The sequence below is a fragment of the Variovorax sp. NFACC27 genome (assembly GCF_048301545.1).
Taxonomy (GTDB): domain Bacteria; phylum Pseudomonadota; class Gammaproteobacteria; order Burkholderiales; family Burkholderiaceae_C; genus Variovorax; species Variovorax gossypii.
This window is the reverse complement of sequence record NZ_CP157613.1, coordinates 1013948-1068497: the sequence shown is the minus strand read 5'-3', so window position 1 is coordinate 1068497 and position 54550 is coordinate 1013948. Positions and strand designations below refer to the sequence as shown.

Genomic DNA, 54550 nt, shown 5'->3' with positions numbered 1-54550 from the left:
ATTCGGCCATGCGGAAGCGGAACCACTCCAGCTCCTTGTCGAGGTAGAGAGCGGGCGCGAGCGGCGATCCTGGCGGCGGATAGAACAGTTCGACCACCGCCTGCGTGTACTCGTCGGCGTTGCGCAACTCCTCGGGGTCAAGCGGGCGCGCGCCTTCCATCGCCTGCTGAAAATCGACGGCTTCGGCCCCGTCCTGCAACCACTGGTTGGCGTCCTTGGCGCCGAGCCGAACGCGGCGGCACCGCTCGATGCCCAGGCGGTTGATGACTTCCACTGCGCCCTTGTCGCCGGGTTCGTCGTTGTCGAAACAGATCAGGATGTCGTCGAAGCGAGCGAGCTTTTCCCAGTCGTGTTCAATCCACTGGTGATTCCCGGCGCCTTGATTCACAGACAGCGCCGGCACGCGCATCTGGTGCAGCGTCATGGCGTCGATCTCACCCTCGGTGATCGTGACGGCCCGCGCCTTCGGTTCGATCAGATGCCAGCCGAACAGGCATGGCGCGGCGTCCTTCTCCTGCCGCATGTCCTTCTTTTCGTCCGGGTTGCGGTACTTGATGTTCAGCACCTCGCCGGCCTCGTCGATGAAGGGGAACACCGCGTAGGTCTTGCCATGCTGCAGCTGCTCCGCGATCCGAAAGGCCTTGATCGTGTCGTCGGTCAGGCCGCGGCCGGTCAGCCATTCGTGCGCGCGTCCTTTCGCGGCCTGGCACTTCGGCTTCTCCGGCCGGCGGTAGGTCTTCTCCGGCGGCTTCGGCAGGTCATCGCGGATGCCGAAGTGGCGTTTGATGTCCTTCAGCGCCTCGACCATGGACAACCCACGGCAGGCCATCCACAGGTCGATCAGGTCGCCGCCCTCCCCGCTCGCGAAGTCTTTCCACACGCCGGCCTTGTGCCCGCGGATGGACACGGAAAGGCTGTCGCCTGGCTCGCCGCTGGTGTTGCCCGCCTTCCACTCGCTGCCGCGTTGCTTGCCCTGCGGCAACAGCATGCGAGCGACTTCCAACGCTTGGTTGGCCAGCATGTGCTTCAACTCGGTGACGTTCACGCGCTGGCCTCCTGCACGATGCGCTTGCCATCGCGGAACTCGTGGTAGTTGAGGACGTGGCATCGTGCGTTCGCCGCCTCGCCCGGGTGCTCGAAGCCGGCCACCTCCCACCACTGCCGGCCGTCGTCGGTCACAGGCGCGGCCTTGGTCTTCGCACCCGGAACCTCGTCGTTCCAGTGTTCACCACGAAGCCAGCTCGCCGGGTACTTGATGAAACGCCCGCTCTCGCGGTAGTCACGGTGCGGCTTTTGTGCAGCGATAGCGCCCAGGATCACTGCCTGCAGTGCGTCATCGGGTGACAGCTGAATCCATGCCTTTTCCGCATCCTTCCGGCCGACCTTGTTCCCGTAGGCGGCATAGAACACCTCGAAGCCCTCCATCAACGGGCCGAGATCAACCGCAGGCTTCCGGCGACGCTTCCCCCCTTGGGGGGTAAGGGGGGTATCTTCTTTATTTTGGGTAGTGGGTAGTGGGAGGTGGGTAGTGGGGAGTGGTGTCTGGGTAGCCGTGACAGGCGTTGCAGGTGCCGTGACAGTTCCCGGGCCCTCGAACGTTTCGGGTGTCGTGACGGGTGTTGCAGGTGCCGTTTGCGGTAACGCAGCCACCAACGCCCGCAAATCCTTGATGCTGGTGTTCCAGGCAGCATGCTTCCCGGCCTTCGTTAGCGCAGCGAAGAGCGACGCACGCTCTTGGCGATGCCGCTCCGTTCGGGCGTCTTCATTGGCCTTCTTGGCAACGCGCTCCGGCTCGCCAGCTTGGTAGCGTGCGATCTCGTCGTCGCAGCGTTCCTGATGCCAGCCATCATCGCGCAGCACAAAGAACTCGGACAGCACGACCTCTACAGCTGCCTTTTCTTCGTCGGACTTGGCGACGATCAGCCGCTGCACCTTCTCGATCTCGGCCGGCAGCGGCTTCTCGCTGGCGTAGTACTTGCGCAGCATCCGCGTATACACGCCGTCTTCAAGGATGCTCAGGTGCTGCGTGGCCTCGGCGTAGTCACCGATGTGAAGCTCGAAATAGTTCACTGGGAGCGATCCCCCTTCGCACGGATTTCGCGGGCCGCCGCCATGATCCAGCGGCACACCGCAGCTGCTTGCTGCGGCGTCAACAGCACGATGTCGCATCCGTCATCAGTGGAGTCATCGCTATAGGGCGCCTCCTGTCGCACGACGACATCGCCGTCGCGTGCGAACACTTCAATGTTGTGAGCTTTCATGGCGTTTCCTTGCTTGGGGCCCGGCTCAACGCCAAGAGCCCATTTCGTGATCGGTGGCCCAACGGGCGTTGCTGACATTCCCGCGGTGCACGCGGAGCCAGTAGAGAAAGTGGGCGAACCACAGAACGGCGCGGCGCATCAGTCCCACTCCAGAGTGCGAACTGACTGCACAGCGCTCAGGTGCTGCTTCGCCATGAGCAACAACGCGTCCACGTAGTCGGGCGGGAAGCAGCGCATGTCCTGACCGACAACGCGCAGGCCGGCATGCGCCATTACCAGCGCCAACTTGTCTAGGTGATCGCTGAGCAGCCTGGAGACTGTGGATTCGCTCACCCCCATAGCCGCCGCGATGGCGGTCTGGGAGGCGTCGCGCTGGGTTGCCTTGAGGATGCTCGACACGATCTTTCGCGCACGTTCCTCTGGTGCTTCGACGGTCAATTTGCCCTCCCTTCCAGTGCCATGCACGCACTTGCAGACGCGTGCAGCAGGTGCACGAGGCTGCAACCAGGTGCCGCCTGTCTTGCTGGTACTTCCAGGGCTGCGCTCCGAGACTTCATCTCCATGAACACACGCCATCCCGCCCAAGCCCCGGCGCACGACCCCGACCTGATCCACACGTCCAGCCGCTCCACGATCAGCACGAACGCGAGCCCCACGCCAGGGCAGCCGCCGCGCATCACGTTGCGAACGACGAGATTGGATGTGCGCTGGCAGGACGGCGACGTGGTGCTGCGCTTCGTGGCGCACGAGGTCGCCGTGGCGCCGACTGCCCGCACGCTGCAGCGCAGGAGTTCACGGTAAGGGCGCACTTCAGTCCGCCGCCGGCGTGGCGACCGGCTCAGCGCCCAAGGCGTCCGGGGGAAGTTGCTTGCGGGCGAGCGCCGCAACCACACGGTCTTCTAGCCGCGATGGCAACTCTTCGGGCCACTGCGACACTGCAGCAGACGAAATTCCAATTGCTTCAGCAGCGGTTGCCACGGTGCCGCCGAGCAGTTCGAGTGCGCGAGACTTTTTCATAGTCCCGCGATGATAAGGATGCTAACAGATATTCGCAAGCACCCTTAACTATATAAGCGATTTAATTCGCCTTACATGAACACCCTAGAAGACCGTCTTAGAGAGTTGATGGCTGAGACCGGCTGGTCGATCGGCGAGATCGCCAGGCGCGCTGACGTGTCGTCTTCGGCTGTTTCGCAGTGGCTGAACGGGCAGACCGCAAGCATTCGCATTGAACCAGCAATCAAGCTCCAGCAAGGGAGTGGCTTCAATGCATTGTGGCTGGCCAAAGGGAAAGGGCCCAAGAAAGCCGGTGCCGCGACCGATGTAGAGCCGGAATTCGCCGGCACTATGAACAAAATCCGACGCGTCCCGGTGGTAGGCACCGCCAGGATGGGCGAGAACGGCTACTACGAAGAAATCAGCGCCGTCGTTGGCGCCGGCGATGGCCACATCGAAATCGCCGTCGATGATCCGAACGCCTATGGCCTTCGAGTTCGAGGACAGAGCATGTTTCCCGCCATCCGTGATGGCTGGTACGTGCTCATCAAGCCCAATGGCATTCCGCACGAGGGCGAGTACGTCCTGCTGAAGTTCAACGACGGTCGGAAGATGGTGAAGGAACTGCTGTTCCGGCGGAAAGACTCCATCGAGGTGATGAGCGTCAATGGTGGCGAGCGGATGACCTTCGAGCTTTCAGAGCTCGAAGGTATGCAGCCTGTAGGTGCCGTCGTGTCTCCCAGCCAGTGGCGTCCAGACTGATCAGCCATGTCTCGCGCACGCTCACGAGCCCCTACCCCTGCGCCACTTACTGATTTCGAGAAACTGCTTCAGGGATCGGTACGGCGCGAATTCACCGCCTGGGAGTTTCGACTTTGGCTGACCGACAGCGGGCGAAACGACCATGAAAAATGGAATGCTGGGCTTTCCGCCAAAGCACGAGCTCGCCGCGACGTGAACATGAAGTTCCTCCGCGACAAGCCGGCGACAAAGTGGGACCGCCCAGAGGCCAGTCCTTTGGGCGATCACCTTTACGTGATACGGTTCAAGGACGAGAACGGCGCTCAGCATCGAATCTTCGGATACCATGACCTTAAACATCACGCATACGTGATATGCTTTGAAGGCTTCGAGAAGGACAATGTCTACCACCCATCCGATTACGAAGAACGAGTTCGGAAATGCCGCTCCAGCATTGACGGTCGATTCGATGAACGAACTATCGTCTGTCCTTGGCCGGTCCTATAGGCTGCCGCACCATCTCGCTGACTCAGCGAACACATTCGCCAATTACCCGCTTCCACCCGAATGGCAAGACGAGGAATATCGGCGGGCCGCCATGGAGGCGACCGTAGAGAACCTCATAGCTTGGGGGGTGCGCGTCAATCGCGAAGCCCAGAACCTGACCCAAGCGCAGCTCGCCGCCCGCATGGGAACGCAACAATCTGCAGTCTCCAAGCTTGAGGACACTGAAGGCGGGGATGTCCAACTATCCAAGCTCGTGAAGGCAGCTCACGCACTCGATCTCGCGCTCTTCGTCAAGTTCGTGAGCTATCCGGAGTTTGCCCGACTCACTCGCGATGTCGGCACTCCGGCTTTGACTGCCGAGCCGTTCGCCGAGACCATTTGTCGTGCCACGGGCGTATCCAAAGGATGAATATGGCCACCACGAGAAAACGCGACACGACCAAACGCACGGAGGCATCAACGCCCACCACTGAAACCGGCGACTCTTCACCGCCGAAACGTCGCGCCGCGAAGCAGCTGCAGGAACAGCCCGTGCGGCCTCGGGTTCCGGAAGGCGTCCCGCACATCTACGCGGACCTCGTGATGGATGCTGTCTACGGCATCCACACCACCAAAGTGGTCCTGGCGGAAGAAACAGGCGCCGGGCTGGAAGGCATTCGGCCAGTGGGTGTTGTCGTGATGCCCACCTCAACCCTCTTGGAATTTGCCCGCCGACTGATTCAGGATCTGACACATCCAGGCATCGCCCAAGAGACAGCGAAGCGGTACGCGCTCATCCTGCAGTCGATGAGCCAAGAGAAACCGGACGCCTCACCCAGCTAAACAGCAGACAGCACCAGAGCAGCCCGCCGAGAGCGGGCTTTTTTGAGCATGCTTACAAATTGCACGTAAGTTTGCTTGCAATACTTCATTAGCTGACTTACATTCATTCCGTCCCTAGCAAGACGGAGTGAACGATGACCCATGAACAGGCTGGCGCTGGACGACAGGCCTACCAAACCTCTCTGACCCTGGCCAAGGCGGCCCACCCCGCCAGCACGAAGATGCAGTGGCGCACCGCTGCGCGTCTGTACGACCAGGCCGCCGCGGCACTGCCCGCTGACCCGCACGGCTTCGTGCACGCCGACGTGCACCTGTACGCCGTCCGGGCGCACGTCTGCCGCACCATGGTTCCCTGCGCAGTGCCGCGCCGCGGGCTGACCGATGCCGTCGAGTACCACCGCCGCCAGCGTGATGAGGTGGCATCGTGAAGGCCGCGTTTAGTGTTTCCGCTGTCGCTCTCGCAGGCGCTCTGACCGCCTGCGGCGGCGGGGGTGGCGGCGGTGCTTCCGGCGGCGGCATGCCGATGCTGCCCTTGGCACCCGTCGCAGCGCCCTCTGTGGCTCCTGCACCAGCGCCCGCAGCCCCGGCGCGTGACTGCAGCGTCACCCTCTACGGCGACTCGATCCTCAACGGCTCGACCTTCAGCTCGGTCCGCGTCGCCGAACCGCCGGCCGCGGCAATCCAGCGCCTGCGCCCCGCATACCGCGTGGTGGACCGGTCCGTCGCGGGCGACAACGCCCAGCAGCGGCTGCCGGCGATGCTCAATGAAGGCATCGACACGAACATCGTGTTGCTGGAGCAAGGCCTGAATGACGCCGGGAACTCCCTGCCCTACGAAGCGCCGCTGCGTGCCATGGTGCAGCGCGTAAAGGCACTCGGGAAGAAGCCGATCGTCACCGGCATCTCGCAGGCCCGCGTGGCAGTGGCAAACCGCGACGCTTACGACGCCATCGCGCGCCGCGTGGCTGCCGAAGAAGGCGCCACCTTCGCGGACTGGGGCGCGGTGCCTGTCGTCGCCGCCGACATGGCCGACGACGTGCACCCCGCCCAAGCCCAGAGCACCCGCCTCGTCGAGCAGATGGTGAAGGCGCTCGACCGGGTGGCACCGGAGTGCGCGAATTGAAGCGCCTCGCGCTCAAGGCTTTGATGCTGCCCTTGTTCGCCCTGGGGTTGGTGCTCCGGCGCATCTGGAGGTGGGCGTGAAGTCAGGTCAGCTTCCGTCGCCGTATCGGCACCCGCGCTTCATTCGCATCAGACGGCTTGTCGTCGTCCTGCTTCAACATCCTGCGAAAGTCCCGGTCTTTCGTATGGATCAGATATTCCGCCGCCTCTGGGCCAGGACTCGGGAACGAGTTGTCCAGGATGGCCAATGTCCCAGCCAAAAGCTCCTCTGCCTCAACCAGATCCGCGTGCGCAGAAACCGCTTCTGCTTCGAGGTTACGGAGCAACGAGGGCTCAGCCTTGGTGCGCCGCGCCTCTTCAAGGGCGGCCGTCGCTCCACGCTTCCGATGGCGAGCGTCATCAACAGCAGCCCGCAGACGGCTTTTCGTCAGCTCCTGTTGTGTCTTCTGCAATTCGGCAATGAGACTCGAGGTGAGCGCATCGACATTCATCACGAACGATTCTTCGAGCCTGCCGACGATCTCGGCGTTAAGGCTCTTAGAGGTTCGATCCGCCGCTGCATCCAGTCGCGCATGCAACTCCTTCGGCAGTCGCAAGGTGATACGGGTATAGCGGTCTTCTTCCATGCGAGGAATTTACACCGAAACAGTGTCACACCCCCTTGACACTGAATTCGTGTCAACCACACAATCACATTAATGACACCATTTATATGTCACAACAGAAACCCACCTATACCCGCATACAGGTTCGCATCCCGACCGATGTACATGCTGCGTTGCAGGCCGCGTGCAAGGAGTCGGACCGCAGTCTGAACGGCGAGATCGTGAGCCGCTTGCGCAGCACGATTTCGCGCGCCGCGCCAGACAAAACGTCCAATTCTGGAGTAACTCTTTCGTGACTTTTCAGTGGGTCGCAATTTTTGGGCGACTCGAATAGCCTTAACGGCATGCAAAGAACACCCTAGCGAGTGACCGCTTCGCCTCACAGCGGACTACGAAAGTAGAAAGGTGAGGCTCAAAAGGCGAAGGGGCCAAACCGCGCCAACGGTCAGCCCCTTCTGTGACCCGAGAACCCTAGCAAGGAACCCAAATCATGGGAAATGTTAGCACGCGCCCACAAAAGACCGCAACACCTGTCGCCGGCACGGTGACTGCTGTCACCAAGCCCTCCACATCCGGCAACCAGCCGGCCATCGAGAACAAGGCTCAAGACTGGCGCCCTGCCTTCGTTGAGTCACGCGATGCAGTCTGCCGACTGCTCGAGCGCGCAGAACAGCTCGACGAAGAAGAACGCGATGACGCCTGCGGGATGGCGAAGCGCTTGATGCGCTTGGCGATCAACACGTTCGGCCAGACCAGCAACCAGGAGCCGAAGCAAGAAGTCGAGCGGGCAGCGTTCGATACGGAGACCCTCATTTGCGGTGTCCTCGATCTGTCCGCGGACAAAGTAGGGCCGAACGTCGAAGGGCACCTGCGCCATGCGTTGCACATCATCGATAGCCTGACCTCCACGCTTTGCGGGGGCTTCGACGTCGAGCGCATCTACGAAGCGATCCGCACCGATGCAGCCCCCGCCGCCAGCGAACCGACGCGCTCGATGCTGCACCAGGCTGAGAACGAGGAAACCGACGCCGACAAGCGCATGCGCATTGCCTTCGATGCCAACTACAGCATTCAGGAGTTGGCCAAGGCGCTCAAGACGTACCACATGCGCGACGGCTCCGATGACTGGCCGGTCTACTGCGGAATCCTGAGCCAGATCCAACAACTTGCAGAGGTCGTGTGGTGTGCGATGCGTCTCGGCGGCGCAGACGACAGCATGGTCTACCCGAGCAATGAGACGCTGCAGCACTTCTTGGACGGCCACTTCACGCTGATCGTGAGGGACGAGCGATGAGCGCCGCGACCACCACCAAGGCCAAACCGAAGGCTCCTGCCGCTACGCTGGCGGATCGCACGAACTCCGTCATCGGCTCAATCAAGCGAGCTCAGGCCAAACTCGTGATGGCGCTCGAGGCGGCAGAACCCAGTTCGCCGGCGGAAATGGTGCTGAACCAACTATGCCTTTCGTGGCTACCGTCCGCGCTCGAGCCAGTCTTCCGACCTTCGCTCACGAAGGGTAGCGCAGAGGCCACATACGAGGCGTTGTTCCCTCCTCTGGCGGTCATCGAGGCGGTGATCGCCCTCGCCAAGGGCACGGTGCTCGAACACACGCTGCGCGAAGGTCATGCACTGCTGGATGCGGCGCACACTGAACTGGATTCCTGTGGAGAGCTGACCAAGCTGCTGCCGGAGGATCCCTCGGAAAGCGAAGATTCGCCTGTGCTGGAATCGACCACGAACGAAGTACTTCACAAGGCTCCCGCAGCACCGGCCATTGAGGAGCATGACCCGTACTGCGTAATCCTGCAGGCGCGAGATGTTGCTCAAGCTGCGGCGGACACTGCGGCGACCGACATGCACTGGGGCATCCACAGCTTGATCGAAAAGGCAGTGGAGAAGGTAGAGCAAGCGAACTCCGCCTACGTGAACGGTACGCTCTCGAAGCCCCTGCACGACGATGCAAGCAACGAGCTCGCAGGATTGCTGGGAATCATCCGCGCGGTAAACACGGACAGCCTTGATGATGGACTGCTCTATGCGGTCGAGACCCTCGTGACCGTGGCAAAGTCACAAATCGATGCGGACAACGAGCAAGCGGCCCAGGCCAGAAGGGCCGCAGCATGAGCACCACCACCAGTAACAGGCCGACGCTCCGGCTCGTATCTAGGCCTGCGGTCAAGATCGACGCCGACATGGTGGCGTTCACCGTGATGGAGCACATCGACGTCGCCTTCCCGGCCGTGTGGCAGGCTGTTCCCGTGGGAGCTCGCGCGAACATCCGGAATGCGATCGTGCACGCTGTTGAAGCCGAGGCCGCGCGCACGGGAGTGTCGACATGAAGCACGAGATCTGCAGCGCCTGCGAGACGGTCCAGCACTGCAGCAAGAACGGCTGCATCTCAGTGACCGTTGAAGGGCCTACTCAGACTTCCGGCCGGGCGGATAGCACCGACGCGGCTGCGCAGGCCCGCAACGAAACTATCCGCGAGGCTATGGCTGCGATCGCACACACCGAGTCGCGTGCGCAGGCGCTGGAGATTCTGGGGGGACTGCTGAAGCCATGACAGAAGTCGTCGCAATGGCACCATTCCTGTCGGCCAAAGAGATTGACGAGATCTGCGCACCACTCAAGCAGCGCCATGCGCAGATGCGCCACCTCTGTGTGTTGCTGGGCGTGAAGGAGCTGCCGCGGCGCCCTGACGGCCTTCCCCTTGTCGGCCGGCGCATGGTCGAAGAGCGCCTCAACGGCAAGGGCGAGTACGTCGCGCCAAGCGGCTTCAACTGGAGTAAGTGATGGGCCGAAAGAGGGAGAGGGCATCGGGCTTCGGACTCCTGCCCCGAATGGAGGCGCGCCCCCATACAGGCAGCGACAAGGTGACGTACCGGTATCACCCAGTTGGAGGCAAGCCGATCAACCTCGGCCAGGACAAGCGCGCGGCGATCCAGAAGGTGCTGGACCTCAACGGCGTGAGCAACGATACCGGCACCATCACCGAACTCTGGCGCACGTACCAGACGATGCCCCAGTGGAAGCGCCTGGGCGAGCGCACCAAGGAGGACTATGCGAAGTACAGCGTGAAGCTGCTCGAGGTGATGGGCAAGGTCTCTGCGCGTGTTGTGCGACCCGCGGACATCGCGCGCTATCTGCGCATCGAGCGGGCCGATGCACCGGTGCGGGCCAATCGCGAAATCGCGCTGCTGTCCAACCTGATGACCGTGGCGGTCGAGCGCGGGGACATCGACGTGAATCCGTGCAAGCAGGTGAAGCGCAATCTTGAGCGGCCACGCACCGAAGCGCCGGAGCCGGAGACGTTTGCAGCATTCATCGCCTGGCTCAATGGGCAGGGGCCACAACGCAAGGTGATTGCCCTCATGGCCGAATTCGCAGCAATGGCTGGATCGCGTCGCATCGAGTTCATTCACCTCACCTTGCCGCAAATCGACGACGAGCTCGGGAGGATCCGACTGATGCGGGCCAAGCAGCACGGTGGCGCGAAGCGCGTGGAGAGCATCACGATCACCGCGGGCATGGAGGATTTGGTGCGACGACTGCGCGCTCTGCCGCGGCCGGAAGAGTGCTTGCACGTCTTCACCACGAGGGATGGCAACCCCTACACGGACGACGGCTTCGCATCGACTTGGCAGCGGGCCATGGCCAAAGCGCTGGAGGACAAGATCATTCCGCGCCGCTTCACGTTCCACGACCTTCGGGCGTACTACACGACCCAGCACAAGGCCCAGTACGGTGGGCTGCCAGAACTGCACGCCGACGTGAAAACGACCGCGAAGATCTATGACCGTTCGCGCGTTTCGACGCGACGTGGATTGAGCTGAAATCCCACCGTGGGAATAAAAAGCAAAAGGCGCTACAACCTTGATAGCTGTAGCGCCTTGCGAATACTGGTGGCCTGGGGCGGAATCGAACCACCGACACGCGGATTTTCAATCTGCACAAGTAGGCATTTCCTTTGTGATGACTTAAGTTGATACATGCGACAATTTCTTTTAAAATCAAACACTTACTTGATAATTGAAAGATTTTCATGCGGATTGTCGTTGACCCAGATTGCTCTAGAATGCCTACATGGTGCCTACACGGCACTGTGTAGGCACCTATGACGACAAAACTGACTCTGACCACTGCACGGGTAGAGAACCTGCCCTGCGAGCCCGGTAAACAACAAACCATCCATTGGGACGCCAAGACCCCCGGCTTCGGCTTGCGGGTCACTGCGGCCGGCGCTCGCTCCTACATCTTCGAGTCCCGCCTGTTCAGCAAGACGCTGCGTATCACGATCGGTGATGCACGCGCCTGGGAGTTGGGCAGAGCGCGCACGGAAGCCTGCCGCCTCAAGATGCTCGTGGACGAGGGCAAGGACCCCAGGGAAGTGAAGGCCGAGCAGCGCCAGGCTTTGGAGGCTCGCCGAGAAGAGGCCGCACGCCAAGACGTGCTCTTTGGCCAGGCGTGGGACGCCTACATCCAAGAGCGCAAACTGTTTTGGAGCGAACGCCACTCCCGCGACCACGTGCAGCACGCCTCGGAAGGCGGGGTAGCGAGGAAGCGGGGGCAAGGCCTCACCCAGGCTGGTCCGCTGGCCGCACTGCGCGCGCTCCGGCTACCCGACCTCACGGGACCACGCATCGCACAATGGCTCACGGCCGAGACCGCCACCCGTCCGACGATGACCGCACTGTCGTTTCGGCTGCTGCGAGGCTTCATCCGCTGGGCGCAAGACATGCCGGCCTACAAGGGGCTCATTCCCGCCGATAGTTACCAAACGCGTGGGGTGAAAGACGCTGTCCCGCGCGTGAGGGCAAAAGAGGGCGACTGCCTGCAACGGGAACAGTTGGTCTCCTGGTTCACCAGCGTGCGCGGGATCCACAACCCGGTCATTAGCGCGTACCTCCAAGGCCTACTCATCACTGGCGCACGGCGGGAAGAGTTGGCGGCGCTGCGCTGGGAAGACGTGGATTTTCGCTGGCGCAGCCTGACGCTTAACGACAAAGTGGAAGGTGCGGGAGGGCGGACCGTCCCACTCACCCCCTATCTGTCCAGCCTACTGCTCGAACTCAAGCGGCTGAACGAAGTATCGCCGCCTCGGCGACAACTCAAACGCCTCGAAGCACGAGGCCTCACCTGGAGCCCTTCACCTTGGGTCTTTCCAAGCCCCGCCTCGGCAACTGGCAGGCTCGCAGAGCCGCGCAGTGCCCACAGCAGGGCACTCGAGCAAGCTGGCTTGCCGCACATCACGCTGCACGGCTTGCGCCGATCGTTTGGCACCTTGTCCGAATGGTGTGAGACCCCAGCCGGTGTCATCGCCCAGATCCAGGGGCATAAACCCAGCGCGATCGCCGAGAAGCACTACCGCCGCCGTCCACTAGACCTACTGCGCAAATGGCACGATCAGATTGAGGCATGGGTATTAAAAGAGGGGAAAGTCGAGTTCCCCTTCGCTACCCGAGCGGCCCTATGAGCGGTCCCACTATTGCCTGTTTTGCCTGGAACTTACCGTAACAAGAACAGTAAGCTTAGCCGGTGCTTCGAGGCACCGCGCGACGCAATCGACGATTTCACTATCATCGCCAGCGGGGCTCGACGCAGGGCTATGTCAGCCCGACGCAAGCTGAAGGGCTTGACTCGCTGCGCAGGAAAAGGTGAGACGCATAATGACCTCGGCTATGGGAGCCGAGAGTCGAGGGCAAGGTCACGATCTTGACGGTGCTCGATCCCTTTGCTTTCCGGTGAAAACCTTTACCCTGAATCTGGTCTCGGCGCAAGAGCGGCCGGAACGAGAAGCGACAAGCCCAAAAAATTACTCATAGTGCGAAAGAACATGGACTCGATAGATCTCACCGTAGAAGAGCTGAAAAAACTCGACCGCGTCAACGCCACAATCATTGAGTTCTTGCAACGCCCTACGTGGACCATTGCGGTCGGCGCAATGCTCATTAGCGGAGTACAACCTGCTGCTTACGCCACGAAGATCCCTGACGAAGGTAGCCAGCTACTGAATCCAGCCGTTGCCGCCTCGTTAAATCAACTGCGTAGCGCTTGTTCTGTGATGGAAGAATGGGCTGAAAGCTATGAGGACGATGACGGCTCCAGGTCCGACGTACCGACGGAGCAGGCGCCCATCGACTTCCTACTCTGGTGCGAAGAGGCTTATAGGGGAGCAATTGCTCCTCCTGAACTTCTCCACTACTTCTTTCGCCTCGCAGGGTTCCAAAAAGCAGGCCCTGCACCGCAAGACGTGGTGGCACGCCTCCTTGAGTTGGAACAGCATGCCGCCGTTGAACGCAGCAGGCAACCCCCGCTCGAGATCGAAACCTCGCTTCCAAACGCCCAGCAACCAAGTCCTGGGCATTTTTTCAAGCGCATGGAGGTCCTAGTCGAGAACCGCAAGATCATCTTGCCCATTGCAATGGAAATCGCCGAGGCCCTAGACAAGACCTGGCCTACTGGAATTCGACAGCCAAGGCTCGTGTGGAACCATTTACTAGAAATGGCTAAGAGCGGAAATCACTTCTCGCTCAGATTCACGGACCCTGACATTTTGGAGGTTCCGTGTGGGACGCATATCTGGGCACCCTACACTCGTGACGCTCTAGATCAGTTCCTTCGTCGCAACAGGGTGCACTTGCTGGGCGCAAATGGCGGCAACTCGCAATAGATCAGCGACGTTAGCTCGCCCAGGCCCTTGCGCGGAAAATCGTTGATTTCGTTGGCAATCGCATAAAGCTTTCCTGGATGGTCTGCACGATTGGCGCTGGCACTCACGTACCAGACCGTCGAGGTTCTTCTTGCCACACCGCTGCCAAGGGCGGACCAAATCAGCGAGATATACCGCAATGCCCATGTTGGCTGCCAACTCTTTGTGGCGCGTGATCTCCTGCCCCAAAAATCGTCGGCCAGTGTCCTGCGCGTTGCGCTGTAAGCGCGTGGCGATCCCATCTTGACGGCAGTCGCAGATCAGGCTGCCGACGACACTCAGCGATGCGGCAGCAGTTCGATGACGCGATTGGCGGGCTGGGTGGGCAGGCGCTCGAGAACGTCGCTGAGGTACGCGTGCGGCTCGTGTCCGTTGAGCTTCGCTGACTGGATCCCGGATCGACACTTCAAACTCCCCCACCAGTGGACACCAAAATTCCTCCAGGCAGGACGAGGGTTTCGTTATTGATCGCTCACGCGTCGGGGGCGATCGCCAGGCGTGCAACGGCCTCCTTCAGCCGATAGCTCCTGCCCTCGAATTCGAGCATGACGGCACGATGCATGAGCCGATCGAGGATCGGTGGTTCCCGTGGTCGCGTCGCCAAGGTATTTGCGCCCGTCCTGCACGACGCGGTTGGAGGTCACGACGATGCTGCCGCAGCTTTTGTAGCGCTGATGCACGATGGCCTGGAGCAACTTGGCGGCGTCGGCGATTCACCGCGCAAGGAAGAGATCGTCCAAGACAAGCAGATCAGATTCGACGTACGCACGCATCAGCGCCGTCTGCACCTTGGGTGCTTGCCAGTGTGAAGCTGGCAACTCGATGTCGGCCTCGACGTAGCGAACTTCATGCCCTTGCAGGGTGGCTTGGTAGGCGGCGGCCTTGGCAACATGCGACTTCACGGCGCCTGGCTTGCCGATGATCAGGGTGTTGGCCCCGTCAGCGATGAACTTCAGCGTGTGCAGCTCGAAGTACGCCTGACGGGGCAGCTTCGGATTGAAGCGCCAGTCGAAGTCGGTGAGCGTGGGCTGCTAAACGAATCGCGAGCAAGCTTCGCACTTCAGAACCGAGCCCGCCTTCATTGGCATTCATTTCCGGTCTCGGGCATTCACCCCGTCCTCCTGCACAACGCTCCATTTGACACTGGCTCCACGCATCGGCATGGAGCCACGGCGACGGACGTGAAACATCGTTGACGACGTGGCTCCTTCCGGCGCGAAGTTTCTTCAACCTGTTCAGAAGGAGCCATCATGGCACTTGATATCCGCGCTCTGCCCCATCCGGCGGATCGCTTCCGGCTCACCACCACTGAGTTTGCAACGCAGCAACTCGTCAATGCACAAACCGTTCGGAAGCGCCTGAGCCTCCACGGCTCCTATTTCGGTGTCAAACCGCTGCGTCTGCTGAACCGCCGACTCTTGTGGCCCGCCGATTCGATCAAGACGCTGATCGAGGAGAGCCAGCAATGAGCGACATGGCCACCACCCTCGAATTCGAAGGCCGCGATGCGCTGATGAAGTCGCTCGACGCGCTCCAGCCCACGGGCGAGCGCAGCACCGCCACCAAGTTCACCGCGCTGTATGCCAACATCGAGCAGGCGCTCACCCGCGGCGTGACGCAGCGTGCTGTCTTGGAAGCGCTCGGGCGCGACGGCCTGAAGCTGCATCCGGCGAAATTCAAGAAGCTGCTCGAGGAAGCTCGTGCTCAGCGCAACGAAAACGGGGAAGGCCTCCGCTGCTCGTCCTGCGGTGGAGTGCAAATGACGCCGCCCGCGACGGAAGCCCAACTCGAAGAAGGGAGCGAAAAGTGAACCCTCCCATCATCACACCTCCCTACCCTGTCGATGCGCTGCCCCCCGAACTGGCGCGTCTTGTCGGGGAGATCCAAGCCAAGGTGCAGGCTCCCGATGCTTTGATTTGTATGGCCATCTTGTCCGCCATCTCGGCGGCGAGTCAGAGCCTCGTCGACGTCCTGCTGCCCACTGGCCAGCTCCGTCCTGTCTCGACCAACTTCTTGACCATCGCAGAGTCTGGCGAACGCAAGTCGGCAGTCGACGGCATCGTGTCGGCCCCCATTCACGCTCATGACGAGGCTCGCTCGGTCAAGTACCAAAAGGATCTCTCGCAGTACATGTGCGACATGAAAGTGTGGCAAGCAAAAGACCAGGTACTCCGGGGCAAGCTCAAGAAGGCCGCGCACCAAGACGAGCCGACCGATGAGATCCAACAGCAGTGGGAGGCGCACGAGAAGAAGAAGCCGATTACACCCCGTCTGCGGCAACTCCATCGTCAGGACATCTCCGAACGCGCGCTCATCGAGGCACTCGAGGGTGACTGCGAATCCATCGCGCTCATGTCGGACGAAGGTGAGGCCGTCCTCAAAGGCAGTGCGATGACGACGTTCAGTGTGCACAACCGGGTCTGGGATGGCGCCAAAATGCTGTCGCTTGATCGCGGACGCGGTGTGCACATCGTCGCCCGCCATCCGCGAGGCACCATGAGCATCATGGTCCAGCCCGCCGTGCTCAAGAACTACCTGCACCGTCACGGCGACCTCGCTCGCGGTTCTGGCTTCTGGGCGCGTGTGCTGGTGGGAGCTCCGCCCTCCACGCAGGGCTTCCGCTTTGTGTACTGGTACAACGAGCAATGGGTCTATCTCCCTGGCTTTCACAGCAGCATCAAGGAGTTGCTCGAAGAATACGACCGACGGCTCGCCGAAGGTCCGATCAAACGCAAAGTGCTGGAGTTCTCGCCCGAGGCGGTGACACGCTGGATCGCGTTAACGAACCAGGTGGAAGCGATGTTGCAGCCGTTCGGCTATTTGAACGACATCAAGGATTTCGCATCGAAGTCGATGGAAATGACGGGTCGCCTCGCGGCGCTACTGCACTTTTTCACCAAGCAGCAGGGGCAGATCAGTCTCAACGCCTTGGAATGCGCATTCTTGATCATTTGCTGGCATATCGATGAATTCAAGCGCCTGTTCGGGCATCAAAGCGGCGTGACGCAACTTCAAGCCGATGCCAAGGCGTTGGAGCACTACATCCAGACGCTCTTTTACGGGAACGGCAATCAGCCGCTTCCCCGCAATGAGATTCTGCGAAATGGCCCGATCCGCCCTGCTTCGCGCTACGACGAGGTCTTAGACTACCTAACCGCTGGCAGCAAAGTGTGGATCGGCCGGCTCGGTCGCCGCCGCTTCATCTATCGCGGTCCCAACTTCGGCGCGCTCTGAGCGCTCCCGCGGGAGGCGGCTTCGGCCGCTTCGACTTCCGAAACAATGCGATTCCATGCGACAAATCGCATGGAATCGCATTGTTTTATGACTCAGTGAACCTGACGTCCCTTGAAGGTGTTTCAGGCCAAGCGGCTTGTAGCTCGACCGGACCGACGAGCAGCCAGCGGCCACGCTGCCGCAGCGTCGACGGGACCCGCATGAACAGCACGTTGCCCCGAGCAGGGCTCGATCTGGCTGGAGGCATACCGCCCCGCGCAACTACTCCAACGCCTTCTACTCGAGTCGCATTCGGACACGATAGCCATGGTCGCCTCCAACATGCGCAAGCATCGCGCGAGCGACGACAGCCAAGCGCATCGTGCTTTTGCATCGATAGCTTTTTGAATGCAGGCGCACTTCGCCGCTACGCTCACGAAATACGTCGCCGCTCATCCGAAAAGTACGCGACGTCTGCACGCGTACTAGCTCGGCACGCAGCTGGAGAATCGCCGTCTGCTCGATGCTCGGCGGCTTGCTCTCAACGTTGGCGAACTTGTTCCGGCACTGGCCTTGGTCCAGTCGAAAAGGTCTGTTCGAGCACCGCCGATGTGTGCACCACCGACCCGATTTCTTGGCAGCGCTCAATCAACGCCTGTCGCTCAAATTCCAGCTGTAGTGCGCCCCCTCATCGCTTGCGTCATCCACGCGCTCCTGACCTCGATTGAAGTGCACAGCAGCGGATGCGTGCGGGAAAGGCGAAGCCAACTTTGCACCAGCGCCGCGCTTTCGGAATCGTTGCTCACTACCTCGAAAACACACCCGTCGAGCGTGATAACTTTTTATCGACCTGATGTCATATCTATGGCAATAGATACGTGATTCCCCTGGACATCTTCGCTTCATTGGGGAGAAGAGGTTTCGGATTATCTCTTTATCTCATTCGAAATTATCTACCCCGTCCCAGGACCCTCTTTCCGTCGAGATTATCGATCTCATTCGGATCTGTATCTAGTTGCCATCAGACGCGTGGACTTTCCCACTATGACATTCACCCAAATGACCAACTTCATAGCAACACCATCATCTTGTCCGCCTTCGTCACCATCGTTTAGTGACAAGCGTGCCTTGTGCATCAGCATGATCTACCACGATACCTTCAATGGGAAGGAATGCCTTCGCATACCGTCTGGCTTTCAGACGGCCAAGCACATTGAAGACATTGTCGGCCTCACCCGCGATCTGCTCGCAGAGGGGCCCTCTCAGTGCGCACCAAGCAAGTCCCCCGTTCAGCGCTTCGGATCAAAGCTAGACCAGCGAGTTCAACGTGCACTCTGGTTGACACCACAACAACTGCAGGAGAACCTTCCAAAGCATCGCCTTCACCCCTACGTCGAGCTCTTCATCCAGTGCGCTGCCAGAGAGCGCCTGTTTAACTGGAGGGCCTTGGGCAAAGCACTAAGCAAGGCGGAGCACAAGCAGTACGCTGAAGCTCGACAGCGAATGCTTGCGGCATTGCGCTCAGGAGCGCGTGAGCCGGCCTTTCGCAAGACAGTCAAACTTCATCAAGATAAGGTGCGGCGCAACCTTACCTGCATCCGGCGCTACACCGATGCTCAATTCCGTCGTCACTCGCGTCTCCTGGTGATTCGAGTCGATTGCATGTTCATCGAAGGGTTTGCCCCGGCGCATGACTGGACCCAAGCACGCGCCTACCGCGAGACACTGATCAAGTTCCTCAATCGTGTTCTTCCCAAGGTGATTCAGTCGCAGAAGGATCGAGATGCAAAGAAGAAGCCCCAGCCGATTGCCGGGTACATCATCGGCACCGAATACGGAATCGAGACCGGCTGGCACTTTCACGTCACGCTGTTCTTGAACGGTGACGATCATCAAAACGACGTTGGCATTGCAACGGCGATCGGTTTGAATTGGCTGAAGGAGATCACGGGTGACAACGGTCGCTACCACAATTGCAATCTCGACGCGAAGCAAGGCAAGCACAAAGCGGTAGGCGTCGGGATGGTTCACCGACACGACTTGGCCAAGCGCAAGATTCTGAGCAGCGTGGTGACGCGCTACGCCGGGAAGGGTTGCTACTACGCCGAGGCCCAGACAGGGACGAAGGATCGCCTGTTGAACAAGGGAGGCTGGCCTAAGGCAAAGGACCCGAAAAAGGGTGGCCGTCCTGAGAAACTGCTACCGCTGCAGCGAGAACTGTTGACGCACATGTTTTCCGAGAAGAAGAAGCGCTTCTTCCCGATCTGGAGGCCGAGTGAACCGTCTCAGCCGTCAGTGAGTTACTGACCCCAAGACGATGCACAATCGCCCGACAGCGCGGTGGCGGGAGCTTTCCGCGGGAATCATGTGTGCGCAGAAGCGTTCACTCTAAGGAAATCCGCCTGCTGGCAAGGCGGCAATGCAACGACACAATCCCTTCATGCCAAATATCGCCTCTATCCTCAAATCCGAAATCTCTCGCGTCGCCCGCAAGGAAGTACGAGCTGAAATCGAAACGCTCAAAAAAGCCTCGGTCGCACATCGCGCCTCGATCGCCGAACTGCGCCGCCAGGTAAGCGCCCTGGAGAAAGAACTTCGTCGTGTTGCGAAGGGCGCGACGCGCTCCGACACAGTCAAAAGTTTGGAGGATGAAGAAGCCGGCACGAAGCGCCGATTCAGTGCGACGAGGTTGGTGGCACACCGTTCAAAGCTTGAACTGTCCGCCGCAAGCTATGGGCAACTGGTGGGTGTCTCGGGGCAGACCATCTACCACTGGGAGCAAGGTAAAGCACGTCCGCGAGCGACGCAACTCGAAAGTCTCGCGGCGGTGCGAAGCCTGGGCGCACGCGAAATCGCGGAGCGCCTGTCCACGCAATAGAACCGCAGAAACTCGGGCGGCAGGAGCACCGCCTCCACCTCTATGCCTGTGACCTATCTTTCAAAGAACCGATTGGCCCGCTCCTTCTCGCGCTCCTCGTGGATCATTGAAAAAAGGTTCTTCAGCACCGAACGCAGATCTCGAATCGCAACGGGCTCATCCCAGTTTCCCTGGAACAGGTCCTGGTCGATTGACCTCCCTCCCTGATTCAAAGAAGTGACCGCAGCTTCGCAAAGACGTCCAACCTCCAGGACCCACCGATAGGCCAATTTCGCCTTTCTGGGGTCGCCCAGCGCTTCACCAGACAACTCAAAGAGGTTCGCCAGCGCCTGCCGGTCCAGCCACTCCTCTCCCACTTCCTGCTCGACTGGTTCCAGCAGATCAGACAGTTCGATGAGGCGCTGCTTCGCCGCCACATAAACCTCGTGGCTCAGGACCGGATCGGTCCATGGGGCTGGATTGGAGGCCGCATGCGAAGCTTCACTTGCGGCGCCCGAAGCGCCGTTCGGGCTTGGCTCCCTTAGAAACTCCCGGACGACCGCGAAAAGTCGCTCCAGTTCAGGCTTGTCGACCATCGGACAGTCGGCGACCTGATGGCCGTTGACCCAGATGGCCGTCCCGCGGATGTCGAGAGAGCGGATGTCGGTCCACGGCAAGTCAACAGCCGCAGACATCAGCTCCTTGACCCGCACCCCTTCCTGCGTCAGAACAATGCCTTCTTTGGCCCCGCCAAATACCGTGGTGTCGATGAGCGCGACAACATCTTCTTCCTTAAGGTCAACAGCGTAGTTGCCGCGAGCGGCACTGAGCTTCTTGACCGGGATGCGAGGAGCGAAGTAAATCCGCGAGAAGCCGACATAGGGAGCCAGCCGCGTGCTAAGAAGTTCCTGAAGGCTAGTGCGAACTGGACGTTTTTCAGTCGCGCGTGGCTGTCTCGGGCCCTCATCCGCTTGGGGGCGCGAGTCGAATGCCTTTCGCCCGACAGGATCCGACAGCGCCGCATAGGCGGCATTGACCTCCTGCATTTTGTTGGTTGCCCACTTCACCGTGTCGACATCGGCAGTGGCGTACTTGTCAGGGTGGTACTGGGTGCGCCGGCCCCTGTAGGCGAGTTCGATCTCCTGCTGGGAGGCGCTGGGACGTATGCCCAGCACTTCGTAATGATTCATGGCTTTGAAGAAGCAGTTGCTTGAGGAATGCCGGGGTGGACTCCCCAAAAAAAGAAGGCATACCGACCACGCCCAACCGGAAGATTGGGCATGGCCGGAGGCTATTGGTAGAGCTTCTGGCAAGTGCCAGACTCGTAGATGTCGCTGATCTTCTCGGCTTGGCCGCGGGGGCTGAGCTTGTAGAGCGCCATGTCGTCCGTGAACTTGTCCCGTAAACCCATCATGTATTGGCCCGGGTTACCCGTCTTCTGATCCAGAAGCGGTTTGACTTTCATGACGGCAGCGCCGGCCTGCTCGTGGCGCCCGAGGATCTGCGCGACGTTGGCGCATTTGTAGGCGTCATAGATGCGGCTTTCGTCGCCGGAGCAGGCCGTCATCCCGGCGCACGCGAATACAGAAAGCATGACGAAGCGCGGTAGCCGCGAGGAACTCTGTGGCATGTTGGGCCCCGTTCCTCAAGCGAGGTAGATGGCTACCAAAATCGCGATCAGGAGGATGGCTCCGATGAATCCGCCCAGCGCCGGGAAGATCACGGCCGGCCAGACCAATGCCTTGCCGAACGCTACGCCGAAGCTCGCGCCCGAGACGAAGACCCACTGGTAGAGCAGAACGAGGACGCCGACACCGCCGTAACCTGCGATCAGTTTTGCTTTGAGAGTCATTGTTGAGATGGAATGAAAAGTTAAAAGAGGGTTGGAGATCTGACGGCGCGGCCGACACCTGTCAGCAGCGATGCTTCTTGTTCACCGGCCGTCGGGGATCGGTGCCGAGCACGGCACCTTCCTTGGTCATGCACACGCCATCGGCGCAGGCATAGCCAGGCGCCTTGAGCACAGCGCGGTCGGCATCGCCGATCTCGCAGCGCAGTTCGTCGAAGTCGAATTCTTTGTAGACCTTCACGCGTTCGGTGGTCGTGTAGTACACGCCGCTGCCGCCCGCCTGCACCTGGATCGGATAGACCGGGTACTTGAGGTCGCGACTCCAGCCCTGCAGCTGAATCTCCATGGCCGATCGGTCGATCTGGTGCCTCACGGCATCGGGGTTGATGAGCGGATCGATGCCCTTGGCAAGCGCCAAGGGCGTCAAGACGATCGCGATGAGCGCGGCGAAGACGGTGCCGAGCATGGTTTTCATGAAAAGCCTTGAAGGAAGTGAACTTGAAGCGAAGTCGGCCGATGAACGCGGCGCGAGGTCGTGGTGGAGATCGACCTTGCATACCCGGGCGCGCCAATACCGAAAAATTCTACGTTAAACGTAGAGACGAGGTCGCCTCTTGTTACGAATATCGTAATAGTGCCTTCTCTCAGTCCTGCCCGCTCTGTTTTTGGAGTACGCCTTCGCATGGCGAGGGTAGCTGCCGGGTTGCCGCAGGATCGGCTCGGTGTGAAGGCCGGGTTGGACGAAGGGACCGCGAGCGCGCGCATCTCCCGCTACGAGAGCGGCATTCATGAGCCCAACATGGCATTCGCTCAGCGATTGGCCTCCGAGCTCAATGTGCCAGTGGCATATTTCTATGCCCCGGATGACGACTTGGCCAAGCTCATCTTGTGGTTTGGGCAGTTGAACCTGAAGCAACGAAAGTCGCTCGTCGAGTGTGCGAGCAAGCTCTCGCAGGCGCAGTGAACAGCTCCATTCCGGAAGGAGCCACTCGGCTTCAGCGATAAGCGTGCGACGCGCGCCAGCGGAAGTACTGGCAGAAATGCCACCCCAGCCCGAAGCCGAAGAAGATCCCGGTGGCTAGCACCAGCGCAAAGGCCCTCAAGTACTCGATCGGCCCGTAGAAAATTCCCATGGCAATGTCCTTTCTCTTTCTACATGGTTGGTAGTTCAGGTTTTTGAGCCCCCAAAGAACAAGCCCGGTGGGAGCCGGGGCTTGTGCCGTCGGGAAAAGGCCGTGAGAGCGAGAGGAGCCCTTGCGGTGGGCGGATCGCCATTCAGCGCCGCTCGCTCCGAACAGGGTCCTCATGCTGCAGCCGGAGTCGTTTCACCCGCACTTCCTCTTCGGTGGCGCGCCAGGCCGCTTCCCGTTGGAACGGGTCGGTTTGCTTGCGCTGCAGCATCACGCGATCCACTCGCTGAAGAAACGCCTCGTCGAGCACGAAGATCTCGTTCTGGTTACTCGTGACCGACGCTGCGGCCCCGTTCAGCAGTCTTCTCATGAGGGCCTGCCTTCGAAGAAAATCGCCTGCACGCGCTGTGCGCCTGCGCCGTGGGCCGGGAAGCCCACGATGGCGGCGCGATCGCGCTGCTGGCAGATGCCGCAGTTCAGGCAATCGGAATTTCCGGTGCTGGCGGGGCAGACAATCACCTGGCGCCCGGCTGGCGTACGGATGGGCTTGGTGAGCCTCTGAGGCAGGACGACCACCACGGGCGCGATACCGAGGTCCGCATACGCATCGGCTTGAACCAAGGTCTCGGCACTGAGGTTGACCGTGAAGCCAAGCCGGTTCGCATTGAGGATTGCCACTTGGTTGACGGATGTCGGCGGATAGTGGGTGTAGGTGAATCCACGGCGCCCCCGGTTCGCCATGGCCAGCCGTGTGAGCATTCGGGCATCGATGACACCGGGCGCTTCAGGCGTCAGGTCTCCCGCCTGGTTGTGGCGCCACAGGGCGTGGCGGCGCAAGGTAGCGATCTCCTGCAGCAACTCATCGAACGTGTGACCTCGTAGCCCCTTGGACACGTGGCGCCAATGGATGGCCAGGGGGCCGCTTTCGGCGTAGCAGCCATTGCCTTTGAAGCTGCAGTTCGGCGGACACGAGTTCGCACTCGTGGTTGTCACCGGGATCGGACCGGTCTTGCGGTTGCGACTGACACGCACCAGGTGATAGGTGCGGGTGTCCTGCTCGGAAGAAGCTCCGGCAGAGTGATTCGACCGCTTTTGTGGCGGCGAATTGGCGGATGGGCGAGCCTGTGCCCGCGCCATTGTTGGAATGGACAAAGTTGATCCTCTATTTGTGAGCGCAGCCGTTGACGGCAGCGCCATGAAGTGCCGGCCCCCACGGGCGATCCAGATCCGCGCGCGCATCCACCACGCTTCAGGCCAGAGAGGCCGGGGCGTGGTGGGTGCGTGTGTGGGGAATGAAGGCGGACCGAGAGGTCCGATGCGGCGCAGGGCGCCCTTTTTTTGTGTGCAGCTAAAGCGAGTCAGCTGCTGCTGCCTCAGCGCTTTTGGGCGGACGAAGGTGCTGGCGGTCCTGCTTCATTGCGACCCAGCCGTCTGGCCAGCTTGTTTCGCACCTCCACAGCGCAACCGTGCCAGGCACGGCCGCTGACCATGGGTGTGTCCAGTGCTTCGGGATCCATCGCAGCCACGCGCCTGGCGTACTGCTCCAGCGCCTGCATCACAAAGGCCTGGATGAGCGCGCCGTGGACGCTGAACTCCATCAACTCGGTGACGAACTCAACGTTGGTCGATGGCATGCTCGCTCACCTCGCTCACTTCACATATCGACTGAAGGATCTCAAAGCCCGCATCGGCAATGAGGCCAGGATCCAGCAGCATGACCAGGTCATCGGTCATGCCCGAGCGCATGGATGCCCACACCTCGTCGCTCAAGCCGTCCTCGCGCGCGCGAGCCCTGGCCGCACGCTCCAGTGCCTCCTCATCGAAGACGGCAAGCTCGACGCTGAACACCAGCACCGTGCGCGGCGTGGACGATGCGCCGCTCATGCGCCCTCCCCTGCATCGACGCGCGAGATCTCCGCACCGAAGGCCAATGCCGCGTTGTCGAGGCTGGGCAGTCCGTTCTGCCGGATCCACCAGTCGGGCGGGCTGTACGGCACGGTCATCACGCCCAGATAGACGCCTTGCGACGCGTAGCCCACCACCTTGGCGCGGCCGATGCCGTTGATACGGATGAGCACGTCCTCGCCGATCGAGGGAACGTCGAACTGGGCCGACCACTTGAGCATGTCCTGGGCGAAGGGGTCGCGGGTGTGGGGCGGCACCGTGGTGTACCGCTGGAATCGGGTTGTCATGGATGTTTCTCCTGAGAAGGCAACACCGTCGCGTTGCCGAGTTGTCGGGATTTCATGCGCAAGGGAAGTTCGTCGCTCTCGCGCTCGACATCCCAGCCGCGGCGTCCGAGGCGCCGGCGCAGCACGTAGACGTGAGCGCCATAGGCGACGCGTGCGCCCGGGCGGATAGCTGCACGCTTGGCCGCCCGGTTGCTGTGAAAGGCGCGCACCTTCTCGCGCCAAGGGCCCGCATACGGCCCCACGGGTGCATCGGCTTGGGCGAGGAATGAGAGCGGGCAGTCGTAGTAGCAAGGTCCGCAGGACTCATCCAGGCACTTGACGGCGGCTTCGCCGTTTATGCAGTCGATCAGCGTCAGGCCAACCCACTTGCGCCCGATACGCTCGCCCGTGCGGGTCTGGGCCAGGAACCACAGGCGGTTGCCGATCACGCGGTGCGCCAGCACCGTGGAAGAAGCCCCGACGCTGGCAAGCTCATCGTGGATCGCCTGCGCCTTGGTGGCGCGGTAGACGATGGAGCCCATGTCAGGCGCCCGCCGCCAATGCATGCCCCTGTGCGAGGCGGACATCGAACAGGTCGCGAGGGTGAAGACCGATGGACTGCCGAGCCGCAGTCATCGACGAGAACAGGAAGACAAGAGAGTGGTGCATCGTGTAGACGTAAAAAAGCCCGCACAAGGCGGGCTGGGTTGATGAAGAAAAGCGCTTGAAGCAAGTGACTGTCATGGAGGCTGCGTACCTTGTTGACGCATCACAACGCCCCCGAGCCAGGCGTTCCAGCGGCAGCAAGACATGCCTCAGCACCATGGACATAGGCTTCGATGCGCGCGTACTCTGCAGGGGATGATTCCTTCAGGAGGTCGATCACCTTCAGATGCAAGGGGGTGGCCCGGGTCCAGACTCGGATCCAGGCGGCCGCATCGTCGGGCAGCGCACCATCGCCCTCGTCGGGACTGTCGATGCGCTCGAGTCGAAGTTCGGTGGTTTGGCCCATGTGCGTGAAGAGAGACCAGCCTTCGGCGCAGGCCTCGGCGTTTTCTTCTTCGCTGAGCAAGGAGTCTTCGCCCTGCGTCCGCGATGCCGGTGGCAAGAGGCCGTTGTACTCGCGAGCTGAGGCAATGATCTCGCGCATCGCCAGCGGCCCCATCGCATCGATGGCTTCGCGCTGCGCATCGTCGATTTCGCTCCAGTCCACGCTGCCATCGCCGCCATTGTCGACATCGGCGATCTCGTAGGCGCGCGCCACGCTGTGCGCGCAATGGATGGCACGCTGGAGCTGATGCCCTGTGTACACATTGCCTCCCAGCAAGTACTTGCTGGCGGTGTCAATGGAAATGGAGATGGAAGTCATGAAGGCGGCTACCGGTTGAGATTCGAATGAAGGAGGTGCGAAACGGCTCAAGGCCATGGGAAGACCTCGAACTCCAGAACGGCCGGCAACACCAGGTGGTCGCCGGCAAGCTCCAGGGCTTCGCATTGGTAGGCCTGCGCCAGCCGCAGCAACCGGCGCAGTGCGTCCCATCGCAGCGCCTGTGCCGCTGCGATGCTGTCGGCCGTGACATCGGCGCGCCAGCTGTAGTCGTCGAGCTCGAGGATCAGGAGGCCGCCAGTGGATGGGAACGCACCACAGGTCTCGCCCATCTGGTCCTCCGCGTGTATCTGCCGCGCGATCTCCCAGGGCAGGTGGCTCGAACTGACACGCAGCGTCCGGGCTATGTAGCGATGAAGCCCCACCGACTGCAGTGCGGAAGGCCCATGCGCCCACGGGGCTGGAGTGATTGATTCGTTGTTCATTTCTATTCGGGTTGTTAAAAAGAAGGCAAAGGGATTCGAAAGGCAAGAGAACAGGAACTGACAAACACGCCTACTGCGCTGGCGCGCGATGTCTCATGCCCCTCTCAGGACAGCTGTTAAGGAACGCTGGCCGATGCGGCACAATCTGCGCATGACGACAAAGCAGGAGCGGCCCGACGAGGCGCTAAGTGCGATGGCCATCGAGTGGCACAGGAAGGCCCTGGAGGGAGACCTTCACGCGCGCGGGATCGCTCATGAACTCGAGACGGAGTTGCGCCGGCGCGCTGGGGCACCATTTACGAACTACGACACCCTGGATCTACGGCCCCTGGAGACGAGATCGGCGCCACGCCGGTGGTGGACGCTCTGGCAGGAACGCTAACGTCCCCACATTTCAGGACACCGGCATATCCTCATCCCGCGAAGGCGGGGCCTGATCGCATTCGACACTGCGCCAGAACACCTTCTCCTGCCTGATCAGCCATGCGATCTCGGCCTCGTCGCGCTCGATGCGATAGATCTGCAGGTCCTGGCCGCCCAGCAGCGCGACCACATCGGCGGCGCGTTGACCCGTGACAGCAAGCAAATGCATGACCCGAAGCCGCATGTACGCCGGGACGCCGTGAGCCCATAGGGGCGCGGCGTCCATGCCGACACACGAGCACTCAAGAAGCTGGACATCGGGTGCGTCCACCACCTCGCGCGTGACGGTAGCGATCATCCACGGATGCTTTTGGTGCCGCTGCGTGGCGTTGACTTGCCGGATCCTGCGCCCGGTCCTATTGGTGTAATGCGCTGCTACGATCGGCTCGAGCAAGAGCCCCCAGTACCCCAGGCTATCGTCCTGGACCAGCACTGGGTGCAATAGGTCTTGGCGCCCTTTCTTCTCCATCCAGAGACGGACCTGGGATTTGAAGGGATCGTGTCCGAGGGCAGCGGCGGCATCGCGGTTTCCGATGCCGACTTCCGAGGGCTGGGGACTGTCGATCTGGCGATCAACGATCGCCGCCGATCCAAGTCTTTTCGACGTTGAGACTAGGTGCAGTGCGACGCGCCTTGTGGTTGTGAGGCTCGCAGTTCGCAAGCGTTCAGCACGTGTGTACATGATGTCTTCCTTGAAATGGAGTGCCCATAGCCAAAAGCCCCGTCCTCCTGATGGAGGGACGGGGCTTTTGGTAAGGGGGACGTGGTGGAGAGGCGGTGCCGAGGTTGGTTGTCTGCCTCATGAAGCGAGCTCAAGCGCATGGTCCAGCGCTCGCTGCTTCAGTGCGGCGCCCTGACCGAACCAGGCACTGTCAAGGCGGTACTCGCGGTTGCGGGCACGTCGTTCGTGGTCGACGTATTCGGTCATTGCACTCAGCAGGCCCCAGGCAGTGCCCCGAGCGGCTGCGAGTTCGGCGCCACGGCCTTTGCCTTCGTACAGTTGCAGAACCTTCCGCGCCGCCAACGCGCGCGGCACGGACTGCGCATTGGCATTGGACGCCGTTGGCTGATCCAGTTCGTCCGGCCCGTAGAGCACGCGCTGGATGTAGCCTTCGACTTCTTTGCTCTTGACTTTGCGCTCAGACAGGGCATTCATGCGATGCATGAAGTTGTCCCATTGCGACACAGCAATGCCCAACTGGCGTTTGATGGCGTCGGGGTCGAAGCTGGTGTTGTGTGGCACTCGAATGGCGTTGCTGCTCGCGCCGCTGATAGCCATGGTGAGGGTGTTGTGGCAAACAACCCTCACGGTTGTCGGCGTGACAGTGGTGGCCAGGGTGCCGTCGCAGGAGGTAGCGAGCAGCAGGTAGCCGTCGACAGCATCCGAGCCTTTGAGCACGGTGCGCTGGCCGGTGCGCGCCAAGGCCCAGAATTTCCGACCCGCCTTGAGAACGCCTGCTGTTTCCATCTCGCAGCCAGAGACCTCGATGAGGTCCCGGTAGAACTCGAGCACCGCCCGGGGCTGGACTACTTGGTAGCGATTGCTGACCACCGACAGGGCCGCCTTGGTATCGCTGCGATAGAGGACTTTCTGTTCCTCGAAGGACTTGAGGGTTTGGATACCACCAGTGCGCTCGCTTATGTAATGCACGGGCGTTTCGCAAATTGTCCAGGCCATACCTGCCTTCTGAGCCCAGACTTCCAGAGGCTGCTTCGGGGGGAGCTGGTGGCCCAGCAGATGCCAGGGGGTGTCGCCGGCGTAGGCCATGGTTTCGATGAGATGGGCCATGAATGATTGATTTCCTTTAAGAGTGAACACATGCGTAAGCCCGCGCCGCTCGCCGCAAGAGCAGCGTCCGGACGGGAATTCACGCCTACTTCCAGTTGATTTGGTGGATGACAGACAGGCGCGATCGCGACGGCACGAATGCCATCGATATTGCGCATCTGAGAACGGGAGGACAGACTCTGCTCGAGTGAACGGGTGAGTAATGCGAGTGTCTGATCCCATTTCACCTGGCCTGCTCATAGCGAGTGAGTCAAGAGAAATGCAATGAAATAGCGACTGCTCTACTGTTCTCGGGGGGTGATATAGGTCTGAAAAAAACTGGAATCGGAACTTAGGGGAGCTTCAATGAAAAAACAGGCGCTTCTGCGCGATTCGCCCCCTTGCCGAGACACAGAGGTCACTGCAGCGCCGCGCGTCGACGTCTTGTCGACGGCACTGCATCCGCCTGCTCAACGCGCGGGTTGTGTCAGGCGACACGACAAACTACCCCAGGGGGGCAGCTCCTGATGTCGCTTGACAGGTTGACGCTCGTTGGCTCATCGCGCCTGGTTGTCGGGCACTTGAAGCGTTTTTCATGAGGCCGCCGTTCCAGGGGGATCGCTGCCCCGCCTTCTGGTCTGCCACGCGGTCTACATGGACTTGCAGCACACACGCCACCACCGCGCCGCCACGGGCGGACGTTCCAGATTACAGCAATGTAATCTGGAAGTTCACTTTCTTGGCAAAATAGCTCATAGGATCTCGGTCGCAAGTCCCGTCTGCCCTATCCTTCGCGCTCCATTGGCGCTCTGCACAATCCAGGTTCTGAGTGACCTCGAGTCGAGTGCGCCTTCACGCTGCATATATAAAATTCCTCGATGGTCCGCTGCTTACTCGTCGTTTTGATGCTTTTGCTGCCCACCCAGTTCACTTGGGCGGCGGTCGCGACCTATTGCGAGCACGAGACTGCGCCAGCGTCGTTTCATATCGGGCACCATGACCATCAGCATAAGGCTGATCCCTTGGACCTCGCGCAACAAGAAGCCGATCTGGCGGACAAGCCCATATTTCTTGAACACGACGACTGCAGCTACTGTCAGACCGGTGTAGCTCAGTTTGGAGCAGCCTTGAACACGTCTTTCGTGGGTCCTCAGGGTCTCTCCTTTGTAGGAGCAACGTCCAAGCCCTACAACTTCAGGGTCGACGAGGACATCGATCGCCCGAAATGGATATGCGCCGCTTGACCCGGCGCGCCTCTGTCTTTACTTTTTCGCTCACAAACGATGTTCTGACGATCGCGCCGGATTCCCTTGTCTCGTTCCTTTGACTGGAGAATTCGATGTGCAGGTTTATCGTGCCGTTCGCGCTTGCGCTTACGGCATTCGCGGGCGGCAGTGCGTTCGCTCAAGGCAGCAGCTTGGGTACGCCCTCTGTGCCTAATCAGGCTTCTTTGCCTGTTGTCCCATCTTCTCCGCCCCTTACGTTGGCGGCCGCGATTCAGATCGCCCTGGATGGAAATCCCGAGATTGCTTCCTCGCGACGCGAGGTCGAAGCGATGGAAGGTGCACGTGTCCAGGCCGGGGTTTTTCAGAATCCCACGCTGAGCGTCGAGGTCGAAGATGTACGGCGCGACACACGCACGACCACAGTACTGCTGAGCCAGCCATTCGAACTTGGCGGCAAGCGGGGCGCACGTATCGAGGCGGCCGAGCGTGCCATCGACGTCGCGCGCGTGCAGCTCGAGACAAAATACGCAGACATTCGGGCGAATGTGACGGCTGCATTCTTCGCCACCCTGATCTCGCAGGACCGTGTGCGACTGGCGCAGGCATCGCTTGAACTTGCACGTACCGGCAGCGAGACGGCCGGCAAGCGCGTCACTGCAGGCAAGGTATCTCCGGTTGAGGAGACGAAAGCGAAGGTCGCGGAAGCCAATGTCCGACTGGAGCTGGTTCAGGCGCGTGGTGAGCTGCAGACAAACCTCTATCAGCTTCGTGCGTTGACGGGACCGACCGTGGCATTCGACGCGGTCGACGGCAATGCGCTGCAGATTCCCAAACCGCAGGCCCAGGAGACCATCGAGGACCGGATCACGAACGCGCCCTCCATGCGGCAGGCGCGCTTGGAAGTGCAGCGATACGGAGCTCTCTCGGAGCTCGAGAAGGCCAAGCGCATTCCGGACATCACCCTGAACGCGGGAACGATGCGCTCACGGGAGGTCGGACGCAGCCAGGCGGTCGTGGGCATCTCCGTGCCACTGCCCCTCTTCGATACCAATCGAGGAAACATCATGGAAGCGCTTCGACGTCAGGACAAGGCGGAAGAGGACGCTCGTGCGCTCGAACTCAGGCTGCGTGCCGATGTAGGCGGCGCGCGCCAGCGATATGTCACCACCCTGGCCGAGGTCGAAGCGCTCCAGTCGGACATCTTGCCGGGCGCGCAGACTGCGTTTGACGCGGCCACCAAAGGTTTCGAACTGGGCAAGTTCAGCTACCTGGATGCCCTCGACGCGCAGCGTACGTTGCTGCAGGCACGTTCGCAGTACCTGAGGTCGCTGTCCGAGCTGCATCGCTCCATCACTGATCTGGACCGCCTGCTTGGCGGCCCCGCCGCTGCAAGCGGCTCTCCCGCCTCCAATCCTTAAGGACCGATCATGGCCAACTCTTGGCAGTCGACGCTCGGCAAGCCCGGGCGCAAGCAGCTTTTCATCATCATTTTTCTCCTCATCGTCGGAGCAGCCGCAGGCGCGCTCATCTTGCGCGGCGGCTCATCCAAGAAAGCGGTCGAGGGCGCTGGCCATGCCGAGGAAACTGCCAAGGGCGACGACGGGCACGGCCACGGCAAGAGCGCCGAGGACGACGGCCACGGGCATGGCAAATCCGAAGAAGGCGGACACGAAGAGGAGTCCGCACCCAAGGGACCCAACGGCGGGCAGCGTTTCACCGAAGGCGATTTCAGCATCGAGCTGAAGCTCGCCGAGGAGAACGGCGAGCCAAGGTTCAAGGCCTGGCTCTATGACAAGGAAAAGCCGATCGCGCCGACCGACGCTGAGATAACGGTGACGTTGAATCGCCCGAACGGCGACCAGCAAGAAGTCAAGCTGGTGCCGGTCGCAGGCGTTCTGACGAGCCAAGAGACGGTGGCGGAGCCTCATATCTTCGAAGCCACGATCGCCGTGCAGACGCCGAAAGAACCGTACCTGTTCACGTTCAATCAGCAAGAGGGCAAGGTCAACATGACCGACGCCCAGATCAAGGCATCGAGCATCACGCTCGATACCAGCACACCGGAATCGATTCGCAGCGGGCTCCAGTTCCCGGGCGAGATCCGCTTCAACGAGGACCGCACTGCGCACATCGTCCCGCGGGTCGCCGGCGTCGTTGACAGCGTCAGCGCGAACCTCGGGGAACGGGTCAAGAAGGGGCAGGTACTGGCGGTCGTTTCCAGCGCCGCGATCTCCGAGACCCGTTCTGAACTTCAGGCTGCCCAGCGGCGGCGCGAGCTCGCCAAGACCACCTACGATCGCGAAAAATCGCTCTGGGAGCAGAAGATTTCACCGGAGCAGGATGTCCTCCAGGCCCAGCAAGCGCTTCGTGAGGCAGAGATCAGCGTGGCCAATGCGACGCAAAAACTGCTGACCGTCGGTGCGTCGACCAGCAGCAGTTCTCTGGGGCGCTTCGAGCTGCGTGCACCCTTCGACGGCATGGTCGTGGAGAAGCACATCGCCCTGGGTGAATCAGTCAAGGAAGACGCGAGCGTGTTCACCATCTCCGACCTGTCCAATGTGTGGGCCGAGATGAACGTTCCCGCACGCGACCTCCAGCAGGTGCGCGTGGGTGAGCGTGTCGTCGTGCGATCTGGCGCCTTCGATGCAACGACCAACGGCACCGTCGCCTACGTCGGCTCTCTGATCGGCGAGCAGACTCGTACTGCGCGTGCTCGCGTGGTGTTGCCCAATCCGCAAGGCGCCTGGCGACCGGGGCTCTTCGTCAGCGTTGAAGTCCTCGCCAGCGAAGTCGTCTCGCCCGTGACTGTCGCCTCCTCCGCTCTGCAGACCATCGAGGACAAACCTGTCGTCTTCCTCAAGGTCCCTGGCGGATTCGTGCCGCAGCCTGTGCAGATCGGCCGTACGGATGGCAAGCGCGTGGAAATCGTGAGTGGCCTGAAAGCGGGCGCGACGTACGCTGCCGCGGGCAGCTTCGTCGTGAAATCCGAGCAGGGCAAGGGCTCTGCGACCCATACGCATTGAGGCGAAAAACGCATGTTTGAACGCATCATTCGCTTCGCCATCGAACAACGATGGTTGATCCTGCTGGCCGTGGTGGCGATGGCAGGCCTTGGCGTATACAACTACCAAAAGCTACCGATCGACGCCGTCCCGGACATCACCAACGTCCAGGTCCAGATCAATACAGGTGCTCCCGGGTACTCACCGCTGGAAACGGAACAGCGCGTGACCTTCCCTATCGAGACCGTCATGGCCGGGCTGCCTGGGCTGCTCCAGACGCGCTCGCTGTCGCGCTACGGTCTCTCGCAAGTCACCGTGATCTTCAAGGACGGGACCGACGTCTACTTTGCGCGCCAGCTCGTCAACGAACGCCTCCAATCTGCAAGCGGTGAGATGCCTGAAGGCGTCCATCCGCAGGTAGGTCCCATTTCCACGGGCCTTGGGGAAATCTACCTTTGGACGGTGGAAGCGAAGGACGGGGCGAAAAAACCCGATGGCACTCCGTACACCTCGACGGACCTGAGAGAGATTCAGGACTGGATCATCAAGCCGCAACTGCGCAACGTGGCTGGTGTCACCGAAATCAATTCGATCGGTGGCTATGAGAAGCAATACCAGATTGCCCCCATTCCAGAGAAGCTGTCCGCGCATGGGCTGTCGATGGCGGACGTGGTCAAGGCGCTGGAACGCAACAACACAAACGTTGGCGCGGGGTACATCGAACGTCGCGGCGAGCAGTACCTCATTCGAGCGCCTGGCCAGGCGCGAGGCGTGGAGGATCTGCGCAACATCATTCTTTCTAGCAACGGAAGCACGCCGGTCCGCGTGCGCGACGTCGCGGAGGTCGGGATCGGGAAGGAACTGCGCACAGGTGCGGCGACCGACAACGGCCGTGAGGTCGTGCTCGGCACCGTTTTCATGTTGATCGGCGAAAACAGCCGCATCGTCTCGCAGGCAGTCGCGAAAAAGATGGCGGACATCAACCGCACGCTTCCTGAAGGCGTCGAAGCTATCACCGTCTACGACCGGACCGTGCTCGTCGACAAGGCGATCGCAACGGTCAAAAAGAACCTGCTGGAAGGCGCTGTGCTCGTGATCGTGGTGCTCTTCCTTTTCCTGGGGAACATGCGCGCCGCGGTGATCACGGCGATGGTGATTCCGCTGTCGATGCTTTTCACCTTCACTGGCATGGTCAATCAGAAGGTCAGCGCCAACCTGATGAGTCTGGGCGCGCTCGACTTCGGCATCATCATCGACGGGGCGGTCGTGATCGTGGAGAACTGCGTGCGCAGGTTGGCTCATGCTCAGCACAGGCACGGGCGACCGCTGACCCGCAAGGAACGCTTCCACGAGGTCTTCGCCGCTTCTCAGGAGGCTCGCCGCGCGCTGCTCTTCGGGCAACTGATCATCATGATCGTCTATCTGCCCATCTTCGCGCTCACCGGCGTCGAAGGGAAGATGTTCCATCCGATGGCCCTCACCGTTGTGATCGCCTTGCTCGGCGCGATGATTCTTTCAGTCACGTTCATTCCCGCGGCCGTTGCGCTTTTCATCGGAAAGACGGTTTCGGAGAAGGAAAACCGCCTGATGGGCTGGGCCAAGAAAGCGTATGAGCCGATGCTGGTACGCGTGCTCGAGGCCAAAGCGGTGGTTCTCACGGTCGCCGGCATTGCAGTGGTCCTCGCCGGCTTGCTGGCAACCCGACTGGGCAGCGAGTTCATCCCGAACTTGAACGAGGGTGATTTTGCCGTGCAGGCGTTGCGCATTCCCGGAACGAGCCTGAGCCAGTCCCTGCAGATGCAGCAGCAGCTGGAGCGCACGCTGAAGGAGAAATTCCCGGAGATCGAGCGGATCTTTGCGCGCACAGGCACTGCGGAGATCGCCTCCGATCCGATGCCGCCGAACATCTCGGATGCGTATGTGATGCTGAAGCCGGTAGATCAATGGCCCGAGCCCAGGCGCACGCGCCAGGAGGTTGTCCAGGCGGTGCAGAAGGAAGTCTCCAGGATTCCCGGCAACAACTACGAGTTCTCCCAGCCCATCCAGTTGCGCTTCAATGAACTGGTTTCGGGCGTACGGGCCGACGTTGCCGTGAAGGTGTTTGGCGACGACATGGATGTACTGAACAAGACCGCACGCGAGATCGAAGGCGTTTTGAAGTCGATCCCAGGCGCGGCCGAAGTCAACGTGGAACAGACAACAGGTCTGCCTATGCTGACCGTGAACATCGATCGGGACAAGGCCACGCGCTATGGGCTGAACATCGCGGATGTGCAGGACACCATCGCCACTGCCGTCGGCGGTCGCAATGCAGGCACTCTCTTCGAGGGAGATAGGCGCTTCGACATTGTTGTCAGGCTGCCGGACAACGTGAGAGGCGACCTCGAGGCGATCAAGCGCCTTCCCATAGCGCTGCCCGCCAGCGCGGCTGCGGCCGACGTCGCCGGGGCCACGTCCGTTGCCGGCGCTGGAACAGGCGCTGCACGCGTGAACTTCATCCCATTGGGTGAGGTCGCCACGCTGGAGCTTGCGCCGGGCCCCAACCAGGTGAGTCGAGAGGATGGGAAACGCCGCATCGTCGTCAGCGCCAACGTACGCGGCCGTGATCTCGGGTCCTTCGTCAGTGAAGCGACGGGAGCACTCGATTCGCAGGTGAAGATCCCGACCGGCTACTGGACCACCTGGGGCGGCCAGTTTGAGAACCTTCAGTCCGCCACCAAGCGCTTGCAAATCGTCGTGCCTGTCGCTTTGCTGCTGGTCTTTACGCTGCTGTTCGCCATGTTCGGCAACATGAAGGACGGGTTGATCGTGTTCACCGGCATTCCGTTTGCGCTCACCGGCGGCATTCTGGCGTTGTGGTTGCGTGACATCCCGCTGTCGATCACCGCAGCCGTCGGGTTCATTGCGCTATCGGGGGTCGCCGTTCTCAACGGCCTGGTGATGATTTCCTTCATCCGGAACCTTCGCGAGGGGGGGGCGTCGTTGGACCACGCCATTCACGAGGGGGCACTCACCCGCCTTCGCCCGGTGCTCATGACCGCACTCGTCGCGTCTTTGGGCTTCGTGCCGATGGCAATCGCGACAGGCACAGGGGCCGAGGTGCAGCAACCGCTCGCGACTGTGGTGATCGGCGGGATTCTTTCCTCCACGGCGCTGACGTTGTTGGTGCTTCCAGTGCTCTACCGGCTGGCACATGGTCGAGACGAGGAGGAGGCTGTGTTCAACGAGGCTCAGAAGCAAGCCGCATTGGAGCATGAGATCCCCCCACAGCCAGCCGCCTAGGGTCAGTACCGTGATTGCCCCCGCACGGCCGTTCAACGGGGGCGCCATTCATATCTGAGAGCGATCATGAAACTCGCAACATTCATCGCAGCCGCCACGCTCGGCATTTCGAGCGGCGCATTCGCTGCTGACGACCACAAGGGGCACGACCACGAAGGCAAAGGGGCAGCAGCCCATAAGGATGAGGCCAAGCCCGCGCATGGCGGCATCGTGACGGTCGCAAAGGATGTGAGCTACGAGCTCGTTGCTCGGCCCGATCTGATTTCCCTGTACGTGTCGGACCACGGCAAGCCCGTGGATCTCGCCGGCGCTACCGCCAAGGTGACCTTGCTGTCGTCGGGCAAGAAGGAGGAAGTCACGCTGGCGCCGGCCACGGACTCTCTCCAGGCAAAAGGCAGTTTCGCCGTGGGGGCGGGCACCAAAGTGGTCGCCAACGTTTCCCTGAAGGGCCAGGCACCGCAGCCCATTCGGTTTAACCTCAAGTGAAAAGCTGATGACCAAACTGTAATCCTGCAGTTAGAAGTCTGGAGGACTGGTTTTTTAAAGTTCACTCACGCAGTCGAGAACGGCGGCGTATGAACCCACCAATCCAAAGGACCTCCTCATGCAAATCTCCTCGCTTCGACTGCCCCTTGCCTCCATGCTTCTCGCTGCCGCGGCGGTTCCAGCCTTCGCCGGTAACTATGCAGAAGGCGACCCGCGCCCTGTTGCTCAAACATCCAACGTTTCCAGCCCTGCCGTGGCCGCAGAGACACGTGCCTGGATGGCCGCCGCTCCCACGCTCGGCTACCCGGAGGGCAACCCTCAAGCCGTCGTGCAGGTGCAGCAAAAGACCCGTGCGGCAGTGCAGGCCGACACGATGAACTGGATCAAATCTGGCCTTGGCGCGCTCAGCTACAGCGATGCATTCGCAAGCGGCAATCATCCGGCTTACGCCAAGGCAAACCGCGCATACGCACAGCTTCGTGGCTCAAGCGACGCTGCCAGTGCATCGCTGACGCCAGTTAACGGAAATGCCGTCACGCGCTGATTCGAAGGGGCCGCTGCCCGCTGCAGCAAGTTTGCAGGCAACTGACCCGAGCAGACAGGACATAGCCTCCAGTCGCAATCGCCACCTAGCCTCGGTATCCACGAGGCGGATAAATCAGGACACCACGCTGGGACCACCCAGGTGGTGTTCTTTTTTGTTTATGACATTTCGATGACCAATATGTAATCCGGTTGCAGGCCAAGTGTTCGAAAGGCTTTCTAGAGTCGTTAAACGCCCCGGACTCTTCGGGGCGGAATACAAAGGAGACCTTAATGTCGATTCGCACTCTTCGTTCCGCTGTGACCGCAGCAGTTCTCGTCGCTGCAACTCTGTCGGCCGCAAGCGCGTCCGCCGCTGGCGCCTACCACCCCTCACCCAATGAAGCCGGGGCGACCTACCACCTAGAGCATGCCTCCAAGCGAAGCCGGGCAGACATCGACTCCGACCTGAACTCGGCAATGAAGCATCCTGCTTGGAATGCTGCGAGTCGGGGTGCGCCATGGCCCGTCGCCAAGACGGGCGAACCCAAAACTCGCGCACAGGTAGTCGCCGAACTCGACGGTGCAATGAAGCATCCCGCATGGAATTCAGTTAGCCGCGGTGCACCTTGGCCACCAGTGTTGAACAATCCTAAGTAAAAAAGAAGGCGCTCCCTTCCTGAGCGCCGATCCTTCGCTTCGCGACAAACCGCCAACGACTTCGTTCGTCGAAACTGAGAGCGGGTGCGGGTGTAAATGGCAGTCGACATCACGCGTTGGACTAAGAACCTTGTGGCCAATGCAAAGAACAACTGCTCCGAGGTATACGCCAGATTCAGTTGCGTACGCATGACCGTGCCTGTGACTCAGTTGGTGTTAACCGCGCAGTAAACAACTGTGGCCCGCTGGGCCCCATGCATCGCAGGTCTTCTGATGAGTCAGCGTTCGAATTAGAGGTCGAGACAAATCCACCAGTCGAGCTATGTGTCGGCAAGAGTAAGCATCCGCTCTGATTCAGTCTCCGCTCGATTCTGGCTGGGCCAGCAAGATCCCAATGCGCGTCACGCCCCCACCCGAAGAGGCGAACGTCGACCCGCCGTGCATGCGTGCGATGGCCGACACAATCGTTAGACCCAGCCCATGGTGGCTGGAGGATCCAGAGCGGGAGCGATCCGCCCGATAGAAGCGCTCAAACAGATGCGGCAGCGCGGATGGGTCGATCGGCTCCCCTCGGTTGTCCACGAAAAGCTTGACCGCGCTCCCTTCTTGCTCGATTGCCACGCGGATGAGGCTCTGTGGTGTAGCGTATCGGATCGCGTTGCTCACCAGGTTCGAGACGGCACGCCGAAGCAGGCCAACGTCTACAAGGAGATTTGCGTCGCCATCGATCTTTAGAGAAAGCTCGGAGGCCTCTAGCTCGGCCTCATGGAACTCGGCAACGGCCGCAACTTGCTCGGCAATGCTTACAGGCCCGGTTCGTCGTGCACGTGCTCCACGATCTGCCTTGGATAGAAAGAGCATGTCCGTCACGATGTTTGAGAGGCGGTGCGCCTCTTCCAATTGGGAACTCAACGCATCTTGGAGTGCGGTGACGGATCGTGCCTGGCTCAGTTCGACTTCCGCTTGGGCGATCATGTTCGCCAAAGGCGTTCTGAGTTCATGCGCGACATCGGCGTTGAATGACTCGAGCTGCTCGTATGCACCTTGAACTCGCTCGAGCAAAGCGTTGAATTGCCCCACCCATGGCTGCAGTTCGCTTGCGTACTTCGAAGCGTCGATTCGAATGCCGGCGTTTTCCGGTCCTGCTTCTGCGGTCTTGGCCGCGAGGAGCTTGAGCTGTTTCAGCCCACGGCGAACCACCAAGGATCCGGTAAACGCGACCAGCAACGACCCCAAGGTGGTTGCCAGAAATAGAGTCCATGCGAGCCGGCGCAGCAACAAGTCATCCTTGGAGACATCGAGTGTCAGTTGCAACTTGATCGGCTTGCCGTCGATTGCGAGTCCCTCGAGCATGCGGTCCTGCGTGACCCAGTTGCCCTTGGCGGCCGGACCCGGCGGCAGGTAGACCTGCTCCTTGCCAACCCACACCGCTGCAGCTGCATCCGGGTGCGAAAGGAAGTAGTCACCAAGCTTGTGCCGTAAGGCGTCAAGATCGGGAGGATTGCTAGTCTCTTCGACCACATGCTGAACGAGCTCGATATACCTCGTGAACTCTTCCGATTGCTTGAGCTGAAAGCTCCATCGGGTCGCGGCATACACGGCCACGCACACGAAGCTCAAGCCAATCAAGGTTTGTATCGCGAACCAGCGCGACAGCGATGTCTGGATGGATTTGTCTTTCACGCCGATTCTGCTTCTCGCGACTCGAGTACATACCCCATACCTCGAACTGTATGGAGCAGCTTCACCTCGAAAGGATCATCGATCTTCATCCGAAGCCGTCTCACGGCCACCTCGACCACGTTGGTATCGCTGTCGAAGTTCATTCCCCAGACTTGGTCAGCCAGAATCGCTCGTGGAAGAATCTGGCCTTGCCGGCGCAGCAGAAGCGAAAGCAGGGCAAATTCCTTGGCCGTCAGCTCCAGCCGCTTCGAACCCCGCGTCGCCTTGCGCGTGGTGAGATCCAATTGAAGGTCCGCCAGTGCGTAGCGCGTTGTTTCCTGCAGTGTTCCACGACGCAGAAGCGCTCGGATGCGCGCCTGCAATTCCGAGAAGGCGAAAGGCTTTGCGAGATAGTCATCTGCACCACTTTCCAAACCCTTGACGCGATCGGCCACATCGTCCCGTGCGGTCAGCATCAACACGGGAATGGAAGAAGACTTGCGGATCGCTTCGAGGATCTTGAAGCCGTCGATGCCCGGCAGCATCACATCCAGGACGATCGCATCGTAGTTTCCTGTCAACGCCATGCCCAGCCCTTCAGCACCATCGCGCGCGAGATCGACGTTGAAGCCGCTTTCCACCAGGCCCTTGCGCAGGTAGTCCCCCAACTTCACTTCGTCTTCGATTACTAGTAGGTGCATTTTTTTGATCGTAACTTCGCGATGAGAGGGGAACGATTACATTTCGGTAATCTACGAACCCTCCTCCGCACAGCAAATGCAACCGCCGCCCTTGTTCGGCGAAATTGACTTTGATCACGCCACACAACCCATGTGGCACCTCCCGACAGGGAAGGCGCGCTACGTGTGTGCCTGCGAGGCACGAACAGGGCTCGCTCCACAATCCAGGTTGCGAATCGAATTCTTGCCGTTCATGGTCAGGCTCTCCGTAAGCGGATGGGCGCTCCATCTTGACGGTGATGAGCGGCGCGGCTGCCCCTGCTGCAGAGTCAGGTGAGCGGTTGCCAGCGATGTGGCAGGAGATCGTCAATTCGGCTGTTCAGGTGCGTGGGCAAGCGCTCCAGGACGTCCTTGAGGTAGGCATGCGGGTCGTGGCCGCACAGGCGTGCCGACTGCACCAGGCTCATCACGATGGCGGCGCGCTGACCAGCCAGTTCGCTGCCGGCGAACAGCCAGGCGCGGCGTTCATGCTCTTGTGTTCATGAGCGCCGTAATGCGAAGTGCGCTTTTATGCGAAGTCGGGATGTCGACACTGCGATCGGTCCGAGGGACATGAAGGAACTCGTTCCCATGACCGCTTCGCAGAATCACAGCGCCTTCAGGAACGCCAGCAGAGCCTTGGGCGGACGGTACGTAGTGAGCTTCACCTGCGGTGCCTTCAGGCGCGCCAATGCCCGCTCCTTCATCGCCAGGTCCGCCTCGACGTACATGTGCGTTGTCGCTGGACTCTCGTGTCCGAGCCACAAGGCGATCTCGCACGGGTCGGCGCCTGACTGAAGCAAGCACATTGCCGTGGCGTGTCTAACCAGGTGCGGCGACACCGACATGCTGATCAAGTCGGGGTATTTGCGAGAGGCGATCTGCACGGCGAGCTTCAGACGCTGAGCGACGTTGGCCCGCGTCATAGGCTTGCCGTCGCGGCGCGGCAGCAGCGGCGAGTCGGCGTGAAGTTCTGGGTTCAGGTGGAGCCAATCCCTCACCGCCCTGGCGCTGGTCTTCCACAGCGGCAATGAGCGCTGCTTGCGTCCTTTGCCGTGCAGCCGGATGCTCGACGTCGGGCCGAGCACGACGTCTTCCACCCGAACGCCGAGGATCTCCGAGACACGGGCCCCGGTGTTGAACATCAGCGCGAACATCAGGCGATCTCGCTGGCCGATCCAGGTGTCGCCCGGCGCGTCGATCAAGGCGAGCATCTGTTGCCTGGGGACGAAGCCCACCATCTTGCGATCGAAGCGCTTCATCGGTACAGCCAGGGCTTGCTCAATGAGGCCCAGGTGAAGCGGGTCGCGTCTCGCGGCGAACTTCAGGAAGGAGCGCACTGCGGCCAGCCGGATGTTGCGGCTGCGCACTGAGCTGTGTCGTTCCTGCTCAAGGTAATCAAGGAAGCCGACGAGGAACTTCGCAGTGACGTCGGTCAGCTCCATGCTGTTCGGCTCCTTGCCCTGCCGTTGCGCGTAGCGCAGCAGCAGCACGAATGTGTCTCGGTACGAAGCCACCGTGCACGGGCTCAGGGCTCGCTGTTGGAGCATGTAGTCGGTGAAGAACTCCTGCACCAGGGTCGCGAAGCTCGGCGATGTCGGCTTACTCATCGCCGTCTCCTGCGAGCGAGAAGCGCTCGAACTTTGCGCCGACGATGTCCATCAATTCAGGTACGCCTGTGAGATACCAGTAGGTGTCGGTGATCTTGGCGTGGCCAAGGTAGGTGCACAGCCAGAACATCGCCTGGTCAATGGACACACCAGTCTCATGCCAGAGCTGAACGCGTCGAACTGCCATCGTGTGCCGAAGGTCGTGCAGGCGCGGGTTGGTGTGGTCGCCTCGCGTGCACCACCCCAATCGAGGTCGTAGGCGTTTGAAGACGTGCTCGGCAGTACTTGCGGGCAAGAATCCACCGATGCGGGAGACGAAGAATGGCGCATCCGCATCGGAGTCGGCGTGCCGGTCGCGCATGTGCCGATACTCCATCAGCGCCTGCACCACGCTGGCATGGATCGGAAGACAGCGGGACTTGTGGAACTTGGTCTCCCGTACAGTGATTGTCGCGACGTCCAGATCAATGTCGCCGACCCGAAGTTTCAACGCTTCGGAGATCCTGAGCCCGACGGCTGCCAGAAGCCCGAACAGCGTGCGGTACATCAGCGGGCGCAAGCCCCCCAAGGGGGCCAGGCCATCGGCGTACCGTAGCAGTTGCAGGATCTCTTCGTTGGTGTAAATGTGCGGCGTCAGTCTGCGGTGACCGCGGCCGAGGGCGTTCGTCGGCAGCACTTCGGTGTCCACCTCGAATTGCCGGTAGTAGGCCGCAAACGGCCGCAGGATCTCGATCCTGCGCGCCGCGGTCACTGTGTCGGTGCGGTGAACATGCTGCCGCGCCCATTCGACCTGCAATTCCCGCGTCAACGGCCCCTTGTGGCCGCGGGCGTCGGCGAAGCGGGCGAACCGCATCAGCTCGGTGGCCGGCGCCTTCAACGCAAAGCCGAGCTGCCGACGTTCCTTGAGGTAGCGCTGCACAGTCGCCTGCAGCGTCGTCTCGGCCTTCATGCCGTGCTCCCCGGCCATGGCATTGCCACAGCGCCAAGGCGATTCATGTCGACCTTGGCGTAAATGAGTGTGGTGTCGAGGTGGCGGTGACGCAGCACATCGGCTACTTCCTTGAGTGTGCCCCCGGTGTCGAGCAGTCGGCTGGCCAGGGTGTGGCGAAGGATATGCACGCGGGTATAGGGCAAGCCACAGCGTCGATAGGCATTGCGCACGGTGTTGCGCACGACGTCCGGGCCCACGGGTTCGTCGGCCGGCGCCACGTGCCGGACGAACACCTGCCGGTTGACCGTCAGAGGTCGCTCCATCCGTAGGTACTCGGCGATGGCGCGGCCGGTCGCCGGCGGCAAGGGCATCAAGTCCGTGCGCCGGGTCTTGCACTTGGCGATGCGCAAGGTGCCGGCCGTCCAGTCGATGTCGTCCAGCGCAAGGCGGCTGACTTCGTGGGTGCGCAATCCGAGGTCCACGAAGCATCGCACGATCGCGTATGAGCGAAGGCGCGAAGGCAGCCCGGGCGGGAAGGCATCGAGCAATCGCTCGACATCGTTGCGCGACAGCGTCTGCGGCAGCGGCGCCAAGCGCCACCGCGCCGGTGACCCAATCACCGGTAACAAATGCTCGACACGGTCGCCTTCGAAGGCTCTGAAGTGCAAGTAGCCGCGCAATGCCGTGGCGATCACGCCCCCACTGGCCGGCGACACGCGGTCGAGTTCCTGAGCAATGAATCGCCGCAGTTGCTCCGCGCTCGGCGTGACCGCCGCAGCCTTGCGAATTAATGCGTCCACGATCTTCAGTCGCCGAAGACGAGTACTTCGAGCCAAGCCCCTGGCCTGTTGCATATGCTCGTCATAGCGGTGCAGTGCCTCTTCAATCGGGTCGACCCGACGTCTGTCTGTCACGATCCCGGAGTTCCCAAGAACTACTCTCAGGTGTTGCAGTGCAGCTCGAACTTGGTGGCGACAACGATGCGCCAGGGACGGGCAAGTACAGCGTGGCAAATGCTCATCGATGAACCTCGCGATCGCGTGATCGAGGTCATCCAGCGGATGACGACATCGACGAATCCATCGCGCGAAGTGCGCGAGGCAGCAGAGGTACGACCTCGCCGTGCTGGGCGCATAGCGCCGCTCGGTCAAGTAGCTCCAATAGGCAGGTACTGACGGCGCAAGCGCGCTCGAGCGAAGCCATGACGCGGCCGTCGGATGAAGGGTATCAAAAGCATCCATGATCGTCTCCTGAGGTGGGGTTGACACCGCAGGAGACGCTTACTTTTATGCGAAGTCCAGAGCCATCCGGATGCGCCTCAGACCGCCGGGATCTGCCCTTTTGCCGATCTCGTCACGCGCGACTTCGCATAAAAGCGCACTTCGCATTACGGCGTCCCATGGCCCAGGGGCGGATTCGGTTTTCCAAGTGGTTGTTGTCCACCGGCACGTCGCCGTCGAGGAGGTTGCGCGTCAGCGCAGCCCAGGCATTCAGGCTGTAGCTCAAGGCCTTGGCCGTCGCCCCGCCATCGGGGACCCTGGCGCGCTCGAGCTGCAGCCACACATGCAGTTCCTCCCACAGAGGCCTGGTCACCGACTGACGCATGCGTAGACGGTCTTCGCCAGCGAGTTGTCCGAACTGGCGCTCCGCGCGGTAAATCGTCGCAATGCGCCTGAGCGCTTCGGTGGCCACGTCGCTGGTGCCGGACTTGCCCAGCTCGTGGAAGTGGCGCCTCGCATGAGCGAGACATCCAGCGGCAATGCGATCAGCGTGCGCTGCGACGACGTTGTCGTATGCCGAGTATTCGTCGCGCACCAGCGTGCCGCTCCAAGGCATGTGCGCGCCGAAGCCGTCGCTTCCCTGCAGGAAGGCAATGGGGTACTGGGCGCCGCGGCCCAGGCAGAACTCGTACACGACGCCCGGCAGTGGATCGAAGGCTCCCCTGGCATAGGCCCAGATGTAGGCCCTCCTCGTCTTTCCCCGGCCTGGGTCCAACATGGCAACAGGTGTCTCGTCGGCATGCAGCACCCTCGACTGCAGTACGAAGCGCTTGTGGGCGTCGTACAAGGGCTCCAGGGCCGCGCCAGCGCGCCCCGAGGTCTGTGCCAGCGTCGAGCGCGGCGTGTGCACACCGGAGCGCGCGTTGATGGTCTCCAGCCTGTAGTACGGCAGGTGGTCGACGAAGTGGCTGGTCAGCGTGTGCGCGATAAGACCGGCGGCCATGATGCCGCCGTCGATGATCTGCGGCACGGCCGGTTCCTGCACCAGGCACTGGCAGCAGCGGCAGGCCCACTTGCCGTAGATGTGGCGATGAACGAAGAACTCGGCCGGCACGATGTCCAGTTGTTCGCTAATGTCTTCGCCCACGCGCACCATCGGCCGGCCGCATTCGGGCAACGGGCAGTTCGTGTCATCGGGCTCATGGGGGTGATCTACCCGACGCAGATGTTCGGGCAGCTTCTGGCGGCGAGGCTTGCATGGAGGCTTGTCGCCTTCTTCCTGCGCCTGCTTGGCCGGCGACTTGGATTGCAGTTGCTCAAGCTGCGCCTGCAGGCTGGCTTCGTCCTCGGCCATCGTCTCTTCGAACAGGCGCCGCTGTTCGGCGTTCATGGCTTCGGTTCTAGCGTCGAACTTCCACGCCTTCAGGCGCGCCAGCTCGAACATCACCTTCTCCAGCTTGGCGTCCCTGAATTTGATCTCGTGCGCCTGGCGCTCAATGTGCTGGGCCTGCTGCTGGATGTGGGCCAACATCTGCTGCGCCAGCGCGGTAACGGTCTCGGGCGACAGACTGCTGAGGTCCGAGGCATTGAGATCGTGCAGGTGCTGCATACATCCATCATGCCGGCGATCACACGCACCTGCCATGCGGGGTAGCGCTGTCAACGCTCGCGCGCCGACTTCACAGCCGGGTGATGACGCGCATGTCCTCCAGGCGCTGCCAGGGCAGGCCCAACACCAGGGCGTCGAATTGCTCGCGCGTCAGCGTGAGCGGCGCACCGCTCGTCGAACCTTGAGCCGGCCACGCGAAGCCGCCGACGTTCAGCCGTCGAGCGGCACACCACACACCGAAGCCATCGTGCACCAGCAGCTTGATGCGCGTGTGCCGGGCGTTGGCAAACAAGTAGCCGTGATGTGCCTGCGCGGCGCCGAAGACCTTCACGACGCTTGCCAGCAGTCGTTCGGCGCCGGCGCGCATGTCCATGGGCTGCACGGCCAGCCACACCGCGTCGATGCGGATCACTTCAGCAACTCGCGCGTCCAGATGCCCAACTGCGCCGCCGCCTCCAGTGGCCAGTCCACGCTGATCACCACGGCGCCGCGCTTGATCTGCACCTGAATCTGCGTTGGGGATGCCGACACCGCCGACGCAACCGGTGGCAACATCATTGGAACGAACGTCGGCTCCTGCAGTGCGATGGCATCGGGCGTCTCCAACGATTCCCGTACCTTCTTGCGCCAGGAGTGCACCACGTTGGCATTGATGCCATGCGCCATCGCGACCTTCGCCACCGATGCGTTCGGCCTCTCACATTCGCTCAGCACTTGCTGCTTGAGCTCTTCACTGTACCGGCGCCGACGCACCTCTTGACCGTTTGCCATCATGTCCATCTATTCGTTCGTGGACACGATCGTTGCCGCCAGCGCCCGAGCGTTCAAGATGGGGCGGCCAGCCCCTTACGGCTCTCCTAATGAATTGGCCTGCTTAATTAAGGCAAGGGGGCGCCACGCATTTATCTCGTGCCACGACAGTCGCATCCAATGCAGGATTGGCCGAGCACCGCACCCAACGGGATTCGAAAGTGCCTTTTACCTTGAGACAGTCAGTTCCTGAAGCAAACACAAAACCCGCTTACGCCCGTCCCCCCCAAGAGCGTGGAAAAGTCGCAAAAGCTCCGCCTCGTCATCGTCAGCTGCCCAAAAATACGACAGCGGCACACCCAGCACCTGGGCCAAGCGCCTGGACATCAGCACATCAGGCATGTGCCTTCCACGTTCGTATTGGTTAATTCTTGCACTAGCGGAGAACGCATCCATGCCGGCCGCTACACCCAATCGCTCCTGCGAGAAGTTGCTACGCAACCGTGCTACCTTGAGTCGCCGAGAAAACAAAGGCAGCGCAGGGTCCACCTGAGTACCGCTCGCATGTGACATGCTTAGATATTTGTGGGTTTATATCCTCCTTTATACCAAATCCTCCTTCGTGCCCGACGTACAAATACTCTCATAGCGACACTCGCCGTGAAGCTCGCGGAGGTTTCAACAGATGCATTTACCGCCAAACGGACGTCTAAAAATTCAGCTTTCGAGTAGCCAGAAGTGAATCTCCAATCGGTTGTATCTGATTCTTCGTCGGATTGGATTTTGAAAACTGTAGCCGCCAAACGTCAATCCATGCGCAGGCTGGGCTGGCCGAACGTTGATAACGCATGCTCAGCCGCCCTCTCCTGCTGAATCAAGCTGGTTAAACAGCTGATTTTGGAGTACGCCTGCATCGATGCCTCATGAAGTCCTGTAAAACTTTTCCCACTTGCTGCGCCCCCACACGGTACCTGTGGCAGCCACTATCTCAATTTTCCGGTCCCTTGCCTACCCATCGGACGAGTTGCTCAAGACGCCCTGCATGGGCAGCACCACGAAGAACAGAATCTGCCCAGTCATGCAGCAAACTGAACGAGCGTGTTCACGCCTTTCTGGGGCGCCAGATCAATGGCGACCACCCGCCAGCGGCTTGGCGCGATCTGCACAGTGAAGACGTAAGTGGCTAGGCGCCGCGATGCGTGCCGTTGATAGTGACCGTTAGGGTGAGCGCTGGCGAGAACCGCCAGGAGCTCGGTCTGAAGGTCAGACCTCGAAGGCCTCGCCCTTCGCTCTTTGGACTGAGCTCTGGCATAGTTTGAGCCACCGCGGGCCGCGCAGAGTCAAGTTGGGTGACCTGCGATCGCCACGAGAGCTTCAAGGCGGTCGCTGCAAAAGTGCTAGGCCACCCGACAGCATTGCCCGGCAGTTGCCGCCCCCGTAGAGATCTCTAGCCGAACAACCGACACCCAAGTAACTGAGCCCCCCCCGTCGGCTGCCGTCACTCACAACCGTCAAGTGCGGGACACCATTTACTCACAGCAGGCAGGACCGCAGTCCAAGCTGTACGGCGCATCCAAAGGCCCTGTGCGATCGAGGAAAGTCGGGCAATCGCGCAGCGGGAACCAGGAGCCCAGGGGCCAGAACCGCCATGGCCGGGCTCGGCCCATTGTCGGCCGAGTTCCATGATCGGCCATACGGGGCGTTCGCCCAAGTGCCAGTCAAGTCGGAAGGCCCCCTCCAAAGCGGCGCGATACGCTACAAATCCTCGCGAGGCAGCACCAGAGCCCCCAGGCGAGGCGCTGCTCCACTTTCGCGAGCATGTCTCTAATGCACAACAAAAATGCAGGGCTTCCAAGATTTAGGGCGAATTGTTTTGCCCTGCCGCATCGGCTCTGGTGCAATAGCATCAACTTCCCAAAAGGAGGTTGGCCCGGGGTCCGGTGGGAGCACTAAGTGCCAGTCACGGTGAGCCCTTCGCACCGGAGCCCTATGTTTAACCTTGGAGAAACTTGCAATGAAAAAATCTCTAGTTGCTCTGGCTGCTCTGGCTGTTGCCGGTGTTGCCTCGGCTCAGTCGTCCGTCACGCTGTTTGGTGTGGTCGACGCGTCGATCAGCGGCTACTCGTCCACCTCGCGTGACCTGAACAGCGCCACCTTCCTGAATCCGTTCTACCTGAACAAGGGCAGCGTCAAGGTCAGCAGCCGTCAACTGGCCAGTGGCGCTTACAACTCCAGCCGTCTGGGCTTCCGTGGTACGGAAGACCTGGGTGGCGGCCTGGCCGCCAGCTTCTGGCTCGAAGCCCCGATCACCAATGACGACGGCGCAACCGGCGTGTCGACGTTCGCTCGTCGCTCGACCGTGAGCCTGTCGGGTGGTTTCGGTGAAGTTCGCCTGGGTCGTGATTACACCCCGACGTTCTGGAACGACACCGTGTTCGATCCGTTCGGCACTGTTGGCGTGGGCACCAACCTGATCTCGACGGCCAGCGGTTTCAACACCGCCGGCGGTGCGGGTGGCTTTGGTGGCAACCCGAACTACGTTCGCGCCAGCAACACCATCGGCTACTTCCTGCCCCCGAACCTGGGTGGCTTCTACGGCCAGGTCCAATACGGCTTCAGCGAGAAGACGAAGTACAGCCCTGGTACCGCTACGCCCAACGTCGCGAACAACTCGCGCACCGGCCGTTACGTCGGTGGCCGTTTCGGCTACGCCAATGGTCCTCTGGACGTCGCGCTGGCTTATGGCAGCAGCACCTCGGGTGACCAGTTCTACGCTGGCGTGACCAACAAGGTCAACACGCTGAACCTGGGTGCTTCGTATGACTTCGGTCCTGTGAAGCTGTTCGGTGAAGTGTCGCGCGTGAAGAACAAGGTTGACTATGAAGTGACCCCGTTCGTCGGCGCTACGCCTGATACCGATCTGACCGGCTACCTGCTGGGTGTGACCGTGCCCGTCGGTGCTGGCCTGATCCGCGCCGCTTACTCGTCGGTCAAGTACGACCTGAACCAGCCTGCAGTGCTGTTCCAGCCGCGTATCGCTGACCCGAAGGCCAACAAGCTGGCTATCGGCTATGTGCACAATCTGTCGAAGCGCACTGCTCTGTACGCTACCGTTGCTCGCGTGAGCAACAAGAACGGTGCAGCGCTGACCGTCGGTGGTCCGGCTTTCTTCTCCGGCGCTGGCTTCACCCCGAAGAGCTCGACCGGCTACGACTTCGGTATCCGTCACGCTTTCTAATTTGATGCTGGCGTAAGCCAGCTTCGAATCGAAAGACTGAAAGCCACCCAGCTTAGGCTAGGTGGCTTTTTACATTGTGAAATACGTCTGTTTGTAATTTGCATGGAAAATTTCTCTTTGGACGAAAATGGCAAAATCGATGCAAATTCAATTGATTTGAACGATTTGAGAATTTTCACATACGTGGCAATTCTTGGCAGCTTTTCCGCTGCCGCAGAGGAGCTCTGCATTCACAAATCGAGTGTGAGCAGAAGTATTGCCAGATTGGAAAAAATTCTAAATACGCCACTACTTCTACGTACAACCCGCAAGGTGCGACTTAGCAAAGCTGGCGCCGTCGTTAAAGAACGCGGGGCTGAAATGCTTCAGCGCATCGATGACACACTTGGTTATGTAGGATCGCTTCCGTTGAAACCGCAGGGACATTTGACGGTATGTGTTTCAACGGAATTATTTCTTACCACCGCCATGCGAAATCACATAGGATTTCAATTCTTAAATAGCTGCACGGGCGTGCAGCTACAATTAGACATTACCTCTGATGATTCGGCCTTAAAGGCAGAGACTACTGACATCGCGATCACCTCGCGTAGTCATCCTGGTTCATCCCAATTAACAAGCATGGACCACTGGCTATGCGCTTCACCAGAATACATTGAAAGAAGAGGTCGCCCCCTTTTTGCCTCAGACTTAGATCGACATGATTTTATTTTCAACAGCTCTGGCGAGATAAATTCAAACCCTTTGTCGGCCACCGGAAGTGCGGCTTCCAAGCCCTTGCATGCTCGAGCTACCACGAATGATGTGGAGATTTTTCAAGCTTTTGTTCTGCAGGGCTTGGGTATCGGCTGCTTTCCTGCATACATCTGCGAACCCTTGATGCTAGAGAATCTCTTGATACGAGTGCTTCCAGACATCATGCTACCTCAATTAGAGATACATATTTCTTATCCAAGCAGACGGGTGAGAGCCCCAGCCGTTCGCGCCTTCTCTCACATCCTCAAATCGAACCTGTCGCCAACTCCAAGCCCACGCCTTTAGATTTAGAAAACCTCAGGAGCAAGGAATTTTTTCCTGCAGCAAAAATTATCGATCCGATGTTGATTATTTTTTCGAATCTGATTTGATGCCTGCAGTTATTTAATTTTTCAGAGCCACGAGAAGCAACTCGGTCCGCGCAAGGCATCGTTTCAAACAACACCAGATTTTTGATTGCCATCAAAAATCCCCCAGGTCAGAGATCGGTGGAATCCAACAAGTCGGGTTTAATTTTGGCGGAAAAATAAACTTCCTTGCACCAAACGCCCTCGCCATTTCTCGTCACACATCCTCAATGACGGATTCACTCACCTTGGCACTCAAAAGCGAAGAGTTAGAAGAAAAAGTGACATTACTTGCTTCAACTCCTCAATTAAGCCAAAGGTTCCATGGCGTCCTGCCCTAGCGCTTCTACATCTATTACGCGCCTGTAATGTTGCAGTTCGGCGCTTGTTAGATGCGATTTCTAGAATCGCCCGCCACGACTGACGCGATTGGCAGCCGCCGCCTTCGATCCGCGTGAATGATTTCGACCATGCCAAATCTCCCCCCTCGACAGCCTTCCAGCGCCGACGCACCACTTACCTCCTTGCGGGTAACGAATGTGCCACTCTCCGCAACTTGGGCAAGCGTAGGCACTGCAAGTTGGATTGTTGGTGTAGACAACCTCAGCTTCTGGAGGACGTTCGCGTTGGCACAGGACGGCTTGAGTGCCACCACCGCAGCTTCGACGGTCGGGCTTGGGATCTTTCTTGTGCTGCTTTTCGCCGCAGTTCTGCGACCCTTCGTCGTTGGCAGGGCTGGGATTTTCCTGTTGTGCACACTGTTAGTCACCTCTGCCAGCGTATCGCACTACCTCGATGCCTGGGGCGTGCTCTTCGACAAGGGACTGGTTCGGAACATGATCGAAACGGACTCCCGTGAAGTCCGGGAGTTGCTATCATTTCCAGCGTTCGTCGATGTGCTTTGGCGGGGTATTTTTCCTGCGGCATTGCTGTGGTTCATCGGCATTCGCAATGACGGATGGAAGCAATCAGCAGTCCAGATGACACTGCTAGGTGTGGTTGCGGCCAGCGTCGCTAGCGCGTTGCTTGCCACGTCATATGGAACCTTGGCATCGACATTTCGGAACCATCGGGAACTCCGCTTCCAGCTTGTTCCGACGAACTACATCAATGCGGTATACGGCTACATCAAAGGCGAAGATACGACACCTACGGCGCTTCTTCAAGTAGCACCGGATGCGCGTCGTACCGAGACGCTCTCCGGGCGCCCTCTGGTGCTTGTCCTGATCGTAGGCGAAACCGCACGAGCGGCGAACTTTTCCCTGGGTGGCTATGCGCGTCAGACAAATACAGCCCTGGTTAACCGAGACATCCTGTACTTTCAGAATGTCGTCTCGTGTGGCACCGACACCGCGACATCGTTGCCTTGCATGTTCTCCGGGCTGGGTGCCGAGGACTTCTCCGTGCAGAAGGCGCGTGAGCGCGAAAATGTACTCGACGTCCTGCTGCGGACAGGTGTTTCGGTGCAATGGCTCGACAACAACTCCGGTTGCAAAGGAGTCTGTGCGCGAGTGCCGACCCGGCAGATGCCGACTTCAGGCATCAACGGCCTTTGCGGTGAGGACGCGTGCCTAGACGAAATTCTTACCCAGTCGCTGGAGGAGCGCCTGAGCGAGGTGACGCAGGACACGGCCATTGTTCTGCACCAGATGGGCAGTCACGGGCCTGCCTACTACCGGCGGTATCCAGCACCTGGCAAATTCCAGCCGACGTGCGATACGAATCGGATCCAGTCTTGCGACCGGCAAGCGCTCGTCAACACCTATGACAACACGATCGAGTACGCCAGCCAGAACATCGCTCGGATCGTGGAGGCCGCGCGCGCTCGCGCCCCCGCGATGGACATCGCGGTCCTCTACATCTCGGACCATGGTGAAAGCCTCGGCGAGCGAAACATCTATCTGCACGGGCTGCCGCCGATGCTTGCGCCCAGCGAGCAAACGCACGTTCCCATGCTCGCCTGGCTACCGGCTCAGACACAGCATCGCCTGAAATTGCCGATTTCATGCCTTGCTTCGGTTACCGGGCAGAAATATTCCCATGACAACCTGTTTTCAACATTGCTTGGGTTTTTCGGCGTCGCCACCGCGGCGTACCGAGCCGATCTGGACGTGTTGGCGATCGCGCGGGCGTCCCATGCATGCGGAAATACACCGCAGCGCTTGACCCTGAAGTGACTTCATGGTTTCCAATCACTTCATTCCACAGCAATGGGCGCTCCTGCCTTCCAAGGAATCATCATGAGCTTCTTCAGCGACATCTTTCGAAACCTGGCAAACGGTGGCCACGGCCAACGTGGGCATGGTCCGTCGAGCCGTTCGGGGCATCACGGTGGGCGGGAAAGTGGTTATCCGTACGGAGGAGCTGATGCGCGCGGCGGGCCGCCTTGCCGGTCGTGCGGAGCCCCGTTCCTTCCTGGCGCGAATTTTTGCGCGCAGTGCGGCGCAGCTCCTGCAGCAGCACGGGTCTGCTCTGGCTGCTCCACTGCCTTGGCGCCCGGAGCACGCTTCTGCGCAAAATGCGGTCAAGCGGCAGCGTAAGCTGCGATCCCGCGAGATCACCCGATCCCTGACCTGATTTTCGCAGCCAAGCCCATCGAAAAATCCAGCACCGTCGATACACTTGCCATCATGCGTACGTTCCTCCTAGCCATGCTTCTCGCGATCCTGCCGCTGCAGTTCGCGTGGGGTGCGGCCACGGGTTACTGCAGGCATGAGGCTGGCACCGGTGCCGCGCATTTTGGTCACCACGAGCACCAAGCCAACGCATCTTCGGGTGAAAAGAGCAAAGACCTGAAGCTGAAGACGCTCGCTGACAGCGACGACTGCATCGGTTGTCATGCCAGCGTTGTCCACATCGCTCCGCTTCCGTCTCTTCATTTCCTGGCCCCTGTCGGAGGATGGCCCCCAGCGCTCAGCCTTCCGACCTACCGTTCGCCAATTCCCATAGGGCTTGAACGCCCTGCACGAACGCTCGCCCTCTGATCGGCGAGCACGTTTTCTCTTTTCCTTTTTTTCCCACGACGACTGCTCGCCGAATCTCGCCTTTGGTTGTTTTTCAACGCTAGGAGATTTCGATGCGAATCAAGACGCTGGTCATTGCCAGTGCATTGGCTCTGGCCGCATGGCCCAGCCTCGCGCAAGTCGCGACCTCAGCCGCCCAAACTGCGCAGTCAGCACCCCTACGGCCGGTCCTTCAGGGATTGAGCCTGACGGAGGCATGGCGGCTGGCTGAAGAATCCAATCCGGCCTTGAGAGCCAAACGGGCCGAACTCGCTTCGGCGGAAGGTTCGCGCACCGATGCCAACGCCTTCCTGTACAACAATCCAGTCGTCTCTTTCGATGGCACACGTCGGACTGTCCCCCAGGAGGGGGCGTCGTCTGAACGGCGCCGCGAGTGGTCGAGCAGCGTCCAGCAGACCTTCGAGATCGCCGGCCAGCGAGGCTTTCGCCGCGAAGCTGCCGACGCAGCGCTGACGGCCCTGCAGGAAGAGATCGCCGAGACGCGCAGACAAGTTCGCGTCGAGGTGGCGCAGCTGTACTAC

General features: G+C 60.6%; 62 protein-coding genes and 3 pseudogenes (2 of these 65 cut by a window edge). 31 read left to right on the top strand and 34 right to left on the bottom strand.

Annotated elements, in window-relative coordinates:
* The 4 genes from ABL840_RS04970 to ABL840_RS04955 all read right to left on the bottom strand — a co-directional run.
* A protein-coding gene (locus ABL840_RS04970) for a toprim domain-containing protein (protein WP_418116201.1) crosses the window boundary here: on the bottom strand, positions 1-1045 show its 5' portion. It extends 779 nt beyond the left edge of the window; the window shows 1045 of its 1824 coding nt (coding positions 1-1045); its start codon is at positions 1043-1045; its stop codon lies off the left edge, out of view.
* Positions 1042-2070, bottom strand: coding sequence for a DUF1376 domain-containing protein (locus ABL840_RS04965; RefSeq protein ID WP_176947369.1), 1029 nt, complete (start codon positions 2068-2070; stop codon positions 1042-1044). Before ABL840_RS04965 ends, ABL840_RS04970 begins: the two co-directional genes overlap by 4 nt.
* On the bottom strand, positions 2067-2261 hold the full coding sequence (locus ABL840_RS04960) for a hypothetical protein (RefSeq protein ID WP_176947368.1): 195 nt from the start codon (positions 2259-2261) through the stop codon (positions 2067-2069). Before ABL840_RS04960 ends, ABL840_RS04965 begins: the two co-directional genes overlap by 4 nt.
* 138 nt (positions 2262-2399) lie before the next feature.
* Positions 2400-2699 carry a helix-turn-helix domain-containing protein gene (locus tag ABL840_RS04955; protein WP_093299196.1) on the bottom strand — a complete coding sequence of 100 codons (300 nt, stop codon included), beginning with the start codon at positions 2697-2699 and terminating at the stop codon, positions 2400-2402.
* A 123-nt stretch (positions 2700-2822) separates the two neighbouring features.
* On the opposite strand from ABL840_RS04955, the gene ABL840_RS04950 reads away from it, so the two are divergent.
* The 6 genes from ABL840_RS04950 to ABL840_RS04925 all read left to right on the top strand — a co-directional run bounded on the left by ABL840_RS04950 (position 2823) and on the right by ABL840_RS04925 (position 6450).
* Positions 2823-3062 (top strand): hypothetical protein, encoded by a 240-nt coding sequence (locus ABL840_RS04950; RefSeq protein ID WP_093429382.1) that lies wholly within the window; start codon positions 2823-2825, stop codon positions 3060-3062.
* A 291-nt stretch (positions 3063-3353) separates the two neighbouring features.
* Positions 3354-4019 carry a S24 family peptidase gene (locus ABL840_RS04945; RefSeq protein WP_093299191.1) on the top strand — a complete coding sequence of 222 codons (666 nt, stop codon included), beginning with the start codon at positions 3354-3356 and terminating at the stop codon, positions 4017-4019.
* Between the two features lie 379 nt (positions 4020-4398).
* Positions 4399-4914: a helix-turn-helix domain-containing protein gene (locus tag ABL840_RS04940; protein ID WP_093299189.1), complete on the top strand. Its 516-nt coding sequence runs from the start codon at positions 4399-4401 to the stop codon at positions 4912-4914.
* Positions 4915-4916: 2 nt separating this feature from the next.
* Positions 4917-5327, top strand: coding sequence for a hypothetical protein (locus ABL840_RS04935; protein WP_093299186.1), 411 nt, complete (start codon positions 4917-4919; stop codon positions 5325-5327).
* A 134-nt stretch (positions 5328-5461) separates the two neighbouring features.
* A complete protein-coding gene (locus ABL840_RS04930) occupies positions 5462-5755 on the top strand; it encodes a hypothetical protein (protein ID WP_093299185.1) in 294 nt (97 codons plus the stop codon).
* A complete protein-coding gene (locus tag ABL840_RS04925; protein ID WP_143042882.1) occupies positions 5752-6450 on the top strand; it encodes an SGNH/GDSL hydrolase family protein in 699 nt (232 codons plus the stop codon). Before ABL840_RS04930 ends, ABL840_RS04925 begins: the two co-directional genes overlap by 4 nt.
* Before the next feature lie 82 nt (positions 6451-6532).
* Here the strand turns inward: ABL840_RS04925 and ABL840_RS04920 are convergent, their stop codons facing one another.
* Positions 6533-7075 (bottom strand): toxin-antitoxin system HicB family antitoxin, encoded by a 543-nt coding sequence (locus tag ABL840_RS04920; protein WP_093299180.1) that lies wholly within the window; start codon positions 7073-7075, stop codon positions 6533-6535.
* A gap of 469 nt (positions 7076-7544) precedes the next feature.
* On the opposite strand from ABL840_RS04920, the gene ABL840_RS04915 reads away from it, so the two are divergent.
* From ABL840_RS04915 to ABL840_RS04880, 8 genes are all read left to right on the top strand, one after another.
* Entirely contained in the window at positions 7545-8348 is an 804-nt protein-coding gene (locus ABL840_RS04915) for a hypothetical protein (protein WP_093299178.1), read from the top strand.
* Positions 8345-9178, top strand: a complete 834-nt coding sequence (locus tag ABL840_RS04910; protein ID WP_093299175.1) for a hypothetical protein — start codon at positions 8345-8347, stop codon at positions 9176-9178. The genes ABL840_RS04915 and ABL840_RS04910 overlap by 4 nt, the downstream gene beginning before the upstream one ends.
* The gene (locus tag ABL840_RS04905; RefSeq protein WP_093299173.1) at positions 9175-9393 is read left to right on the top strand and encodes a hypothetical protein; all 219 of its coding nucleotides are present in this window, start codon (positions 9175-9177) and stop codon (positions 9391-9393) included. Before ABL840_RS04910 ends, ABL840_RS04905 begins: the two co-directional genes overlap by 4 nt.
* Positions 9390-9617 (top strand): hypothetical protein, encoded by a 228-nt coding sequence (locus tag ABL840_RS04900; RefSeq protein ID WP_093299171.1) that lies wholly within the window; start codon positions 9390-9392, stop codon positions 9615-9617. The genes ABL840_RS04905 and ABL840_RS04900 overlap by 4 nt, the downstream gene beginning before the upstream one ends.
* The gene (locus ABL840_RS04895; RefSeq protein WP_093429384.1) at positions 9614-9847 is read left to right on the top strand and encodes a hypothetical protein; all 234 of its coding nucleotides are present in this window, start codon (positions 9614-9616) and stop codon (positions 9845-9847) included. The genes ABL840_RS04900 and ABL840_RS04895 overlap by 4 nt, the downstream gene beginning before the upstream one ends.
* A gap of 47 nt (positions 9848-9894) precedes the next feature.
* Positions 9895-10887 carry a tyrosine-type recombinase/integrase gene (locus tag ABL840_RS04890; protein WP_418116200.1) on the top strand — a complete coding sequence of 331 codons (993 nt, stop codon included), beginning with the start codon at positions 9895-9897 and terminating at the stop codon, positions 10885-10887.
* A 281-nt stretch (positions 10888-11168) separates the two neighbouring features.
* On the top strand, positions 11169-12527 hold the full coding sequence (locus ABL840_RS04885) for a tyrosine-type recombinase/integrase (RefSeq protein ID WP_093299162.1): 1359 nt from the start codon (positions 11169-11171) through the stop codon (positions 12525-12527).
* A 360-nt stretch (positions 12528-12887) separates the two neighbouring features.
* Complete coding sequence (locus ABL840_RS04880; protein WP_093299160.1) at positions 12888-13724, top strand: hypothetical protein; 837 nt, start codon at positions 12888-12890, stop codon at positions 13722-13724.
* 317 nt (positions 13725-14041) lie between these two features.
* On the opposite strand, the pseudogene ABL840_RS04875 reads toward ABL840_RS04880, so the two are convergent.
* Both ABL840_RS04875 and ABL840_RS04870 read right to left on the bottom strand, forming a co-directional pair.
* Positions 14042-14155, bottom strand: a pseudogene (locus ABL840_RS04875) (transposase domain-containing protein); the annotation flags it as partial.
* A gap of 80 nt (positions 14156-14235) precedes the next feature.
* Positions 14236-14788 (bottom strand): annotated as a pseudogene (locus ABL840_RS04870) (ATP-binding protein); the annotation flags it as partial.
* 225 nt (positions 14789-15013) lie between these two features.
* On the opposite strand from ABL840_RS04870, the gene ABL840_RS04865 reads away from it, so the two are divergent.
* The 5 genes from ABL840_RS04865 (at position 15014) to ABL840_RS04845 (ending at position 19854) form a co-directional block, all read left to right on the top strand.
* The gene (locus tag ABL840_RS04865) at positions 15014-15232 is read left to right on the top strand and encodes a DNA-binding protein (RefSeq protein WP_093299157.1); all 219 of its coding nucleotides are present in this window, start codon (positions 15014-15016) and stop codon (positions 15230-15232) included.
* Entirely contained in the window at positions 15229-15573 is a 345-nt protein-coding gene (locus tag ABL840_RS04860) for a hypothetical protein (protein WP_093299155.1), read from the top strand. The genes ABL840_RS04865 and ABL840_RS04860 overlap by 4 nt, the downstream gene beginning before the upstream one ends.
* Positions 15570-16997 (top strand): YfjI family protein, encoded by a 1428-nt coding sequence (locus ABL840_RS04855; RefSeq protein WP_228121887.1) that lies wholly within the window; start codon positions 15570-15572, stop codon positions 16995-16997. The genes ABL840_RS04860 and ABL840_RS04855 overlap by 4 nt, the downstream gene beginning before the upstream one ends.
* Before the next feature lie 1023 nt (positions 16998-18020).
* Positions 18021-19283 carry a YagK/YfjJ domain-containing protein gene (locus ABL840_RS04850; protein ID WP_093299152.1) on the top strand — a complete coding sequence of 421 codons (1263 nt, stop codon included), beginning with the start codon at positions 18021-18023 and terminating at the stop codon, positions 19281-19283.
* Between the two features lie 133 nt (positions 19284-19416).
* Positions 19417-19854 carry a helix-turn-helix domain-containing protein gene (locus ABL840_RS04845; protein WP_093299904.1) on the top strand — a complete coding sequence of 146 codons (438 nt, stop codon included), beginning with the start codon at positions 19417-19419 and terminating at the stop codon, positions 19852-19854.
* Between the two features lie 53 nt (positions 19855-19907).
* Here ABL840_RS04845 and ABL840_RS04840 read toward each other — a convergent pair whose 3' ends face one another.
* From ABL840_RS04840 to ABL840_RS04825, 4 genes are all read right to left on the bottom strand, one after another.
* The gene (locus ABL840_RS04840) at positions 19908-21023 is read right to left on the bottom strand and encodes a J domain-containing protein (protein WP_093299150.1); all 1116 of its coding nucleotides are present in this window, start codon (positions 21021-21023) and stop codon (positions 19908-19910) included.
* Positions 21024-21124: 101 nt separating this feature from the next.
* Positions 21125-21463, bottom strand: coding sequence for a hypothetical protein (locus tag ABL840_RS04835; RefSeq protein WP_093299148.1), 339 nt, complete (start codon positions 21461-21463; stop codon positions 21125-21127).
* Positions 21464-21478: 15 nt separating this feature from the next.
* Positions 21479-21685, bottom strand: a complete 207-nt coding sequence (locus tag ABL840_RS04830; RefSeq protein ID WP_093299146.1) for a hypothetical protein — start codon at positions 21683-21685, stop codon at positions 21479-21481.
* 61 nt (positions 21686-21746) lie between these two features.
* Positions 21747-22157, bottom strand: a complete 411-nt coding sequence (locus tag ABL840_RS04825; RefSeq protein ID WP_093429387.1) for a hypothetical protein — start codon at positions 22155-22157, stop codon at positions 21747-21749.
* Between the two features lie 207 nt (positions 22158-22364).
* On the opposite strand from ABL840_RS04825, the gene ABL840_RS04820 reads away from it, so the two are divergent.
* A complete protein-coding gene (locus ABL840_RS04820; protein ID WP_093299141.1) occupies positions 22365-22646 on the top strand; it encodes a helix-turn-helix domain-containing protein in 282 nt (93 codons plus the stop codon).
* A 31-nt stretch (positions 22647-22677) separates the two neighbouring features.
* On the opposite strand, the gene ABL840_RS04815 is transcribed toward ABL840_RS04820, so the two are convergent.
* The 13 genes from ABL840_RS04815 to ABL840_RS04755 all read right to left on the bottom strand — a co-directional run bounded on the left by ABL840_RS04815 (position 22678) and on the right by ABL840_RS04755 (position 30065).
* A complete protein-coding gene (locus ABL840_RS04815; protein WP_176947366.1) occupies positions 22678-22815 on the bottom strand; it encodes a hypothetical protein in 138 nt (45 codons plus the stop codon).
* 142 nt (positions 22816-22957) lie between these two features.
* On the bottom strand, positions 22958-23182 hold the full coding sequence (locus ABL840_RS04810) for a hypothetical protein (protein WP_093299138.1): 225 nt from the start codon (positions 23180-23182) through the stop codon (positions 22958-22960).
* Complete coding sequence (locus tag ABL840_RS04805; RefSeq protein ID WP_228121889.1) at positions 23179-24051, bottom strand: DUF7227 family protein; 873 nt, start codon at positions 24049-24051, stop codon at positions 23179-23181. Before ABL840_RS04805 ends, ABL840_RS04810 begins: the two co-directional genes overlap by 4 nt.
* 134 nt (positions 24052-24185) lie before the next feature.
* Entirely contained in the window at positions 24186-24446 is a 261-nt protein-coding gene (locus ABL840_RS04800; protein ID WP_093299136.1) for a hypothetical protein, read from the bottom strand.
* Positions 24427-24696 carry a hypothetical protein gene (locus tag ABL840_RS04795; protein WP_093299133.1) on the bottom strand — a complete coding sequence of 90 codons (270 nt, stop codon included), beginning with the start codon at positions 24694-24696 and terminating at the stop codon, positions 24427-24429. The genes ABL840_RS04800 and ABL840_RS04795 overlap by 20 nt, the downstream gene beginning before the upstream one ends.
* Positions 24693-25004, bottom strand: coding sequence for a hypothetical protein (locus ABL840_RS04790; RefSeq protein WP_093299131.1), 312 nt, complete (start codon positions 25002-25004; stop codon positions 24693-24695). The genes ABL840_RS04795 and ABL840_RS04790 overlap by 4 nt, the downstream gene beginning before the upstream one ends.
* Entirely contained in the window at positions 25001-25525 is a 525-nt protein-coding gene (locus ABL840_RS04785; RefSeq protein WP_093299129.1) for a hypothetical protein, read from the bottom strand. Before ABL840_RS04785 ends, ABL840_RS04790 begins: the two co-directional genes overlap by 4 nt.
* 1 nt (position 25526) lies before the next feature.
* Positions 25527-25727: a hypothetical protein gene (locus ABL840_RS04780; protein WP_093299126.1), complete on the bottom strand. Its 201-nt coding sequence runs from the start codon at positions 25725-25727 to the stop codon at positions 25527-25529.
* A gap of 25 nt (positions 25728-25752) precedes the next feature.
* On the bottom strand, positions 25753-26352 hold the full coding sequence (locus ABL840_RS04775) for a hypothetical protein (RefSeq protein ID WP_093299123.1): 600 nt from the start codon (positions 26350-26352) through the stop codon (positions 25753-25755).
* A 47-nt stretch (positions 26353-26399) separates the two neighbouring features.
* Positions 26400-26795, bottom strand: coding sequence for a hypothetical protein (locus ABL840_RS04770; protein WP_093299121.1), 396 nt, complete (start codon positions 26793-26795; stop codon positions 26400-26402).
* Between the two features lie 394 nt (positions 26796-27189).
* Positions 27190-27900: a YqaJ viral recombinase family protein gene (locus tag ABL840_RS04765; RefSeq protein WP_093299116.1), complete on the bottom strand. Its 711-nt coding sequence runs from the start codon at positions 27898-27900 to the stop codon at positions 27190-27192.
* 117 nt (positions 27901-28017) lie between these two features.
* The gene (locus ABL840_RS04760; protein WP_093299114.1) at positions 28018-29007 is read right to left on the bottom strand and encodes a DUF932 domain-containing protein; all 990 of its coding nucleotides are present in this window, start codon (positions 29005-29007) and stop codon (positions 28018-28020) included.
* Positions 29008-29876: 869 nt separating this feature from the next.
* On the bottom strand, positions 29877-30065 hold the full coding sequence (locus ABL840_RS04755) for a hypothetical protein (RefSeq protein WP_143042881.1): 189 nt from the start codon (positions 30063-30065) through the stop codon (positions 29877-29879).
* Positions 30066-30325: 260 nt separating this feature from the next.
* On the opposite strand from ABL840_RS04755, the gene ABL840_RS04750 reads away from it, so the two are divergent.
* The 5 genes from ABL840_RS04750 to ABL840_RS04730 all read left to right on the top strand — a co-directional run bounded on the left by ABL840_RS04750 (position 30326) and on the right by ABL840_RS04730 (position 37526).
* On the top strand, positions 30326-31630 hold the full coding sequence (locus tag ABL840_RS04750; protein ID WP_093299110.1) for a TolC family protein: 1305 nt from the start codon (positions 30326-30328) through the stop codon (positions 31628-31630).
* A 9-nt stretch (positions 31631-31639) separates the two neighbouring features.
* Complete coding sequence (locus tag ABL840_RS04745) at positions 31640-33235, top strand: efflux RND transporter periplasmic adaptor subunit (protein WP_093299107.1); 1596 nt, start codon at positions 31640-31642, stop codon at positions 33233-33235.
* A gap of 12 nt (positions 33236-33247) precedes the next feature.
* The gene (locus ABL840_RS04740; protein WP_093299105.1) at positions 33248-36496 is read left to right on the top strand and encodes a CusA/CzcA family heavy metal efflux RND transporter; all 3249 of its coding nucleotides are present in this window, start codon (positions 33248-33250) and stop codon (positions 36494-36496) included.
* Between the two features lie 66 nt (positions 36497-36562).
* Complete coding sequence (locus ABL840_RS04735; protein ID WP_093299102.1) at positions 36563-36982, top strand: hypothetical protein; 420 nt, start codon at positions 36563-36565, stop codon at positions 36980-36982.
* Between the two features lie 118 nt (positions 36983-37100).
* A complete protein-coding gene (locus tag ABL840_RS04730) occupies positions 37101-37526 on the top strand; it encodes a hypothetical protein (protein ID WP_143042880.1) in 426 nt (141 codons plus the stop codon).
* Between the two features lie 992 nt (positions 37527-38518).
* Here the strand turns inward: ABL840_RS04730 and ABL840_RS04725 are convergent.
* From ABL840_RS04725 to ABL840_RS04680, 10 genes and pseudogenes are all read right to left on the bottom strand, one after another.
* Positions 38519-39847: a heavy metal sensor histidine kinase gene (locus tag ABL840_RS04725; RefSeq protein WP_228121890.1), complete on the bottom strand. Its 1329-nt coding sequence runs from the start codon at positions 39845-39847 to the stop codon at positions 38519-38521.
* Complete coding sequence (locus ABL840_RS04720; protein ID WP_093299094.1) at positions 39844-40527, bottom strand: heavy metal response regulator transcription factor; 684 nt, start codon at positions 40525-40527, stop codon at positions 39844-39846. Before ABL840_RS04720 ends, ABL840_RS04725 begins: the two co-directional genes overlap by 4 nt.
* A gap of 308 nt (positions 40528-40835) precedes the next feature.
* Positions 40836-41030, bottom strand: a pseudogene (locus ABL840_RS04715) (transposase domain-containing protein); the annotation flags it as partial.
* A gap of 123 nt (positions 41031-41153) precedes the next feature.
* Positions 41154-42155, bottom strand: coding sequence for a tyrosine-type recombinase/integrase (locus tag ABL840_RS04710; protein ID WP_093299092.1), 1002 nt, complete (start codon positions 42153-42155; stop codon positions 41154-41156).
* Complete coding sequence (locus tag ABL840_RS04705) at positions 42148-43104, bottom strand: tyrosine-type recombinase/integrase (RefSeq protein WP_093299901.1); 957 nt, start codon at positions 43102-43104, stop codon at positions 42148-42150. The genes ABL840_RS04710 and ABL840_RS04705 overlap by 8 nt, the downstream gene beginning before the upstream one ends.
* Complete coding sequence (locus tag ABL840_RS04700) at positions 43101-44327, bottom strand: tyrosine-type recombinase/integrase (protein ID WP_093299089.1); 1227 nt, start codon at positions 44325-44327, stop codon at positions 43101-43103. The genes ABL840_RS04705 and ABL840_RS04700 overlap by 4 nt, the downstream gene beginning before the upstream one ends.
* Before the next feature lie 112 nt (positions 44328-44439).
* Positions 44440-45915, bottom strand: coding sequence for an IS66 family transposase (gene tnpC, locus ABL840_RS04695; RefSeq protein ID WP_093299087.1), 1476 nt, complete (start codon positions 45913-45915; stop codon positions 44440-44442).
* A 70-nt stretch (positions 45916-45985) separates the two neighbouring features.
* Positions 45986-46327 carry an IS66 family insertion sequence element accessory protein TnpB gene (gene tnpB / locus ABL840_RS04690; RefSeq protein ID WP_143042879.1) on the bottom strand — a complete coding sequence of 114 codons (342 nt, stop codon included), beginning with the start codon at positions 46325-46327 and terminating at the stop codon, positions 45986-45988.
* On the bottom strand, positions 46324-46695 hold the full coding sequence (tnpA, locus tag ABL840_RS04685) for an IS66-like element accessory protein TnpA (protein WP_093299084.1): 372 nt from the start codon (positions 46693-46695) through the stop codon (positions 46324-46326). Before tnpA ends, tnpB begins: the two co-directional genes overlap by 4 nt.
* Positions 46696-46893: 198 nt before the next feature.
* Positions 46894-47238 (bottom strand): helix-turn-helix domain-containing protein, encoded by a 345-nt coding sequence (locus ABL840_RS04680; protein ID WP_093299082.1) that lies wholly within the window; start codon positions 47236-47238, stop codon positions 46894-46896.
* 1441 nt (positions 47239-48679) lie between these two features.
* On the opposite strand from ABL840_RS04680, the gene ABL840_RS04675 reads away from it, so the two are divergent.
* From ABL840_RS04675 to ABL840_RS04650, 6 genes are all read left to right on the top strand, one after another.
* Entirely contained in the window at positions 48680-49903 is a 1224-nt protein-coding gene (locus tag ABL840_RS04675; RefSeq protein ID WP_093299079.1) for a porin, read from the top strand.
* Positions 49904-50005: 102 nt separating this feature from the next.
* Positions 50006-50944 carry a LysR family transcriptional regulator gene (locus tag ABL840_RS04670; protein ID WP_093299076.1) on the top strand — a complete coding sequence of 313 codons (939 nt, stop codon included), beginning with the start codon at positions 50006-50008 and terminating at the stop codon, positions 50942-50944.
* 688 nt (positions 50945-51632) lie between these two features.
* Positions 51633-53183, top strand: coding sequence for a phosphoethanolamine transferase (locus tag ABL840_RS04665; protein WP_418116199.1), 1551 nt, complete (start codon positions 51633-51635; stop codon positions 53181-53183).
* A 33-nt stretch (positions 53184-53216) separates the two neighbouring features.
* Positions 53217-53546 (top strand): double zinc ribbon domain-containing protein, encoded by a 330-nt coding sequence (locus ABL840_RS04660; RefSeq protein ID WP_418116198.1) that lies wholly within the window; start codon positions 53217-53219, stop codon positions 53544-53546.
* Positions 53547-53657: 111 nt separating this feature from the next.
* A complete protein-coding gene (locus tag ABL840_RS04655) occupies positions 53658-53990 on the top strand; it encodes a cobalt-zinc-cadmium resistance protein (protein WP_177246199.1) in 333 nt (110 codons plus the stop codon).
* Positions 53991-54082: 92 nt separating this feature from the next.
* A protein-coding gene (locus ABL840_RS04650) for a TolC family protein (protein WP_093299066.1) crosses the window boundary here: on the top strand, positions 54083-54550 show its beginning. Its footprint extends 852 nt past the window's final position; only the first 468 of its 1320 coding nucleotides appear in the window; the start codon lies at positions 54083-54085; its stop codon lies off the right edge, out of view.

Coding starts and splice junctions, on each gene's coding strand:
- ABL840_RS04960 (WP_176947368.1), bottom strand. CDS start 2,261: ATGAAAGCTCACAACATTGAAGTGTTCGCACGCGACGGCGATGTCGTC.
- ABL840_RS04860 (WP_093299155.1), top strand. CDS start 15,229: ATGAGCGACATGGCCACCACCCTCGAATTCGAAGGCCGCGATGCGCTG.
- ABL840_RS04720 (WP_093299094.1), bottom strand. CDS start 40,527: ATGCACCTACTAGTAATCGAAGACGAAGTGAAGTTGGGGGACTACCTG.
- ABL840_RS04805 (WP_228121889.1), bottom strand. CDS start 24,051: ATGCGCGCGCGGATCTGGATCGCCCGTGGGGGCCGGCACTTCATGGCG.
- ABL840_RS04910 (WP_093299175.1), top strand. CDS start 8,345: ATGAGCGCCGCGACCACCACCAAGGCCAAACCGAAGGCTCCTGCCGCT.
- tnpA (WP_093299084.1), bottom strand. CDS start 46,695: ATGGACATGATGGCAAACGGTCAAGAGGTGCGTCGGCGCCGGTACAGT.
- ABL840_RS04835 (WP_093299148.1), bottom strand. CDS start 21,463: ATGCCACAGAGTTCCTCGCGGCTACCGCGCTTCGTCATGCTTTCTGTA.
- ABL840_RS04820 (WP_093299141.1), top strand. CDS start 22,365: ATGGCGAGGGTAGCTGCCGGGTTGCCGCAGGATCGGCTCGGTGTGAAG.
- ABL840_RS04840 (WP_093299150.1), bottom strand. CDS start 21,023: ATGAATCATTACGAAGTGCTGGGCATACGTCCCAGCGCCTCCCAGCAG.
- ABL840_RS04735 (WP_093299102.1), top strand. CDS start 36,563: ATGAAACTCGCAACATTCATCGCAGCCGCCACGCTCGGCATTTCGAGC.
- ABL840_RS04900 (WP_093299171.1), top strand. CDS start 9,390: ATGAAGCACGAGATCTGCAGCGCCTGCGAGACGGTCCAGCACTGCAGC.
- ABL840_RS04845 (WP_093299904.1), top strand. CDS start 19,417: ATGCCAAATATCGCCTCTATCCTCAAATCCGAAATCTCTCGCGTCGCC.
- ABL840_RS04940 (WP_093299189.1), top strand. CDS start 4,399: ATGTCTACCACCCATCCGATTACGAAGAACGAGTTCGGAAATGCCGCT.
- ABL840_RS04935 (WP_093299186.1), top strand. CDS start 4,917: ATGGCCACCACGAGAAAACGCGACACGACCAAACGCACGGAGGCATCA.
- ABL840_RS04790 (WP_093299131.1), bottom strand. CDS start 25,004: ATGACAACCCGATTCCAGCGGTACACCACGGTGCCGCCCCACACCCGC.
- ABL840_RS04775 (WP_093299123.1), bottom strand. CDS start 26,352: ATGACTTCCATCTCCATTTCCATTGACACCGCCAGCAAGTACTTGCTG.
- ABL840_RS04795 (WP_093299133.1), bottom strand. CDS start 24,696: ATGAGCGGCGCATCGTCCACGCCGCGCACGGTGCTGGTGTTCAGCGTC.
- ABL840_RS04675 (WP_093299079.1), top strand. CDS start 48,680: ATGAAAAAATCTCTAGTTGCTCTGGCTGCTCTGGCTGTTGCCGGTGTT.
- ABL840_RS04890 (WP_418116200.1), top strand. CDS start 9,895: ATGGAGGCGCGCCCCCATACAGGCAGCGACAAGGTGACGTACCGGTAT.
- ABL840_RS04655 (WP_177246199.1), top strand. CDS start 53,658: ATGCTTCTCGCGATCCTGCCGCTGCAGTTCGCGTGGGGTGCGGCCACG.
- ABL840_RS04765 (WP_093299116.1), bottom strand. CDS start 27,900: ATGTACACACGTGCTGAACGCTTGCGAACTGCGAGCCTCACAACCACA.
- ABL840_RS04865 (WP_093299157.1), top strand. CDS start 15,014: ATGGCACTTGATATCCGCGCTCTGCCCCATCCGGCGGATCGCTTCCGG.
- ABL840_RS04740 (WP_093299105.1), top strand. CDS start 33,248: ATGTTTGAACGCATCATTCGCTTCGCCATCGAACAACGATGGTTGATC.
- ABL840_RS04705 (WP_093299901.1), bottom strand. CDS start 43,104: ATGAAGGCCGAGACGACGCTGCAGGCGACTGTGCAGCGCTACCTCAAG.
- ABL840_RS04760 (WP_093299114.1), bottom strand. CDS start 29,007: ATGGCCCATCTCATCGAAACCATGGCCTACGCCGGCGACACCCCCTGG.
- ABL840_RS04660 (WP_418116198.1), top strand. CDS start 53,217: ATGGGCGCTCCTGCCTTCCAAGGAATCATCATGAGCTTCTTCAGCGAC.
- ABL840_RS04905 (WP_093299173.1), top strand. CDS start 9,175: ATGAGCACCACCACCAGTAACAGGCCGACGCTCCGGCTCGTATCTAGG.
- ABL840_RS04680 (WP_093299082.1), bottom strand. CDS start 47,238: ATGTCACATGCGAGCGGTACTCAGGTGGACCCTGCGCTGCCTTTGTTT.
- ABL840_RS04770 (WP_093299121.1), bottom strand. CDS start 26,795: ATGAACAACGAATCAATCACTCCAGCCCCGTGGGCGCATGGGCCTTCC.
- ABL840_RS04885 (WP_093299162.1), top strand. CDS start 11,169: ATGACGACAAAACTGACTCTGACCACTGCACGGGTAGAGAACCTGCCC.
- ABL840_RS04750 (WP_093299110.1), top strand. CDS start 30,326: ATGTGCAGGTTTATCGTGCCGTTCGCGCTTGCGCTTACGGCATTCGCG.
- ABL840_RS04745 (WP_093299107.1), top strand. CDS start 31,640: ATGGCCAACTCTTGGCAGTCGACGCTCGGCAAGCCCGGGCGCAAGCAG.
- ABL840_RS04730 (WP_143042880.1), top strand. CDS start 37,101: ATGCAAATCTCCTCGCTTCGACTGCCCCTTGCCTCCATGCTTCTCGCT.
- ABL840_RS04830 (WP_093299146.1), bottom strand. CDS start 21,685: ATGACTCTCAAAGCAAAACTGATCGCAGGTTACGGCGGTGTCGGCGTC.
- ABL840_RS04930 (WP_093299185.1), top strand. CDS start 5,462: ATGACCCATGAACAGGCTGGCGCTGGACGACAGGCCTACCAAACCTCT.
- ABL840_RS04800 (WP_093299136.1), bottom strand. CDS start 24,446: ATGCCATCGACCAACGTTGAGTTCGTCACCGAGTTGATGGAGTTCAGC.
- ABL840_RS04920 (WP_093299180.1), bottom strand. CDS start 7,075: ATGGAAGAAGACCGCTATACCCGTATCACCTTGCGACTGCCGAAGGAG.
- ABL840_RS04880 (WP_093299160.1), top strand. CDS start 12,888: ATGGACTCGATAGATCTCACCGTAGAAGAGCTGAAAAAACTCGACCGC.
- tnpC (WP_093299087.1), bottom strand. CDS start 45,915: ATGCAGCACCTGCACGATCTCAATGCCTCGGACCTCAGCAGTCTGTCG.
- ABL840_RS04825 (WP_093429387.1), bottom strand. CDS start 22,157: ATGAAAACCATGCTCGGCACCGTCTTCGCCGCGCTCATCGCGATCGTC.
- ABL840_RS04850 (WP_093299152.1), top strand. CDS start 18,021: ATGACATTCACCCAAATGACCAACTTCATAGCAACACCATCATCTTGT.
- ABL840_RS04950 (WP_093429382.1), top strand. CDS start 2,823: ATGAACACACGCCATCCCGCCCAAGCCCCGGCGCACGACCCCGACCTG.
- ABL840_RS04700 (WP_093299089.1), bottom strand. CDS start 44,327: ATGGATGCTTTTGATACCCTTCATCCGACGGCCGCGTCATGGCTTCGC.
- ABL840_RS04670 (WP_093299076.1), top strand. CDS start 50,006: ATGGAAAATTTCTCTTTGGACGAAAATGGCAAAATCGATGCAAATTCA.
- ABL840_RS04710 (WP_093299092.1), bottom strand. CDS start 42,155: ATGAGTAAGCCGACATCGCCGAGCTTCGCGACCCTGGTGCAGGAGTTC.
- ABL840_RS04810 (WP_093299138.1), bottom strand. CDS start 23,182: ATGAGAAGACTGCTGAACGGGGCCGCAGCGTCGGTCACGAGTAACCAG.
- ABL840_RS04895 (WP_093429384.1), top strand. CDS start 9,614: ATGACAGAAGTCGTCGCAATGGCACCATTCCTGTCGGCCAAAGAGATT.
- ABL840_RS04815 (WP_176947366.1), bottom strand. CDS start 22,815: ATGGGAATTTTCTACGGGCCGATCGAGTACTTGAGGGCCTTTGCGCTG.
- ABL840_RS04915 (WP_093299178.1), top strand. CDS start 7,545: ATGGGAAATGTTAGCACGCGCCCACAAAAGACCGCAACACCTGTCGCC.
- ABL840_RS04945 (WP_093299191.1), top strand. CDS start 3,354: ATGAACACCCTAGAAGACCGTCTTAGAGAGTTGATGGCTGAGACCGGC.
- ABL840_RS04785 (WP_093299129.1), bottom strand. CDS start 25,525: ATGGGCTCCATCGTCTACCGCGCCACCAAGGCGCAGGCGATCCACGAT.
- ABL840_RS04780 (WP_093299126.1), bottom strand. CDS start 25,727: ATGACAGTCACTTGCTTCAAGCGCTTTTCTTCATCAACCCAGCCCGCC.